Genomic DNA, 57,671 nt, shown 5'->3' with positions numbered 1-57,671 from the left:
GAACGCCAGCAACGGGCCGCGCAGCTATGGTATCTCCGGCAGGATTTTGCAGAAGGCACCGCCGACGCGGGCTATCTTCCCACGGTGAATGCCATTTACGGCAAAAATCATGGGTTTCCAGAGGAAAGCGCCGCCATAAGCGATTTGTTAGGCCATCCGGAGGGGCTGCAGAACCTGCGGGATGAGCTGGAGCAGTTTGTCCAGGCATACAGAGAGAACCGGGAACTGCTGCGATTCCATTTCCACCGTCCGCAAAAATTGCTGGCGCAGCTTTCCGACCTGCAGCGGGAACCGCTGCACTTTACCGCCGCCGAAGGGTACGCCCCCCAGCGGCGTTTTTTCATCTCCGGGGACGAGATCGACAACCTTCTCCGGGGTGGAAAACGCAGCACCGATTACCGGCTGGCCGTGTATTCTTTCTATCGCAACCACACAGAGCGCAAGGAACGGGAGAATTTCTTAAAGCACTACCACGGCGAGTACAGCGGCCATTCCAGTGGGAATGACGATGTGACCTACCAGCTCAGTAAAGGCGTTTCTTTCAGCCACGGCAGTATCACCGCCCCCTACGCCAAGGTGGAGCTGAAATGGAACGCCGTGGAAAAGCGCGTCAGCGCCATGATCGCCCAGGGGCGGTTCCTCACCGATGAGGACCGCGCCGCCATGCCGCAGTATGAGAAGCACCAGCTTGCCCGGAATATCCGCACTTTCTTTGAAAACGTACCCCAGGAGCAGCCCCACCCCTATCCCTTTGGCTTTGACTATTGGGACGCGGTGAAGCTCATCGAGCCGCAGCTTGACGACCCGGCCCGTGTGGAAGAAATCTATCAGATGATGGTCCCCATTTGGGAGGCCACCCCGCAGGATGACAGGATGTACGCCCTGCGCCAGCAGGCGTTTGAAAACCTCACTGCCTTCCGGCAGGGAACCTTCACGCTCTTTGCAGAGCACAAGGAGCCTGTGGTTCCCACCATGCCGCAAGCCAAAGCCTACGACCTGGGCTACGGCTATTTGGGAAACGGCGTCACGGTGTGGAACCGGCTGGAGGAGGAACACGGTGACTACAAAACGGTTGCCCACATCGCCCCAGACCGCACGGTGACCTTCTACGAGGAGGAAATGCCCCAGGCAGTGCGGGAGGAAATCCAGCGGATTGCTGACACTTCGGAAATGACCATTTCCGCCACCCAGGACGCGCCGGTGTTCACCGTGCCGCCCAGGGCGCAGGAACCACCCCAAAAAGAAGAACCGGTAGACCCCTACCCGAAGCTGGCCGCCCAGGTGCTGCGTTTTGTGGGAGAGTTTGATGGTTCCCGCATGGGTTATGGTGAGGATGACGCCCAGGCGGTGGAAAATATCGCCCGGCAGCTCCATGACCCCGTTCAGAGAGAGGAAATCCGCAGACTGCTTCAATCCTTCCTGGACCATGCGGACCTGGAAGAAGAAATCGCGGTGGACATCACCCTCTGTATGGAGCAGATCGCGGAGCTGCCCCCGGCCCTTACCCCGGAACAGGCGCAGATAGAAGAAATCGCCGGTTATCTGGAGGAGGCCGGATATGCGGTATCCAGCGAACTGGTCGAAGAAGGTTTGATGGATTACCGTGCCCATGGCGGCAAAGGTAACAGCCAGGATGTTGCCGACTTCATTGAGCGCGAGTTTTTGTCCGAGGAGCCGGAACCTGCTTCACTGGAGATTGCCAAAGAATTTATCAACGATTTCTGCGAGGCCGAGTATGGCAGTCCAGCCGATTTCAGTGATCTGGAAAAGGTGGGCATTGCCTACACCACTGTTACGGATGAGGAAATTCCCATCCAGGTCAATGCCGACTTGGTCCATTACCGCATTGAGCGTTATCTGGACGGGCAGTTTTTGGAGCGCAGGCAGTATGAGAGCCTGGATGAACTCATCCAAAATGAGCTGGCCGAACTGGACTTTGACCAACTCACCTCTGTGGACCAGGACTATTTCAATGGAAAATACCCTCCCGACATAGAGCCATACATCTTCTGCGAGTGGAGCGAAAGCCCCGTGTTTGAAGATGGAAAACGCTACGGTATCCGTGAATTTGACACCCTGATGAAACAGGCGGATGAGGAGCAGGTGGCCGGTGCAAAGGCTGCTCTTGAAAAATACGGCACTTGGCAGGTGTGGTACGAATCCGATGACCCAGAAAATGCTCGGTTCCTGGGGTATGACAAGGTGAAATTTACCGTGGTCATGCCAGATGGCACCACCTACACCGAGCGCCAGGATATTGGGGACGGTGACGGGGGCGTTCTGGACTTCCTCGCACAATATCCCAAGTACCAAGACATCCTTCCCTTGTTGCAGCAAAGTACACCACCACAAAATGATTATATGCTTTTAAGCCGCCTGAAAGCCGACTGCGACTATTTCTTGGGCGCTGGCGGGCGGGCAGAAAAGCACCTGTGGGCTGGGAACGTGCGAGAGCAAATCGCCAAAATGCGGGAACTCTATGACGCCCTGCCGGAAAAACCGGAATGGCTCACCATGGAGGACATCGACCGCTATGCCCAGCGCATGGAGCCGCCTTACGAAGTGGTGGTGTACCACCACTTTGAAAATGGCTTTGATGAACGGCTGGATTACCAAACGCTGGCGGAGGCCGAACAAGCTGCGCAGAAATATGTGGCCGGCACTATGGAGGGCGAGGATGGCTTTGCCTATGATGGCGCGGGTATCTATGACCTTCAGGAGAACAGATGGCTGCGGGTTTACGGGAACTTCCCTGATGAACGAGCCATTGAGCAGGCAAAACAAGCCCCTGCCGCAGAGGAACCGTCAGCCAGCCCAGAGCAGGCCGATTTACAGCCTAAAAAAGAAGAAGCACTCCCACTGCCGCCGAAGCACCCCCGCCGTGAGCGCATTACTTTCACAACCCTGCACCCGGAGGTCCCCAGGGATCAGCGCCATGATTTCCACATCACCGATGACGCCCTGGGCCACGGCACCCCCAGCGAGAAATACGCGGCCAATGCTGCCGCCATCCGCACCTTGAAGCAGATCGAAGCTGAGGAACGGCTGGCCACGCCCGAAGAACAGGAAATCCTGTCCCGCTATGTGGGCTGGGGCGGCCTTGCAAACTGCTTTGAACAAACCAGCCCCCATTATGAGGAACTGAAATCTCTGCTGGATTCGGAGGAATACGCAGCGGCCAGGGCCAGCTCCCTCACCGCCTTTTACACGCCGCCTGTGGTCATCCGGGGAATCTATAAGGCCCTCGCTCAGATGGGCTTTACCCAAGGGAACATTTTGGAGCCATCCTGCGGCACCGGTAATTTCCTTGGCTTGCTCCCCACAGATTTGGCGGGCAGCAAAGCCTATGGCGTAGAGCTGGATTCCATTTCCGGGCGGATTGCGGGCCAGCTTTACCAGAATGCCAACATTTCCGTAAACGGCTTTGAAACTGTGCAAATGCCCGACAGCTTTTTTGATGTAGCCGTGGGCAACGTCCCCTTTGGGGATTTCAAAGTGCTGGATAAACGGTACGACAAGCACCACTGGCTGATCCACGACTATTTCTTCGGCAAGACGCTGGACAAGGTGCGGCTCGGCGGTATTGTGGCGTTCATTACCAGCAAAGGCACTCTGGACAAGGAAAACTCCAGCGTCCGAAAGTACCTGGCACAGCGCGCCGATCTCATTGGGGCCATCCGCCTGCCGGATAACACCTTCAAGCGGAACGCCGGAACGGAAGTGACCAGCGACATCATTTTCCTGCAAAAGCGCGACCACATCACCGATTTAGACCAGGATTGGGTGCATTTGGACACCGATGAAAACGGAATCCGCATGAACCGCTATTTCGTGCAGCACCCGGAGATGATTTTGGGCGACATGGTGATGGAATCCACACGGTTCGGGCCGGACAGCGCCTGCAAAGCCCGCGAGGGGGAAGATTTATCCGAGCAGCTTGCCAATGCCATCCAGTTTTTGCAGGCGGAAATCAAGCCCTATGAGCTGGAGGAGCTGGACGAGGAGGAAGATCGCTCCATCCCTGCCGACCCCACAGTGAAGAATTTCAGCTACACGATTGCAGATGGGCAAGTATACTACCGAGAAAACAGTCTCATGCACCCGGTGGAAGTCTCCGTCACGGCGGAAAACCGTATCCGTGGCATGATCGAGCTGCGGGAATGTACCCGCAGGCTTATTGAGTACCAGACCGAAGGCTACCCGGATGAGGATATTGCAGCCGAGCAGCAAAAGCTCAACGCCCTTTACGACAGCTTCACCGCCAAGTATGGGCTGCTGAACAGTCGCGGCAACAAGCTGGCCTTTTCGGAGGACTCCAGCTACTGCCTCTTGTGCTCTCTGGAGGTGCTGGATGAGCAGGGCAACCTAAAAAGAAAAGCCGATATGTTCACCCGGCGCACCATCCGGCCCCATGTGGCTGTCACCAGTGTGGATACAGCCAGTGAAGCGTTGGCGGTGTCCATTTCGGAAAAAGCCCGTGTGGATATGGACTATATGGCAGAGCTGTCGGGTAAATCCCCGGAGGAACTGGAAAAAGAGCTTGCCGGGGTGATCTACCGGGATATTCGCTGTGCGGAGAACCCGGAGGACATCCTGCCTTCTTTGGCGGATTTGAGCCGCTATCCTCTTGTCACGGCGGATGAGTACCTTTCCGGGAAAGTGCGCCAAAAGCTGCGGATGGCAAAAGCATTCCTGGAAGTGGCCCCTGACAATCAGAAGGAAACCGCCCGCAGAAATGTGGAGGCCCTGGAAGCCGTTCAGCCCCAGGATTTGGGCGCTGGAGAAATTGGCGTGCGCATTGGCGCGAACTGGGTGCCCATCGAGGTGTACCAGCAATTCATGGTGGAGCTGCTCACCCCCAATTACTATGTGCGGGATCGTATTAAAATCCTGCGCTCCGAAGCCACCGGCCAATGGAGCATCCGGGAGAAAAACGCCGACCGCAGCAATGTGAAAGCCATTACCACCTACGGCACCAAGCGGATGAGCGCCTACCACATCTTGGAGCAGACCCTAAATCAAAGGGATGTGCGGGTATTTGACTATATTGAGGACGAGAACGGCAAGAAAAAGCCTGTCCTCAACAAAAAAGAAACCGCGATTGCCCAGGACCGGCAGGAACTCATCAAGCAGAAGTTTGCCGAGTGGATCTGGAAAGACATCGACCGCCGGGAACTGCTGTGCCGTGTTTACAACGAAACCTTCAACGGCGTCCGCCCCCGTGAGTATGATGGGCGGCACATCCGGTTTGAGGGCATGAACCCGGAAATTTCCCTACGGCCTCATCAGATCAACGCGATTGCCCATATCCTTTACGGCGGGAATACCCTGCTGGCCCACGAGGTGGGGGCGGGCAAGACCTACGAGATGGTGGCCGCTGCCATGGAGATGAAGCGTTTGGGCCTTTGCACCAAGTCGCTGATCGTGGTGCCAAACCACATCACCGAGCAGTGGGCGGCGGAATGGCTCCAGCTCTATCCCAGCGCCAACATTTTAGTTACCACGAAGAAAGATTTTGAAACCCAGAACCGCAAGAAGTTTTGCAGCCGCATTGCCACCGGGGACTACGACGCCATCATCATCGGCCACAGCCAGTTTGAAAAAATCCCCATGAGCCTGGAGCGCCAGCAGGCCATTTTGGAGCGCCAGATTGAAGAAATCCTGGAAGGAATCGAGCAGGCCAAGGCACAGAAGGCGGAACGCTACACGGTCAAGCAGATGGAGCGTACCCGGAAATCGCTGGAGACAAGGCTGGCCAAGCTCAACGACCAGAGCCGCAAGGATGACACCGTCACCTTTGAGCAGCTCGGCGTGGACAGGCTCTTTATTGATGAGAGCCATTATTTTAAGAACTTGTTTTTGGCGACAAAAATGCGAAACGTGGGCGGCATTGCCCAGACCGAAGCCCAGAAATCCAGCGACCTGTTCATGAAAACGCAGTATCTGGACGAGTTGACCGGCGGGCGCGGCGTGATTTTTGCCACCGGCACCCCTATCTCCAACTCCATGGTAGAGCTTTACACCATCCAGAGGTATTTGCAGTACAGGCTCCTGCAGGAGATGGGCCTTGTCCATTTCGATGACTGGGCGGGGAGCTTCGGAGAAACGGTTACAGCCATCGAGTTATCGCCGGAGGGCACCGGCTACCGAGCCAAAACCCGGTTTGCCAAGTTTTATAACCTGCCGGAGCTGATGGCTGCTTTCAAGGAGGTTGCCGACATCCAAACAGCGGATATGCTTTGTCTGCCTGTTCCCAAGGCAAACTTCCACACGGAAGTGATCCAGCCCTCGGAGCTTCAGAAAGAGATGATAAGGGGGCTGGCGGAACGGGCAGAGAAAATCCGTGCCGGTGGGGTTGACCCCCATGTGGACAATATGCTCCGCATTACCAATGACGGGCGGAAATTGGCGCTGGATATGCGGCTCATCAACCCTCTCGCTGCCGACGACCCCAATGGCAAGGTGGCTGTCTGCGCCCGGAATGTGTTCCGCATCTGGGAACAGACTAAAGAAAAACGCTCTGCCCAGCTTGTATTCTGCGACCTGTCCACACCTACTACCGATGGCTCTTTCAGTGTTTATGACGACCTAAAAAAGAAACTGATGGACGCCGGTATCCCGGAAGAAGAAATCGCCTTTATCCACACGGCAGACAGCGAAGCCAAAAAGAAGGAGCTGTTTTCCAAGGTGCGCGCCGGGCAGGTGCGGGTGCTGCTGGGTTCCACGGCCAAAATGGGCGCAGGCACTAACGTCCAGGATAAGCTCATTGCCCTGCATGACCTGGACTGCCCCTGGCGGCCTTCCGACCTTCAGCAGCGGCTGGGGCGTATCGTCCGCCAGGGCAATGAAAATGAGGAGGTGGAAATCTATCGGTATGTAACGGAAGGCACTTTTGACGCTTACCTCTACCAGCTTGTGGAGAACAAGCAGAAGTTCATCGCCCAGATCATGACCAGCAAGGCCCCCGTCCGTGTGGCGGATGATGTAGATGAAACTGCCCTCAGCTATTCGGAAATCAAGGCATTGGCCACCGGCAACCCACTTATTATCGAGAAGTGCAACCTGGATATGGAGGTGGCGCGGCTCAATATGCTGAAAGCCAGCCACTTGAACCAGGTGTACGCTCTGGAGGAACTGGTGTATCGGAAATACCCGGAGGAAATCACCCAGCTCACGGAACGGATCGCGGGCTATGAGCAGGATGTGGCGCTGGCGGCGGCCCACCCCAAGGCCCAGGAGGGCTTCTGCGGCATGGAGGTGGATGGCAGGCACTACACCGAAAAAGAGGGCGCCGGCAAGGCTATCATTGATGTTTGCACCCGTATGACAGGTTCCGACGCTGTTCTTTTGGGGCAGTACCGGGGCTTTTCCATGGTGCTGGCTTATGATGGCAGGAGCAACGAGTATCGGATCACGCTCAAAGGCACTCTTTCCCATACGGTGACGCTGGGGGCGGATGTGTTCGGCAATATCACCCGCCTGGACAACGCTCTGGAAAACCTTGCAGGCAGCCTGCAGGCCGAGCAGAACAGCCTGGAGGAAACCAAGGCCCAGCTTGAAAACGCCCGCACGGAATTGGCTACACCTTTTGCCCGCGAGGAGGAGCTGGCGGAGAAAACAGCCCGTTTGAAAGAGCTGAATATTCTGCTCAACATGGATGAGAAGGACAAAACATTGATGGACGATACCCCAGACGAGGGCGAGGATGTGCCTGCCCGGAGGGTTGCGGAGCTGGCACGGTAAAGGAGGATACGATGACCAACGAAGAATTAAATACCAGGCTCTATGAGAAAATGTTTGCGGAACAGGAGCAGTTCCGGGATTGGCTGCTCTCCCAACCGCCGGCTGAGATTTTGAACCATGCCTATGAGTACACGGTGCGGGAGGACATCCTGATGTCTCTTGAATACCACGATCTGGAGGATAGTCAGGCCAGGGCGCTGCTGAAATCTGACAAGCCCTTGAAGCAGATTTTTGAGAGGTGGGAGAACCAGGAAACCTCTTATATGGATACGGTATGGGATACTGTCCAGGAACAGGCCAGGGCCGCCGAAGCCAAACAGAAAGCCAAAGCGCAGAAAGAAAGGTGATTGCACATTTGCCATTGCGCTGCGGGGCAGGTATAGTATAATAAAAATCGTGATAAGGGGTGATGATAGATGGACGATGATAGATGGACGATAGCTACTGCCTGCTCCCGGAGCGCATTTCCGAGCAGTTTTCTGAAATCGACAGCGACATCGTGATGGATTTGGCGGCTGCCAGCCCGGAATATACCGAGTTGAAGGCCCAGATGGAGGAACTGAAACGCCAAAATCTTGTGATTGGCGCTCTGCTGGAGGGCAAGGGAGAACTTTCTTTTACCGCTGAGGAGCATGAAGCCTTGAAAGAATTTATCCGGCTGTATATGCGGGCCGATAATATGGAACGGGAACACATCTACTTCCGGGGCCATGCAGACGGATTTGCCTATCTGAAGAAAATCGGCGCTTTCAAAACTGAATAGTTTTTTGGGCGGCATGGAAAAATCCATGCCGCTTTTACATATCCAAATTCATTCGCACCCCCAAAAAGGTCTTGAACAAAACAAGTTTTTACGGATTAGGAGTAAAAACTATTGAAATTCTTGGAGTTTTTGGATATGGCTTAAAGCTGCCGCCCAAAACTGCACATTCCCCATTCATATCTGCATATAAATCGCAAAAGTATATGCAGAAAGTCGATTGGAGCAATCCAGTCGGCTTTTTCCATATCTGAAAAGAGTACAGCCCCTTTTACATAGTCAGCTACCCCACATGGGGCGGCTAATCTATGGCTATGTGAAGGGGGCTGTATTTTTTTATGCCTTTTTACGATTCAGAAGCCATCGAACGGGCAAGGCAGGTGGACCTGCTCACCTACCTGCAAACCTGCGAACCCCAGGAGCTGGTCCATGTGTCCGGCAACGTCTACTGTACCAAGACCCATGACAGCCTGCGGATTTCCAACGGCAAATGGTGCTGGTTTTCCCGCGGGATTGGCGGTTACAGTGCGCTGGACTATCTCATCAAGGTCAACGGCTATTCCTTTTTGGAGGCCATGGAAACTATCTCCGGAAGGGCTGCCATCCCGCCGCCTTCCTTTGTGCCAGCGCCGAAGGAGGAAAAGCCCAAGCACCTGCTTCTGCCCCAGGCCGCCCCAGACAACCGGGCAATGATGGCCTACCTCAAAGGCCGGGGTATTGACCAGGAGATTTTGGACTACTGCGTTCAGACCGGGCGGATTTATGAGAGCCGGAACAAAGGCCACAGCAACGTGGTTTTCGTGGGTTTTGACAAGGATGGCAAGGCGCGGTTCGGCTGCCTGCGGGGAATCAGTGAAGCCCGGTTCCACGGGGATTTAAGCGGCAGTGATAAGCACTTTTCCTTTGCCCTGCCCGCCTGCGTGGAAAATCCAGCGGTCCATCTGTGCGAGTGCGCCATTGATGTCATGTCCTACGCCACGCTTTGCAAGCTGGACGGGATTGACTGGCGGCGGCACAATCTGCTGTCCCTGGCCGGGGTGTACCAGCCGAAGAAAAAGATGGAGGAAAGCAAGCTGCCGGTGGCCCTCACCCGATTTTTGGATGACCACCCCCATGTGAAAACCGTCTATCTCCATTTGGACAATGACACGGCTGGCCGGCTGGCGGCCAAGGCAATCATGGCTGTCATGCCGGAGGGCTACCGTGTGGAGAACAAACCGCCGCCCCGTGGAAAGGATGTGAATGATTTTCTGTGCCACCGGCTGGGGATTCCCATTCGGGGCAGCCACAGCAAAGAGCCGGAGCGGTGAGTTGCCAGTTTTGCAGCTTCGACAGATTCTCCCTCTTGCAAATTGTTATCATATATGTTAACATTAAAGCAGTGAGGTGAGAGTATGGATGAACTGCGCAAACGGCAGAAAATCATATCTCAGCTTGTGGAGGCCCGTCTGGAGCAGGGCATTTCCCAGGCAGAACTGGCAAGGCGGCTGGGAATCCAGCGTTCCGGCATTAACCGCCTGGAAAGTGGGACACAGAACCCCACGCTTGATATGATCTTAAAAATCGCCTCGGCGCTGGGAAAGGATGTTTCACTGGAACTGAACGACAAGGAGGAGCCTATGAGTAATGTTTACAGTCTCCGCATTTATGATACGGAGCTAATGCGCTTTTCCATGGAAAAGCAGGGCTTGTCCGGCCTTGTGGCTGAAATCTTATACACCAACGAGGAGCAGGCCCATTTGCTGCCTTTGGATATGGAGCGCACCGGCGAGGGCGTCATTCATTGGCTGGAGCGGCGGGTTATCCCCAAAAACCGCGCCTTTGTGGACGAGATTTTGAAAACCCTTGGCCTCAGCCACAACGACACCAAGGGAATCATCGACGTGTGCAAGGGGCTGTCGCTCAACGACAGCTATTGGGTGGTGCCGGAAGGATTTGAGGGGGGATTCTCCCAATACAATCTTTACGAAAATCGCTTTTCCGAGATACTGGCGCTGGTGGCCTATACCGGCGCAGGCGGGAGCAGGCAGGCGTTTACCACATCCCCGGAGCTGACCACAGGCGGCATGCTGCCCAAGGCGTGGCGATATGTGGAGCACGATGGGATTTATCTCTACAAGGGCGGCACGACCGGCGCGTCCAATGCGGGCCGGGAGCCGTACTGCGAGTATTATGCTTCGCAGATTGCGGAAACCATGCGTCTGAACGCCGTGCATTATGACCTGGAGAATTGGAAAGGCATTACCGCCTCTAAGTGCGCCCTGTTTACCAACATCGACACAGCCTATATCCCCATCGGGCGCATTGTCCGAACCGGGGGCATTGCCGCCTGCCTTGCCTACTACGACAAGCTGGGGCCGGAGTTTTCCGAGCAAATCCGCAGTATGCTGGTGTTTGACGCTCTGATTTACAATGAGGACCGCCACTTTGGAAACTTTGGCGTCCTGCGGGATAACCACAGCGGCAACATTATTGCGCCCGCCCCCATTTTTGACAATGGGCTGTCCCTGTTCTGCTATGCCGGTAAGGAAGATTATGCGAATCTGGACGAGTATGCAAAAACCCGTTCTAACCCCTACAACATCTCCTATGAGGAAGTGTGTGCAGAGGTCATGGGGCCAAAGCAGAAAGAGCAGCTTCGCCGCATGATCGGGTTCCGGTTCAAGCGCCACGAAAGCCTGGGCCTGCCGGAAGAACATTTGCAGGCCATTGAGAAGCATTTGGAGAGCCGGGTGCGTAAGCTGCTGGCAATCCCCACCCGTCATCTGAAACAGGAGAAGGCGCGGTAAAAACGAATCTCTTTTTTGGAGAGCGTTCTGAAAATGGACGCTCTTTTTTGCTGCCCATTTTTAGAGAGGAGCGTGAGTGATGAACCATTATGATGTTACCATCCGGGAAACGCTGGAGGTGAAAATGAAGGTGGCGGCAAACAGCCGGGAGGAGGCCGAGCAGTTTGCCAGGGACCAATGGAAACGCGGCGAAGTCGTTCTGGACGCCAGCCATTTTACCGGCGTGGAGTTCCATGCCAAGCGGTATTTCCGTGACCGGGGCGAGCGATGAGTTCTTTTTTCGCCTGTCCCGGATTCCCCGCAGGGGAATGGAATGTAGCTGTACCAGCAAGCATCGCCTTTGTGATACCACAAAGGCCGCTTGTTAGGGGGAACGCCCCCTAATACCCCTTTTGAAAGGATGGAGGTTTTCATGGAAGGATTGTTTTTCGCCATTGGATTTCTGCTGGGCGGTGTGGTCGGCGTGCTGATTATGTGCCTGCTTCAAATCAACCGCATAGGCAGAAAGGAGGATTCGGAAGAATGAGAAAACGCAACGTACACGTACAGTTTTGGCTGGACAAAAAAGAGGCGGAAGCCTTCAACAAAAAAGTAAAGCGCAGCGGCCTTTCCCGTGAGGCGTACCTGCGCCATCTGGTGAACGGCCTGGTTCCCCAGGACGCGCCGCCGCCCGCCTACTACGACTTTATGCGGGAGCTTCACCGGATTGGCGGCAACCTCAACCAGATCGCCCAGAAAGCCCATGTGCTGGGCGTCATTGATGAGCGCCGCTATGATGAGGAAATGCGAAAATTCGACCAGCTCGTCCGGGACATCACCAAAGCGGTGATCCTTCCCCGCGCTATGGACACGAAGGGGTCCCCGCGAAGCCTGCTTCGTGGGGAGAAGGAGCACCCGCGAAGCGGTGAGCCTTTTGACGCTTGCGGCAAAAGCGGCAAGCGGAGCGCGGTGTGACGTGGCTACCACGTCTATCTGGCGGGTGAACGGCTGGCTGGGCAAGGTTCTCATCTATATCGAGAATCCAGATAAGACCGAAAATCCTGATTTCTTTGAAAAGCAGGATATGGATGGCAAGGAGGCCCAGGGCCTATCCGATGTGATCGAGTATGCCGTCCAGCAGCAAAAAACAGGCAAGACGGTGGAAAGCGAAGGCGAAACGGTCATGCGGCAGTTTGTTTCCGGGGTGAATTGCAGCCCCTCTACGGCCCGCGATGAGATGATAGCGGTAAAAAAGCGTTTCGGAAAGGAGGGCGGGACTGTGGCCTACCACGGCTATCAGAGCTTTGCCCCCGGCGAGGCCACGCCGGAGCTGGCCCATGAGATCGGCCTTGCCCTGGCAAAAAAGCTGTGGGGTGAAAAATACCAGGTGCTGGTGGCTACCCATCTGGACAGGGAAAATCATCTGCACAATCATTTTGTAGTGAACACGGTTTCCTTCGTGGACGGCATCAAGTACCATCGTACCGAGCAGGATTATTTCGATATGCAGCGGGAATCCGACCGGCTGTGCCGCGAGTATGGGCTTTCTGTCATTGAGAACCCCCAGCGGGGAAAATCCAAGCACTACGGGGAATGGCGGGCCGAGCAGGAAGGCCGCCCCACCTATCTCTCCCTCATCAAAGCCGATGTGGATACTGCCATCCGCCAGTCTATGACGGAACGGCAGTTTTTTTATCATCTGCGGCAGATGGGCTATGACGTCAAGGTGGGCAAGGATATTACGGTCCGCCCGCCGAATTACCCCCGTGGACGCAAGCTCATGCGTAACTTTGGCGAGGACTACTCGATGGAGAACATCCGCAGGCGGATTTTAGCCCAGCGCCGCCCCCAGCGGGAACACAGGCCGGAGCCGTTTCGGTGCAGGCTACACGGGGATTTGAAACAGGCCAAAAAGGTGACGGGGTTCCGCGCCCTCTACTTCCACTACTGCTATCTGCTGGGGGTATTCCCCCAAAAGCAGAACCGCCCGCCCAGGCGGGTGCCTCATGCACTGCGGGAGGATTTGATCCGGGCGCAGGAGCTTACCGATGAAGCCTGCCTTCTTTCCCGCCACCGCATTGACACCCTGGAGCAGCTTAACGCCTATCGGTCCGATGTGAAATCTCAGTTTGCCGGCCTGACGGAACAGCGGAAAAGCCTGTACCGGAAACTTCGCACCAAGGCAGTGCTGGCCGACCCTGCCAGGCAGGAGTATATCCGGGCTGAGATCTCCAAACTATCTGCGCAGATCAAGGAGCTGCGCCGGGAGGTGAAGCTGTGCGGGGATATTGCCCTGCGCTCCACTTCCATCAAGGATAAGATACAGGCCGCCCGTGAGGAAGTCTCCGGCAGGGATGAGAAAGCCCGCCAGGAGCCGGAGCAGGGCCGGGCGGCTCCCCCAGGAAGGAGATGATTTTTGATGTATAACTCAGGCGACGCGGCGGAGCAAGTGGTACGGATGAGCCTGGAGGGCGCTGAATTTGCCCTCAAAATCACCGGTTCTGCTGCTAAAAATCTGGCCGCCGCCCTTTACACGGTTCTGAAAGACCAGAAAAAGACCAAGGGCAAAGCCCGCATTGAAGCCATGCTGCGGGAGAAGCGCCCCTTAAAGGTTTACACCATCAAGAAGGAGGATTGCCCGGAGTTTGCCAAGCAAGCCAAGGGGTACGGGATTCTTTATGCGCCCATCCCGGTGAAGAAAGGCGACGACACCATCGACATTCTGGTGTTCGAGGATGACGCTGCCAGAGCCAACCGGATCGTGGAGAAGTTCAAGCTCACCGTTGTGGATACGGCTTCGATCAAGGAGGATATTGAGAAATCCCGCGAACAGCGCGGCAGCGAACCCGCCGCGCCGGAGCAGGCCATGCCGGAAAAGAGTGTGGACGACCAGCTTTTGGATGAGCTGATGGAAAAGCCCACCCAGAAAGAAAAAGCCCAGCCGGAAAATCCGGCAGCGGAGAAGAACGCCCCTTTTGCCCCAGCGGCGGAAAAATCCCCTCCGTCCGAGCCTATCTCCGAGAGCAGCAGCAAGTCCGCAAGGGGTACTTCTGATGGAGCCGAGAAGCCTTCCGTCCGGCAGGAGCTGCGGGACATCCAGGCCCAGCGGAAGAAGGAGGCGGAGGCTGCCAGGGCCGAGGAGCCGGCTGCACCCCAGAAGAAGGCGGCTCAGAAAACAACCCGGCACCAGCCGCCCAAACCCAAAAAGAAGCCCAAATCGAAAGAGAGGTAATCTGTGATGAATAATTTTGACGATCTGTTTGAACAGCAGCCCCAGGCGGAGGCCGCGCCGCAAAAGCAGGAAAGCCAGAAAGAGCGCCCCAAGCGCCAGTGGTGGCAGATCCGGGAGGAAAAACAGCGAAAAGAAGCCTATGCCACCTTGGACCGGATTTTTGGAGAGTTCTCCGAGGGTACGGGCAGTATGGAGGCATATCTGGATGTGCAGAGCCGTTTTCCCTTCCACTCTGCTCGCAATGCACTTCTGATTGGGGATAAATGCCCCGACGCGGTGCGTGTAGGCGGCTACAAGGAGTGGCACGCCCAGGGGATCGAGATTTTGGAGGATGAGAAGCGTTTGCCCATCATCATTCTGGAGCCGGGCAAGGCATACCGGCGTGAGGATGGCAGCGTGGGCCAGAACTTTTACGCCAAGGAAGTCTATGATATTTCCCAGACTACGGCGCGGGATCAGGTTCAGCCCCAGGTGCGCTACGATGACCGTCTGCTCTTAAAGGGCCTGATTGCCAGTTCCCCGGTGCCCATCCGGGCCGTGGAGGAACTGCCACAGGGCCGTGGGGCCATGTTTTCTGCAGAGCAGAACGCCATCCTGGTGAAAAAGGGCATGGACGCGCCGGACATCTTCCGCTGTGTTTCTCTGGAGGTTGCCAACGTGCAGCTTGCCCAAAGCATGGACGGCTATTCCAGAGAGACAGATGGCTACAAAGCCTATGCTGTCAGCTATATGCTCTGCAAGCGGTATGGCGTGGACGCCAAAGAGTATGAGATTTCCAAACTGGACGGCGTGTTTCAGGGGCAGGTCCCCAGGGAGGATATTCCTGCTGCCCTCACCGATATGCGGGATACGTTCAAATCCCTCAATGGCCGTATGGCCAGGGCTATGGGCCTCACCCGCGACAGCAAGCAGAAGGAACAGGAACGGTAAAGGAGGAGTAGACCCATGGAAAAACAGGAAAAAGTCGTCCTCACCCTGGACAGCTATGAGCATGGGATCATGATTCGCGCCCTCAACGAACTGCGCAACGATATGCTGGAGGAACAGCGTGACCCCGGCCCGGTGGAGGACGTTCTGCTGAAAACCATTGACGCCCCAGCCCAAAAAGACAAGAAAGCGAAGCGCCGGGATGAAGCCAGATAATAAGGCGGGCGGCCCCTGGCTCTATGCCCTGGGGCTGGTCCCGGTGATCTGGTTCGCCCTGCTGATTGCGCCTGCCATTTCCGGGGGACTTTCGGAGATCGTCAGCGCCCTGCCTGCGGCAATGAACAATCCATTCAAAATCGTGTGGTGTGAGGACAGTGTAAAAACTGTCCTCATTTTTATTGCCGCCTATGGGCTGGGCATTGGCATTTATCTTTCTTCCCGGCGCAATTACAGACGAGGTGAAGAACACGGTTCCGCCAAATGGGGCGATCCGCGGGCCGTGAATAAGAAATACCGGGACAAGGATCCGTTCAAAAACCGCATTTTTACCCAGCACGTCCGCATGGGGCTGGATGGCCGGAAGCACCGCCGCAACCTCAACACTTTGGTGGTGGGCGGCAGTGGTGCGGGAAAAAGTCGGTTCTACGCCAAAGTGAACATCTGCCAATGCAATACGTCCCTTTTTATTTTGGACTGTAAGGGGGAACTGCTTCGTGACTGCGGCGGCCTGTTGGAACAGATGGGCTATGAGATCAAGGTGGTGGACCTTCTGAACATGGAGAAAAGCCATTGCTACAATCCCTTTGCCTATCTGAAATCCGACAACGATGTGCAGAAGATGGTGACGAACCTTTTCAAAGCCACCACTCCGAAAGGGAGCCAGTCCAACGACCCTTTCTGGGATACTGCGGCCAGTATGCTCCTCATGGCGCTGGTGTTTTATCTGTGGTACGAAGCGCCGGAGGATGAGAAGAATTTCCCCATGATTATGGAGATGCTCCGAGCCGGGGAGGTGCGGGAGGATGATGATTCCTACCAATCGCCGCTTGACGAACTGTTTGACCGGCTGGAAATGCGCTCCCCGGATCACATCGCTGTGAAGTATTACAAGGATTACCGTTCCGGCTCTGCCAAAACGCTGAAATCCATCCAAATCACCTTGGCGTCCCGCCTGGAAAAATTCAATCTTTCTTCGGTGGCGGCTCTTACCGCCACGGATGAACTGGACCTTTCCAGCCTGGGCGAGAAAAAAGTGGCACTCTTTGCCCTCATCCCGGACAACGACGCCAGCTTCAATTTCTTGGTAAGTTTGCTGTATGCCAGCACTTTCCAGGAACTTTTTTATTCTGCCGACCGGGTACACGGCGGTAGCCTGCCCGTACCGGTGCATTTTCTCATGGATGAGTTCGCCAACGTGAGCTTGCCGGATGATTTCGACAAGCTGCTGGCCACCATGCGCTCCCGGAATATCAGCGTTTCCATCATCATTCAGAACATTGCCCAGCTCAAGGCGCTGTTTGAAAAGCAATGGGAATCCATCATCGGCAACTGTGATGAATTTTTGTACCTGGGCGGCAATGAAACGTCCACTCACAAGCTGATCTCTGAGAACTACCTGGGGAAAAGCACCCTCTGGCTGGACACCTACGGCAAGAGCACCGGGCATTCCGGCAGCTACTCCACCAACAACCAGATCACGGGCCGGGAGCTGATGACGCCCGATGAGGTCCGTATGCTGGACAATAACCTGGCCCTGCTCTTTATCCGTGGCGAAGCGCCGCTGATGGATGAAAAGTATGACCTTTTGAAACATCCCAACATCAAGTACACCACCGATGGCGGCGCGCCTGTCTATTCCCACGGCGGCACTGAAAACGCCGTGGCGGATATGACCATTGGCCGCCTCACCCCCGGCGACCTTGCCAATATCCAGGAGCCGGAAACCCTTTACGAACTTCTGTCCGATGAGGACATGGAGAATATCTTTCAATTTAAGGAGGACACCAAAAATGAAACTGTTTCATAAGGAAAGCAAGCAGAAGAAAGAAACCCGCAGCCTGCCCATGGGAAAAAAGAGCCGGAGCGCCTTTGCTGTTTATGCAGCCCTGGTGCTCATGCTGTGCTGCTGCACCACTACGGCCTTTGCCGCCAGCGACCCGTTGACTGTTATCAACAACCTCAGTGATTTCATCTTCGGCCTGATCCGCGCCGTGGGTATGATCCTGCTGGGCTTCGGCGTCGTGCAGATCGGCCTTTCTCTGAAAAGCCATGACCCCAGCCAGAGGGCTAACGGCTTTCTCACCTTGGCCGGCGGTGTTGTGATTACGTTTGCGAAGGAGATTTTGACCCTGATTACCGGCTGATTCTAATAACGGCAGTGTGGGGGCAGGCCCATGGCGGCCTGCCCCTTACCGTTGCCGGAAAGGAGGTTGTTGAATGTCCGATAACTGGGTTGTTCAAAATTTGCAAAATGCCCTCGATACCTGGAACAAGTACCTGTCCGAGATCTGGCAGCTCATCACCCAAAGCCCGGAACAGTTTAAGGGTGGCTCCATCTGGGGCGTCATTGTCAACATCCACGACGCGGTGCGGGCCATTGGCCTTGCGCTTTTGGTGCTGTTCTTTGTAGTGGGCGTCATGCGTACCTGCGGCAGCTTTGCCGAGGTAAAGAAACCGGAGCACGCCTTAAAGCTGTTTATCCGGTTCGCCATTGCCAAAGGTGTCGTGACCTATGGGCTGGAGCTGATGATGGCCCTCTTTAATATCGTCCAGGGCCTCGTTTCAACAATAATGAACGCGGCGGGCTTTGGAACCGCGCAGCAGACGGTTCTCCCCCAGGAGATTGTCACGGCGGTGGAAAGCTGCGGCTTTTTCGAGAGTATCCCCCTCTGGGCGGTGACGCTCATTGGCGGGCTGTTTATCACGATATTGTCTTTCATTATGATAATGACCGTCTACGGGCGGTTTTTTAAGCTCTATTTATACACGGCCATCGCGCCGGTGCCCCTGTCCACCTTCGCCGGGGAACCGACCCAAAACGTGGGCAAGAGTTTTATCAAGAGCTATGCCGCCGTGTGTCTGGAAGGGGCCATCATTGTGCTGGCCTGTATCATCTTTTCCCTGTTCGCGGCGGCCCCGCCTGCTATTGACCCCAATGCGGCGGCAGTCACCCAGGTGTGGAGCTATATCGGGGAGCTGGTCTTTAATATGCTTGTCCTCGTGGGCGCGGTGAAAATGGCCGACCGCGTGGTGCGCGAGATGATGGGCCTGTAAAAAAGGAGGAAAATAAATGCGTTATCAAACCTATGTGCTGCACTTGATTGATGGAACCGCCATCCCAATGGTGGAGGATTACGACCTGCCCGCTGAAAAGGGAATTGTGGGCACTTCTCCAAAGCAGCCCCAGACGAGATTTTTACCGTGGGCGACCGGCTGCTGGGCTTTGCCTATATACCCAAGAGCAGCATTGTTTACCTGGAAACCGGCGATGTGATTGTGAGGTGATATTTTGGAAGTCAAGATCAACCGGGAAATCCGCAACTACACCGAATCCATGTTTTTCGGGCTGAGTATGCGGCAGTTCATCTTTTCTGTCCTCGCCTGCAGCGTGGCCGTGGGCCTTTACTTTATCCTGCGCCCCTACTTTGGGGTGGAAACCCTGTCCTGGATGTGCATTTTGGGGGCGGCCCCCTTTGCCATGCTGGGGTTCATCACCTATCACGGTATGACGGCGGAACAATTTATCTGGGCGTGGCTGCGCTCGGAAATGCTGGAGCCGAAGGAGTTTAAGTTCGAGGACAGCAACTACTACTATGCGGCCCTGAAAGATACCATCGAGGAGCTGCAAACCGGGCGGCCCGGCAAGAAGCGCCGGAAGGAGCCGAAACACTTTAGCAAACGGAAGGAGGCCAAGCATGATTAAGACCATCAAAACCATGTCCAAGCAGGAAAAGGAGCGTTACACCGTCCCCCGGAAGGTGCAGGATGTGATCCCCGTCCGCCGTATCTGGCCGGACGGCATCTTCCTTGTGGGGAACAAGTTCTCCAAAACCTATAAATTCAGCGACATCAACTATCTGGTGGCCAGCCGCGAGGACAAGGAATCCATGTTCCTCACCTATTCGGAGCTGCTCAATTCCCTGGATTCCGGTGCGGTGACGAAAATCACCATCAATAACCGCCGTATGAATCAGGCCAACTTTGAAACGTCCATCCTCATGCCCATGCAGGGGGATTTCCGGGATGAGTACCGGGGGGAATATAACCAAATGCTGCTGGATAAAGCCACCGGAGCCAACGGCATTATGCAGGAAAAGTATATCACCATCTCCGTGGTGAAGAAGGATATTGAGGAGGCCCGCGCCTATTTTTCTCGTGTGGGAGCCGACCTGATTTCCCACTTTGCGGCCCTTGGCTCCAAGTGCGTGGAGCTGGACGCCACCGAGCGCCTGCGTATCCTGCACGACTTCTACCGCCAAGGCGAGGAATCCGAGTTTGTTTTCAATGCCCGTGAGATGATGAAGCGGGGCCACAGCTTCAAGGACTATATCTGCCCGGACGGGATCGAAAAAAAGAGCGACTATCTGAAGCTGGGCGGCAAGTTCTGCCGGGTGCTGTTCCTCAAAGACTACGCCTCTTATATTAAGGATAACATGGTGACGGAGCTTACCGATTTCAACCGAAATCTGATGTTCTCCATCGACATTGTGCCGGTTCCCACGGATGAGGCCGTGCGGGAGGTGGAAAACCGCCTGCTGGGTGTGGAAACCAACATCACCAACTGGCAGCGCCGCCAGAACGCCAACAACAACTTCTCTGCTGTGGTCCCCTACGATATGGAATTGCAGCGCAAGGAAAGCAAGGAGTTTTTGGATGACCTCACCACCCGCGACCAGAGGATGATGTTCGCGGTGATGACCCTGGCCATCACCGCCGACACCAAGGAGCAGCTTGACAGCGATACCGAAGCGGTGCTTTCCGTGGCGCGAAAGCACATGTGCCAGCTTGCGGTGCTCAAGTTCCAGCAGCTTGATGGCCTGAACACCGCCCTGCCCATCGGGGTGCGGAAAATCAACGCCTTCCGTACCCTCACCACGGAATCCCTGGCCGTATTCATCCCCTTCAAGGTCCAGGAGATCCAGGATAAGGGCGGCATTTACTTTGGAGAGAACGCCATTTCCCACAACCTCATCATGTGCAACAAGGCGAACCTTTTGAACCAGTCGGCCTTCCTGCTGGGCGTCCCCGGCGCGGGCAAGTCCTTCAGCGCCAAGGAGCTGATCGCGTTTCTTATGCTCCACCCAGATTACGCAAATGACGACATCCTGATCTGTGACCCGGAGGGAGAATTTGGCGCACTCGTCAAAGCCCTGGGCCGGGAGAAAGCGACGGTGGCCCATCTGGTGGCAGGCGGCAAGGACCGCCTCAACGCCATGTATATGGTGGAGGGCTACGGTGAGCAAAACCCCATCGTGGAAAAGAGCCAGTTTGTCATGTCCCTCATCGAGCAGATCGACAAGCGCGGCGTGGGGCCGCAGCATAAATCCATCATCGACCGCTGCACCGCCCTGGTGTACCCGGAGGCGGAGAATGCCGGGAGGGTGGCTACCCTCTGCGACCTGCGTCAAAAACTGCTGGAGCAGCCGGAGGATAAGGCCAGGGAGATCGCCCTTTCCCTGGAGCTTTACACCACCGGTTCCCTGGACATCTTTGGCCGGGAAAGCACGGTGGATTTGAACAAGCCCTATGTGGTGTTCGACATCCACGGCCTGGGCGAGCAGCTAAAGCCTGCCGGTTCCCTGGTCATCACCGATACGATCCTCAACCGCGTCACCCTCAACTGGAAACGGGGCAAGCGCACCCATGTGTTCATCGACGAGTTCCATGTGATGTTTGAGAATGAGCAAAGCGGCATTTTCTTTAATTCCGCATGGAGGCAGTTTAGAAAGCGTGGGGCCTACCCGACTGCTATCACCCAGAACGTGGAGTACCTTTTGGATTCCGTCCAGGCCAGCACCATGCTCTCTAACTCGGAGTTTATCGTCATGCTGAACCAGGCGGCGTCCGACCGGGCAAAGCTGGCGAAGCTCCTCAATATCTCCAACGAGCAGATGAGCTATGTCACCAATGCGGACGCTGGCTGCGGCCTCATCCGGTATGGCAGCGCCCTGGTGCCGTTCATCAACCGATTCCCCCGTGACACCAAGCTCTATGCCCTGATGACGACCAAGCCCGGTGAAGGCGTATTCGGCGGCGAGGAGGTGCCGGTATGAGCAATCTTCGCTTTGCGTCCCCGGAACACCGGGATTTCTTTTTGGATATGATGAGCGAGGCTCGGAGGAACGACTGTTACCACCGGGCCTTTTTCTATGTGATGGGGATTGCCCCGGAAACGCGGTCAAACATCCGCCAGATGTTTGACTTCAAGCAGGACTGTATCGAGCCGGATGGTATGCACGGCGGCTGGCAGACCAGCGGCACCGTCCGGGTGTGCCGCCTTGCTTTTAATCTCTGGAACGGCTATACCGACCCGGAGCACAGCAACGCCTATTCCCCGGAGGATTTGTTCTGCTGCGAGTTCGCCCCCTACTTTATGGAAGGCGTGAAAATCCGTTACCCGAAATACTGCCGGGAGCTGCCCCCTGTAAGAAAGCAGGCGGAACCGGCGCGATGATACGTTTGAGAATGGAGGAATGAACAATGGCTGAACCGGCTCTTACGTTGCGGGACCACCCGCAGATCATAGACCTGATTTCCGTTCTGGAACAGAGCGGGCTTCAAAAGCAGAAGGAAGAAGTACAGGCCCTGGTGGGCTATATCGACGGTATGGAAGAAAAGCTGTCCCAGATGATGGACGAAATGAAGGAAATGCGCCTGGAGGTGGGCAAGCTCCACGACAAGGGAATCCGCGCACGGTGCTCCCAGCTTGCGGACACTGTGGAGGGTAAAGTCCGCCAGACCAAAGTGATGGTTTCCACGGCAAAGGAAAACCTCATTTCATCTGCAAAGCAGATGGTGCAGACCTTCCGGGAAAAAGGGCGCTCTGCCCTGTGCCATGCGGCCCAGGCCCTGCACATCCCCTCAGTTCTTTCCCGGATGGGACGGGGCTTTGCCCATTCGGAAAAAAGCATGGGGCAACTCGCTGTGAGACTGGACTCCATGCGGGAAGAATTGCACCAGGCGGGTGGCCACATCAAAAACGCCGGGCTTGCCCTTACGGGAAAGGAACCCCAGGAAAGCAAGGAATTATCTGCGGATAAGGGTGTGCTTGCCAAGCTGCGGAGCTTTGTGCTGTCTTGCGGCAAGGTGTTTTCGGAAATGGAACGCGACATGGCGCTCACGGTGGAGCGAATCAATGGCGGGCGCTCATCGGTGAAAACCGAACTGCAGGGGTTGAGATCGGCCCAGGCCGGGCAGCGCCGCCAAGCGGCCAGCAAGGAACAGGCACGATAAGTACAGGAGGGTGAAATATGAGTGACAAAGTGAAAAGCAGACTGATGATCGCTGGGGCGGCCTTTTGTGCCGCCCTGTTCCTTTTCTCCGGGGCTATGTTGGCCCGCGAATATCTGGACCAAAAGCAAAGCGCCGAAGCCTTTGACGAGGTGGCCGGGCTGGTCAAGGAAGATGTGGAGTTGCCCGCGCTGGAGCTGGCCGATGACCCGGCCCAGGAGCCGGAAGAACTCACGGCTTTTGAAAAGTATGCGGATGTGTACGCCAAGAACAGCGATTTGGTGGGCTGGATTTCTATTCCCGGCACCCGGATTGATTATCCCGTCATGCAGACCAAGGATAACCCCAACTTCTATCTGAAGCACGCTTTTGATAAGTCGTACAGCAGCTATGGGGTGCCCTATATGCAGGAAAACTGCGACGTCGGCATTTCCGACAATCTGATGCTGTACGGCCATCACATGAACAACGGCAGTATGTTCTCCGATCTGTGCAAGTACGAGAGTGAGGATTTCTACCAGGACCACAAGACCATTCATTTTGATACGCTGGACAGCTTTGGCGAGTATGAGGTAATCGCCGCATTTAAGACGGTGGCCTACTCAGAGCAAGGCTTCAAGTATTACCACTTCGTCCGGGCCGAACAGGAAGAAGATTTTGACGAGTTTATTGCCAAGTGCAAGGAACTGGCGCTCTATGACACGGGCGTGACTGCGGAATACGGCGACCAGCTCATTACCCTTTCCACCTGCGAGTATTCCCGAACCAACGGGCGGATGGTGGTTGTCGCCAAGCTGCTGGAGGAATAAGGGCGGCCCCGCCCGGGGAAGGAGGTGAAGCCCATGGGCAAGGGTATAAAAACAAGAGTTTCTGCGAAAAAAGGCATTAAAGCGATTGATAAAGCGGCGGTTGCTTCTGAACGGATGAAGGAGGCATATATCCGCACCAAGGATAAGGCCGACCACAGCCTGTATGCGGAGGAAAGCTCTCCTGGTGAATATGCGTCCGACCGCCTTTCCGCTGGGGTGGATAACGTCACCCATGAAGCGGTTCACCAGTTTGATAAACAGGGCCGCAGAGGGGTTCAGACGACTAAGGAGAATATCTCCCAGCTCAAGGAGAAAATCCAAAAGCGGAAAGCCGCAGCCGAACAGCTGAAAAAACAAGCGGAGAAACAGGCGGCTCAGCAGGCTGGGCAGCCCGCCACACGCTGGAGTGGCCGTCAGGCAGCCGATACGGTTTCCGAGCCGGCCAAGGCGGTCCGTCAGGAGCGCGGGGCCATCAAGACCCTGGACCGCGGCAAGAAAGGCATTAAGACAGTGGACAGGGGCCGAAAAAACATCAAGCAGGCTTCTTCCACGGCCAAGGGAACCATAAAAACCACCAGCAAATCCATTAAGACGGCGGAAAAGACTGCCAAGGCCAGTATCAAGACCAGCCAACAGGCGGCTAAAGCTGCCCAGCGGACTGCCCAGGCCACGGCGCGGGCGGCCAGGGCTGCAGCTCATGCCGCCCGCATAGCGGCTCGAACTGCGGTAGTTGCGGCAAAGGCAGCGGTCAAGGCTACGGTTGCGGCGGTGAAAGCCATCATTGCAGCCACCAAGGCGCTGATTGCCGCCATCGCTGCCGGGGGCTGGATCGCCGTGCTGGTAATTATTGTAATCTGCCTCATCGGTATGATTATCGGCTCCTGCTTTGGGATTTTCTTTTCCGGCGAGGATTCCGGCACCGGGCAGACCATGCAGACTGCTGTACAGGAGATCAATACAGATTACCAGGAGAACCTGGATGAGATCAAGACGTCCCACAGCTATGATGTGTTGGAGATGTCCGGTTCCCGCGCTGTGTGGAAAGAGGTATTGGCGGTTTACGCCGTCAAAACCACCACCGATTCGGACAACGCCCAGGAAGTGGCCACCATGGATGATGAGAAGCTAGAGCTGTTAAAGGACATCTTCTGGCAGATGAATGAGATCTCGTCCAGCACGTCCACCCAGACGGAAACAGTGATTGAAACATCCGATGACGGCAACGGCAATATCGTGGAAACGGAAACCACGGTCACGCAAACCTATCTGTATATCACTGTCAGCCACAAGACTGCGGAGGAAATGGCCAACCAGTTCGGCTTTAACGAGGACCAGCGGGAACAGATGGCGGAACTTTTAGCCGATGAGAACAATTCCCTTTGGTCCCAGGTGCTTTACGGCATTACCGGAGGGGATGGCGAAATCGTCACGGTGGCGCTCTCCCAGGTGGGCAATGTTGGCGGCGAACCGTACTGGAGCTGGTACGGCTTTGGCAGTCGTGTGGAATGGTGCGCCTGCTTTGTAAGCTGGTGCGCCAATGAGTGCGGTTATATCGAAGCCGGCGTGATCCCGAAGTTTGCGGCCTGCGCGTCCCAGGGTGTTCCCTGGTTCCAGGAGCGTGGGCTGTGGCAGGATAACAGCTATGAGCCGCGCCCCGGCGACATCATCTTTTTTGACTGGGATGATGGAGGCCAAGACGGTTCTTCCGACCATGTGGGGATTGTGGAGAAGGTGGAGAATGGCCGCGTCTACACCGTGGAGGGCAACTCTGGCGACTCCGTGCGACAGAACAGCTATCCCGTGGGATACTATGAGATTTACGGGTATGGCACACCTGCCTGTTAACAGCTCCAAAAAAGAAGAAGCCCAGCCGCACAGGCGGCTGGGTACATAATGATAATAACAAAAGCATCGTCCCCTTGACAGCAAGACAAAAATATGCTATTCTGATTTTGGTTTGATAATTAGATTATCTTAAATAAAGCGATTATCAGAGAAGGGAGAAAATATTTTGAGTTACTGTTCCGACTTGACAAGAGAGCGAATTATGGAATGTGCGAAAGTGGAATTCCTAAAAAAAGGCTTTCAGGCAACGCAGCTTAAAGATATTGTTACCGCTGCAAAGGTTACAACAGGTGCAATATATCGACATTTTAAGGATAAAGAAGCGTTGTTTTTTGCCTTAATCGAAGATGTTTACCATTATACATTAGATTTTCTGGATAATGCAGAACCTTACGATAAAGTTGGAATTAGAGAAGCTATTGAAAGGGATTCTGTTGAAGCGTCATATGTTCAGGCAATGACATATGTCAACTATATGTACGAGCATTTGGAGGAATTTCAACTCTTGCTGAAATGCAGCAAAGGTTCTCGCGTCGAAAACTTTATAGAAGAAATTACAATTCAATATACGAAACAGAATGCCCTATTTGTAAAGGCGGCATATGAAGCGGGATATGCGAAATGTCTGCCAAACGATATAGAAATACACATTTTGACGCATGGATATATTACTGCACTATGTGAGTGTGTTTTGCACGATGTTCCTTATAAAAAGGCGGAGGATTATGTAAAAAATATCATAAAATTCCAGCACTATGGCTGGTATGGTGTATTAGGGCTTCCACTAAAATAAGTGGCTTTTGCCATTTATTTTTTGCCAAATAATTAGTTTTCGCTAACCTATTTAAGGAGGATTTTTCATGAAGAAAAAAACGAAACCTGGAGCAATTCAGCAATTGTTGAGTTATGCAGGAAATAATAAAAAGCAACTATATCTTTCAACCTTTCTTGCAACGCTGGGCGAACTATTCGGGATGGCCCCCTTTATTACAGTGTCATTATTAGTCGCGGAACTATTTAACAAAACAGCTACTATTCAAAATGTATGTATCTTGTTTGCAGTCGCTTTGGGCGGGCAAATATTAAAACTGTGGCTTACATATCAATCCTCTTTTATGTCGCATAAGGCTACATATAAAATATTGAAAAATATCCGTAGCAAAATCGCAGATAAAATGCTTCGGGTTCCAATGGGCGTCATGTTGGATACGCCGACCGGAAATTTCAAAAATTTGATGGCAGATACAGTTTCAAAATTAGAGGATTCGATGGCTCATTTTATGCCTGAAATAACCTCTAATGTAGTGGCTCCCCTATGCTGTATACTACTGGTATTTATTCTTGACTGGCGCATGGGATTAGCTGCATTGATTACAATTCCCCTCGGACTTTTGGGTTACATTGGAATGATGAACGATTATGTGAATAAAAGTACCACTTATATGAAATCACAAAATGCGATGAACAGTACGCTGGTTGAGTATGTAAATGGTATAGAGGTTATTAAGGCATTTAATCAAGGAAGTGCTTCTTATAGTAAATTTACAGGTGCAATTAACTTCTTCCATGACAGTACTCTGGCATGGTGGAAGCAGAGTTGGCTTTGGTCAGCAGTCATTCAGGCTGTAATGCCGACAACATTGTTGGGAACGCTTCCGATTGGCGCATGGCTTTATATGACTGGAACATTACCATTATCAGATTTTATCACTTGCATTATCCTTCCTATTGGATTTATTGCCCCGCTTATGCGAGTAGGAAAATATTCTGAACAATTTAATATGGTGAAAGCCTGCCTCGATCAAATACGGGATTTTATTGAAAAACCGGAACTGAAACGTCCAGAAAAAAATGTTGCACTGGATGAAACAGCCTATCGCTTTGAAAATGTTTCTTTCGCTTATAACGAGACGGAAGTTCTGAAGAATGTATCCTTTGAAATCAAACCAGGTACTGTTTCAGCAATTGTCGGCCCTTCCGGTTCCGGAAAATCAACGATTGCAAAACTCATGGCTGGTTTTTGGGACGCCACAAAAGGAAAAGTTATTTTTGGCGGAAAGAATATTAAAGAGATTCCTTTCGCACAGTTGATGGGTGAAGTCAGTTATGTTGCACAGGACAATTTTCTGTTCGATGAAAGTATCCGTGAAAACATCCGGCTCGGAAAACCGGATGCGACAGACGATGAGGTGGTAGCTGCTGCAAAAGCTGCCTGCTGTCATGAGTTTATTGTAAAGTTGGAAAACGGATATGATACAAATGCCGGAGACGCAGGAGGAAAACTTTCTGGCGGAGAACGTCAGCGAATTACTATCGCAAGGGCAATTCTAAAAAATGCAAGAGTAATTATTCTTGATGAGGCCACGGCCTATGCTGATCCAGAAAATGAGTATCTCATTCAAAACGCTATCAGTAAACTTGTAAAAGGAAAAACCCTCATCGTAGTAGCTCATCGTCTTGCGACCATCCAGAAGGCTGATCAAATCCTTGTGGTGGAAAATGGAAAGATTGTTGGCTGCGGCAGGCAGGAAGAGCTTTTATCAGAATGCCCACTTTATCAAAGATTATGGAGTGATTATGTGAGTTCAGCTGATCAAGTGGAAGGAGGGACATTTTAATATGTTTTCAATTATAAAAAGGATTTTACGGTTATCTGGGAAATATCGTCCCCGTGTAATTGCCGGACTGATCTTCAATGCTCTGAAATCCTGCTGCGCCGCCTTTGTATTTTTTGCTGTGCTATTGGTAATGTTGAATATCGAACACTTAACAGAGACTGTCATTTTACAGGCATTTGGAATTGTTGCACTTAGTGTTTTGGGCCGCTTTTTGTTTCAGTACCTAAGCGATGTGCTAATGAGTGCGTCTGGATATGAGATTTTCCGGGAAAAGCGTCTTGAGATTGGAAATCAGCTCAAAAGGGCACCAATGGGCTATTTTACAGAAAATAATCTCGGCACCGTACAAACAGTATTGACAACAACAATTTCCGATCTGGAAGGGAATTGTATGCTTGCACTAACATTTTTGGTAGGAGGTTTTGTACAGGCGCTTGCCATGACGCTAATGTTGGGTATATTTTGCTGGCAGATTGGGTTTTTGGCTTTAACAGGAATTTTAGCGGGAATTCTTGTACTGGGCCAGATAAAAAAGCGGGCCGGCGCGCATACGGAAGATATGCAAAATGCTCAGGAATTGTTGGTGGGAAGTGCATTAGAATACATAAAAGGCATTTCTGTTCTGCGCATATTCGGAAAAGGCAAAGAAGGAAAAGGAAAAGTGGATCAAGCCTTTGAAAATAAGTGTCGCAGCGATATAGCGGTTACAATTTCTACTGCCGGAATTATGAAGCTGTATGAAGCCGTATTTAAGATTACAAGTTGCCTGTTATTTTTATTGTCAGCTTTGCTCTATTTGTGGGGAGTTATCACATTGCCCTATTGCCTTTTATTTATCATCTGTGCATTTTTAATGTTCATGGAATTGGAATTGATGAATGACGGGGCCTTTTTGAGTAAAATGCTCGCTACGCAGTTGGATCGGCTGGATTTCATCTCAGATATACCGGTTTTAGATGGAGACGGAAAGGATATTGTCCTGAAATCATATGAGATTGAACTGAAAGATGTTATTTTCGCTTATGACAGCCGTCCGGTTTTAGATGGAATCACCTTGAAAATCCCACAGAACTCTACTTGTGCTATCGTTGGGCCGTCAGGTTCAGGGAAAACAACTTTGTGTAATATGATTGCAAGATTTTGGGACGTAAATTCTGGAAGTGTTAAAATTGGAGGACACGATGTAAAAGAATTTACTTGTGATAGCCTTTTATCATATGTAAGTATGGTATTCCAAAAGGTGTATCTGTTTAATGATACGATTGAAAATAACATCAAATTCGGAAAACCTAACGCGACCCATGCGGAGGTGGTAGAGGCCGCTAAAAGGGCCCGCTGCCATGATTTTATAGAGGCGCTCCCACAAGGCTATGAAACAATGATAGGAGAAGCAGGTTCCACTTTGTCTGGGGGAGAAAAACAGAGAATTTCAATAGCAAGGGCGATATTGAAAGACGCGCCCATCGTTATTTTGGATGAAGCGACATCCAGCGTAGACCCGGAAAATGAAAAAGCTCTTTTGGACGCAATTTTTGAATTGACGAAAAATAAAACACTAATTTCTATCGCTCACAGGTTGTCTACTGTTCGGACGGCAGATCAAATTATTGTCATTGATCAAGGCCATATTGTTCAAAAGGGAACCCATAAGGAATTAGCAGAAAAAGAAGGGATTTATCGTACTTTTTTGAAGTGCAGGGAGAAATCCATCAGTTGGAAGCTATGAGGTGTGTTGCCATGAAAAAACAATTTCCAATTATATCTTTTGAACATGCCTCTTTTCAGTATGAAGGACAGTCTCAGGAAAGTCTAAAGGATGTAAAGCTTATCATAAAATCGGGAGAATTTCTTGTTATTACTGGGCAGAGCGGATGTGGAAAGACCACATTAACCAGGTGTATCAATAATTTGATTCCCCGCTTTTTTGAAGGCAGATTATCCGGCGAAGTCATTGTATTGGGACGTTCCATAAAAGAATCGGACGCCGGTGAGGCTGGCAAAGAGATTGCTTCAATTTTTCAAGATCCCCGCAGTCAATTTTTTACTACAAACAGTTCCAGCGAAGTTGCATTTGCCTGCGAAAACTATGGAATTCCACATAAAGAAATCGTTAAACGTGTTAACAGCGCCTTTCAGTCACTGAATATGGAGAACCTAAAAGACAGAGATATTTTTGCCCTGTCCAGTGGAGAAAGGCAAAAAGTTGCTTTTCTCGCAGCGACTACTCTTAATCCACAAATTTATGTTCTGGATGAGCCTTCGGCTAATTTAGACATTCATACAATCTTACAGGTAAGAGAGATTCTTTCTGCTTTGAAAGCCGCTGGACACACGATTATTGTTTCAGAACACAGATTGTTTTACTTATACGGACTCGCAGATCGCTTTTTAATTATGGAGGATGGTCAAATCTGCGAAGAATTAACAGGTGAGGAAATGGCAGAATTATCTGCTGTCCAAATGCACAACAGAAGGCTTCGCCCGTTAAATTTGGATTTAATACAAATAGAAAGGAAAGAATCTATTTGCCGCTCGGAAGTATTTCTCCAAATTAGAAATTTGAGCTTTTCGCATAAAGCCATGCCGGAACTTCTTCACAACATTTCATTAGAAGCCTACAAAGGCGAAACGATTGCCTTGATTGGAGAAAATGGTTGCGGGAAAACAACATTGGGGAAAATCTTGTCTGGCTTGATTCGCTGCCGCCAAGGTGCGTTTTACATTGATGGAAAGAATGTGAAGCAACAAAAATTATCCGACTATGTGTACTTTGTTATGCAGGAGGCAGATCACCAGCTTTATACAGACAGTGTGACGGAGGAATTGAGGTTAGGAAACAAAAGGATTCCAAGCATAGATGAAAAAGTGTCTCAAATTTTGAAAATGCTCCATCTGGAAAACTTCAAAGACTGCCATCCGTATGCTTTATCAGGCGGTCAAAAACAGAGACTGACAATAGGAGCGGCAATGCTTTCGGAAAAACCAATCATCGTTTTGGATGAACCAACAAGCGGGTTAGACTGGGATAATATGTGCGCTGTTGCCAATGCTGTTAATTATATGCGTGAGGCTGGAAAGCTGGTCTTTATTATTACGCATGATCTGGAGTTTATCAGCCTGACCGCCTCGCGCGCTTTGCTTTTGAAGGAAGGGATTATTAAAGATGATTTACAAATGACGGAACAAAACAATTTCAAAATCGTAAAGAATTTTATGGTGGAGGAAGGTGGTGAATAAATTGAGAAAGCATGGAGTATATTACGATTCTCGCATAAAACTTCTGTTGATTCTATTGACATCAGCTTTGGCGTTTGCTTTGGGTGGAGGCTTAACAGGCTTGTTACTCTTTGGCGTCGTTTGCCTGTTTGCTTTGCTAAGTGGACTTTGGAAAACAAGTATCAAAGTTGCAATAGTTTATATAGTTCTGCTTATGTTGGCGCAAGTCCTTCCAATTCATTTATCTTCCGTGATAACATTCTTTTTACTAAGAATTTTGACTATTGCACTTGCTTTGAATATTCTATTTCAGACTACGGAAATATCGGAATTGATAGCAGCGCTTCAGGCAAGTCATATCCCTCAAGCAATTGTGATACCAGTGGCTATCATATTGAGATTTCTTCCATCTTTGAAACAAGATGTGCTTTATATAAAACAAGGGATGAAAACGAGGGGCGTGGGATTGTCTTTTTGGAGAATAGTAAGTCATCCGGCGCAGACATACGAAGGCTTTTTAGTCCCTATACTTATGCGCCTTCTGATGACGGCGACAGAATTATCCGCATCAGCGGAAACGCGAGGCATCAGCTATCCTTGTGAAAAAACTCACTATATATTAGTTGATTTCCGCTTAAGAGATAGTATTTTGTTGATAGGTATGCTTGCTCTTTTTGCGGTTATCATATGGACATCGTTCCAACCAATATCATTTTAAGGAGGATTTATTTCATGCAAACCGAAAACAAAAAAGGATTTCAAGTAAAGGATTTGATCGTCACAGCTCTTTTATCTTTGTGCGCACTTGTTATCTATATCATTTGTGCGTTCCTATCTTTTTCTCCCTACACGATGTTAGTGGTAAGTCCATTGTGGTCATTATTGGCAGCTATTACATATTTCCTTGTAGCAGCTAAGACTAAGAAACCGTGGGCACTGTTCATTTTTTGTGCGGTAACAGGCATTTATGGATTTTATCCGCCCATGATAATTTGCTGCATTATTGCTGGCATTATTTCTGCGTTGATCGCGTGGAAAACAGGTTGCACTAATGGAAAAACACTTACGTTCAGTTATATCATTTATATGGTTTTAGCAGCATTCAGTGGTACATATATTCCCTTCTTGTTTTTCTCAAATCAAACACTTGAGCAGTATGCGGGAATGTTTGGCGAAAGTTATTTGGGAATTTTGCAAACGTTAGTATCACCTGTAACAGCTATCATAATGCTTGTCGTTGTTGCAATTTGCGCCTTTGTTGGCGCGCTCATCGCTAAGAAACTGCTCAAGAAGCATTTCAAAAAAGCAGGTATGGTGTAAATGAAGTAATTATATGTGTCAGAAGGAGGTGTACCATTATGCCCTTAACATCATCTATGGAGGACTATTTAGAGGCAGTTTTAATAGTAGCTAAAAAACAAATTGAGGTGCGCTCTGTTGATATAGCTCGACAATTAAATGTTAGCAAACCAAGCGTCTGGCGGGCAATGACTGTCCTAAAAGATGGTGGTTTCCTTACAATGGATGATCACAGTTTTCTTTTACTCACAGATTTAGGACAAGAAACAGCCAAGAAAATCTATGAGCGTCACTGTTTTTTTACTGAACAGCTTATCGCCGCAGGTATTGACCCCAAGACTGCGGAGGCCGACGCCTGCCGGATTGAACACAACATCAGCGACGAAAGTTTCTCACGGCTGAAAGAGACAGCAACACAGAAACAAGATTAACCTGGATAAATTTTTAATGGCTAACTTATGGGAGGAAAAATGAAGATTAAATAGAAAAGACACGCCGACGGGCTTGCAGAGTAGCAAGTCCTCAGCCATGTCTTGGAAACAAGAGAATGGAGGTGGTTCCCATGCAGCAAACAGAATGGGTTTATTGTCCCGTCTGCGGGAATAAAACCCGTGATCGAATCAGGGAGGATACGGTTTTAATCAATTATCCTCTCTACTGCCCGAAGTGCAAACGAAAGAGCTTGATTCAGGCGAAACAGCTACACATCGTTGTCATCAAAGAGCCAGACGCATAGACGCAGAGCCGATGAACCCGTGAGAATTTCCCACGGACATCGGCTCTTTTTCACTCTTTGGGCTGGCTATCCAAGGCCGCTCTAACTGTCGCCTTGATGATCTGCATAGAACGCTCATCGCAGTTATACAGCATACGGACAAGGCTTTCCATTTCAGAATCCTCAATCTTCTTTTCCGGGAAGAAAATCTGATCGGGTAAAATGGACAGCTCCCGAATCAGCTTGTACAGGATGTCGTAGCTGGGCTTTTTGCCTTCGTTCTCGATACGATATATAAATCTCTCGCCTACTCCGACCTTGGCTGCCAGATCTTCGACCGTAATATCTGCTTTCATGCGGGCATTCTTGATGATCTCGCCAAGCATTTCATGTTCATTCTGCACTTTCAGTTCACCTCTCCTTCTATTTTACGGATTTATGCCAGATTTATAATGGCATAGCAGTTCAAATTTTAGAGAACTGATAGTGCGGATAAAAGTGAACTGACCAGGATCGTATAACTGGCCCTGTCAATAAAAAAAACGAGGCTTTGGCAGGTTGGTTTGTCATGCCCATCCCTCCAGACCACGTTTTGGCCTGGAGGGATATTTCATGCGTTGGTCATCCTTCGCACCGCTGCTTATTAGAAGCAGCGAGTATGATTCTATGTCGTAGGCCGCCTGCTTGACGGTGTACGGTCAAAAAAACTTCCCGTTTTTCAGCGGGATACTATGCCCTTCGCACTGAACCATCATGCCATGATTTATACGAACTAAAAAGAAACGCACTTGCTGTTTGGGGGAATACCCCATTCTGCAGGTGCGTTTTTCAATATAGAGAAACCCCATTTTCACGTTGTAGGGGACCGCCGGCCAGTCTGAATTTCTCGCAATTCAGACTGATCGGAGGGAAAACAGCGTGGACGCTGATAAAAAAAGAATATGGATTCGCGGCCAATTTGTCGAGGTCACGGATGAAGTGTACCGGGCCTATATGCAGGGCGACCGGAAAATGCGCTATTTTGAGAACGATTTGAAAACCGAGCGGTTCGTTCTCGGAAAGGAGGGCCAAGTGGTGCAGATCATCCCCAGCCGCGAAGATTCTTTGGACCGGCTGGTGGATGAAAATGCCCGGCAATTCTCCGATGAGCAGGAAAGCGTGGAGAGCGTGGTGCTCCACAAGCTGGAAGTGGACAGGCTACATACCGCGCTTTCCCTGCTTACCCCAGAAGAACGTGCGCTGATCCAGGCATTATTCTTTGATGAGCGCAAGGAGAGCGAGCTGGCGGTGGAACTCGGCATTTCTCAGCCCGCCGTTTATAAGAGGAAAATGAAAATCCTCAAAAAGCTAAAAATTTTTCTGGAAAAATAAGTTTTAGCGGTTATAGAACCTCTCACCCAACGGCAAATAGGGTGAGAGGTTCTTTTTATGGCCTCATGGCACCTTGAAAACTGCATACCCATTCATCAGGCACATTCCCGCTGCTTTGGCGAAAGCCAAAGCCCAGGTAGCGGCTGCGCAGTGATCTGCCGGGAGAAAACAACGAGACACCACCGAAAAAAGAGATTGTAGGTCTTTGGTTTGTTCTTCCAGGCAAGGAGCGAGAAACAGCAGGCTGCCAGTACCGGGCGGCTCCCGGTACGGCCATAACCAGCAGCGGGGACAATGATACTCCCGTCCAGCCTAACGTCCGAGCGTTGAAGCGGTTTGCCGCCGTGATCCGTCGCAGGCAATGGGGGCGGTTGCGTGAGAACCACGCGAGGGGTGAGATTCCCCGTGGAGCTGGCAAGCCGCCAGCCGTTTGATGACTTCCCACCCGGTGCTTCGGGGCGTCGAGGACAAATAGGAGCACCTTTGAAATACGGGCCGTACAGCAGGACGGGCCAATGAAAACAGGAGGATTGTTTTATCTCTCCCTGGCCTTCATTCTGTTCTGCTGTCCGGCTCTACATAGGCGGCACCTGCCGCCTGCATTTCAAAGGGAGGTCATAGACATGAATAAGACATATCTGCGCGGCGATATGTACTATGCCGATCTGGGCCGGGGAATCGGCTCCGAACAGGAAGGGTATCGCCCTGTCCTTATTATTCAGAACGATACTGGAAACAAGCACAGCCCCACGGTCATTGTGGCAGCCATATCCAGCAAAGTGGACGCCAAGGCCAAGCTGCCCACTCATTACCTTCTCAAAGCAGAGAACGGCCTGGAGCTGCCTTCTCTGGTGCTGATGGAGCAGCTCCGCACCATTGATAAAAGACGGCTGGAAACGTACATCGGACATCTGGAGGAACAGCATATCCGCCGGCTCAACCGCGCTCTGGCAGTCAGCGTGGGATTGATTGAAGAAACGTCGAAAAATTTAATCATGTGCCTTTGTCCGGCCTGTGCCAATAACTTCTACGGCACAGGCTCTTATTATTTGCGCCGGGTCCACCCTGGCCGGGTGGAAAAGGACATCTGCACCTACTGCGGCCAGCGGCCCGGTTTTGATTATGAAGTAGTAAAAAAGAAGGAAAGGAAGTGAAGATTGGATATGGAAAAGCTGATTACTCGTAAGGAGGCGGCAAAACTGTTGGGAATCAGCCTTGCCACCTTGGATGAAGCCAGAAACAGCGGTTTGATTTCCTATATTCAATATGTACCGAATGGGTGCGTATATTTCACTTCTGCCTACCTTCAGGAATATGTTGCTAAATGCACCTATCGGGCAAAACCTGTGGAAAAGAAAGCAACCTACCGAAATGTGCGAGGAAACAAATCGCACCTTTGAGCAAATCGTGCGGTTTTGGTAAAACAAAGATACAACACCGATTGCATTTGGAGGTAGAAAAATGGCAGCAAAAAGAAAACGAATTCCCAGGTACAGCAAAGTCCAGATAAATGGGCATGAGTATTACAAAACAGATATTGAGGACGCAGATGGCAAACGGGTGATTCTTTACGGAAAAACCCGCGAGGAAGTTTACGACAAGGAAATGGCGGCTCTTGAGCAAATCGACAACGCCACATTCCGGCGTAAATCCCCCACGGTCGCCGAGTATTGTGAAAAGTGGCTTCTGATGCAGTCCGTCCATATCCGTGCCACCACATTGATTGATTATACATCCAAGGTGCGGCGGCATATTATCAAGGAGCTGGGTGAGAAACGAATGGCCGATGTAACCCTGGATGACATCCAGGTTGCCCTTGTGCCAGTCTCTAAAAAGTCGGCTTCAGTATATAAGTCCGTGGTAATCCTCTACAAGTCTATTTTCCGGGCGGCCAAGGAGAGCCATGTGATTGATACAAACCCGACGATATACCTTGAGGCAAAAGGCGGAGGCGTTCCGCAGGAGGAGCGGCAGGCTTTGACGGATGAACAGGTAGAACGGCTTTTGGACGCCATTCGTGGGTTGCCGCCCTATGTATTTGTGATGATTGGCCTGTATGCCGGGCTGCGGCGGGAAGAAATCCTTGCACTGCAATGGGATTCGGTATATCTGGATACAGATGCGCCGTATTTGACGGTCCGGCGGGCGTGGCACACGGAACATAATAGGCCGGTCATTCTCACAGAGTTAAAAACGAAGGCTGCGGAGCGGAATATCCCTCTCCCGGATCGTTTGGCAGAGTGCTTGAAAGCGGCAAAGAAAAAATCGACATCAGACTATGTAATTGCCAACCAGGATGGAGAGCCGTTGTCTTATACGCAGTTTAAGCGGCTTTGGCAGTATATCGTGACACGGACAGCAAAACCGAGGATAGCTCGCAAACTTGTGGACGGGAAATATGTGAAGTATATGCTTTACCCGAAGCTGGGTGAAAAAGCACGGAACAATGGTCATGTGGTATATAGCTTGGATTTTGAGGTTACGCCACACATGCTTCGTCATACCTACATCACAAATTTGATTCATGCTTCGGTAGACCCGAAAACAGTTCAATACTTGGCTGGCCATGAGAGCAGTAAGATCACGATGGACATTTATGCGAAGGTAAAGTACAACAAGCCGGAGCAACTGGCAGGAGTTTTAAGCGGAGCCTTTGCAGAATGGGATGGCGGTGAATACGAAGCGGCACAATAATTTGACGGAAAACGTACAAAGGGCGGGGAGTGTTCCCCGCCCTTTGCGTTTCCCAGAATCGCACCTTTGATAGAGCCATGATTTTTCAGTATAAAGAAGGTATCGGCGCTGAAATACATATTAAATAGAAAGGAACTGAAATCATGGCGAAAAAACAAGAAAATGTTCCCCGGTATGGCACTGCCATGCGGAGGGGGATTCAATATTACAGGACTCGGATCACCGATGCCGATGGAAAAAGGGTGGACTTGTATGCTGAAACCTGCGAGGAACTCCAGTTAAAGGAGATGGAGGCTCGACGCCAGGTAGAGGAGGCGGTTTTCCGCAGAAAACATCCAACGGTGGCAGAGTATTGCGAGAAGTGGTTGCTCATGCAGTCGGCAAAGGTATCTTCCGGCACGTTGAGAGGATATACCCAGACCATGAACAACTATATTGTCAAACCTTTAGGCGATATGTATCTTGAGGATGTGACTGCAGACGATATTCGGCTTGCGATGATTCCATTGGCTTCAAAATCTGCTGGATTGTATAGTAAGGTAAATATGCTCCTGAAATGTGTCTTTTATTCGGCAGAGCGAAGCCAGTTACTTGAATATAATCCCTGTGAGGGACTCTCGGCCAAAGGGGGAAAACCGGGGAAAAAGATAAATGCCTTGACGGATGAGCAAGTGAAGCTACTTTTAGATACTGTCCGAGGGCTTCCGCCCTATACCTTTATAATGATCGCTTTATATTCCGGCCTGCGTCGTGAAGAAATTCTGGGACTGCAATGGGACTGCGTATTTCTGGATGTTCCTACGCCGTACATCTCTGTACGGAGGGCATGGCGCTCAGAACATAACAGGCCGGTGATTTCCACAACGCTGAAAACGAAGGCGGCTCGGAGAGATATTCCGATCCCAAAGTGTTTGACAGACTGCCTGCGGGAAGTGAAAGAGAAAACCGAATCGGAATATGTGGTTGCTGACAGAAATGGAAATCCTCTTTCATCTTCGCAGTTTCAGCGGGTATGGAAATATGTAACCGTTCGCTCTACGAAACCCCATAACTATTATAAGTATGTAAATGGCCAGTGCGTGAAGTGTACGGTAACGCCTACCCCTGGCAGTCATCAGAAAAATAACCCGAAGTTAGTGTATGCCATTGACTTTGATGTAACCCCACATCAACTTCGTCACACCTATATTACTAACCTGCTGTATGCAGGCATTGACCCAAAAACTGTTCAATATCTTGCCGGGCATGAAAACAGTAAGACGACTATGGACATTTACGCGCAGGTGAAGTATAATAAACCGGAGGAACTTCTGAGTGTTGTAAATGCTGCATTTGCTCCATCTGTTGGTGTCTAAAATGCCCCCATTTTTATGATTAAATACTGGGGCAACATTTGAGGGCAGAGGCCAAAAAGCCCATAAAATCAAGGAAAACCGGCGCTAAACTGTACGCCAATACGGTCTCAAAGCAGCTCGTCGCGCTCCGCAGTTCTCCAAGAGATAATCATCCGCAAGGATTTTTCTCGAGGGACGCAAAAGCGAATCTTTCAAACATTTCCCCGCAGACAAGGCATACGCCGTATGCCCCGCCTGCGGGTTTTTGTTTTAAAACAAGCATCACCCCCGCTCCGCAAAATGAACAGAACCAGTAAAACAGGACAATAGACAAAATCCCCCCTGATGTAGGATAATAAGTACATCAGGGGGGATTCATTATGAGCAAACGAAGATACACCAATATGCAGGTTCTACTACCGACCATAGAAAAGATGTTAGAATCAGGGAAGAACCACAGGGAAATCGAAGCGGAACTTGGCTTGGAGGGAGACCGTCCGGTTCACAATCTGCTGAAGCGGCAACGCAAAAAAGCCGCCAAGGGTGCGCCGAAGTTTCGTGGCAGGAAGCCTGCAAAGACGCTGCAGGAATATAAGTATGAGAATAAGCGGCTCAAGATGGAAGTGAAATTACTGCAGGATTTTCTGCAGTCCACAGAAAGGAAGTGAGGCCAAAGGCAAAGTACGCCGTCATTCACCGTCACCGGGGAGAATACCCAATATCTGTTATGTGCAAATTCTTCGGGGTATCCAGAAGTGGTTACTACTGCTTTAAAAAGCGTCTGGGAGAGACGGATCGCGATGCTGTTGTGGCAAAGGAAATCGAGGAATGTCAGCGCAGGACAGATAAGACCTATGGCTATCGACGTGTATGGAAGTGGTTAAAAGGCAGAAATATTCAAAGAGATCCGAAGACTGTGCTCAGAATCATGAAAAAATATGGATTATTGTCTGAGGTTCGCCGACGCCGCCAATGGGTAAATCTTGGTCAGCAGGTACACAAATACGAAAATCTGTTGAACAGACAGTTCCGGGCGGTCAGGCCAAACGAGAAATGGGTCACGGACATTTCTTACATCCACACAAAAGAAGGCATTTTATATCTGTCCATGATCCGAGATCTGTATGACAACAGTATTGTGGCCTACAAGACTGCAAGTCGGCAGACTGTGAATCTTGTTCTGGACACGATTCGTCTGGCAATGAAGAAAGAGAAAGTCGCTGCGGAGTTGCAGCTCCACAGCGACCAAGGCTTTCAATACACATCGCAAGCATACTTCAAGCTAACACAATCTTACGGCATAACGCCGTCCATGTCAAGGAAAGGAAATCCTTATGACAATGCCATGGCAGAAAATTTCTTCTCCATTCTGAAAACAGAGTGCATCTACCGCCACAAGCCAAAGACGTTCCAAGAAGCAAACGAACTGATCGACAGGTATATTTACTTCTATAACCACGAACGCATCCAAACAAAAACGGGAGTGGCACCGCTGTCGCTGCGCCACTCCGCTTAAAACTCAATATCCTACATGGGGGCTTTTAGTGCTGTCCGCATAATCTGGTGCGGTTCAAAAAACGGAACGGGGGTGATGCTATTTATAATCTGTTTTACTCTGCAATTTCTGCACTCAGCAGGTCTAAAATCGCGTCTTCCGCGTTCCAGAAGTACGCGTTTTCACTGAGAAGCGCCGTGATGCCCGTGCGGTCAAAATAGGTGCGCACGCCGTCTGCCATGCCACAGCAGGCGACCGTTTTGCCTTGCTTTTGCAGGCTTTCACACAGCTCCAAAACGGCCTGCGCGCCGGAAACGTCAATGTTCGGCATGCCGCGCAGGGAAAAGATCACATGGTCGTAGGCGGGCATTTCCGCCATGCGGCGGTTGAATTCATCCACCGCGCCGAAGAACAGCGAGCCTATCACGTACACAACGCCGGTCGTCTCCAGCACCGGCGGCTTGCCTTCCACCGTGCGCAGCTTATTCGCGTCAATGTCGGAGAAGCTTACGCCAATCCGGCTGGATTTTGCAATGTACAAAACCGCAGAGTACGCAACACCGAGCAAAATCGCGACCGTCAAATCGAAAATGACCGTTGCGAGCATCGTGATGAGGAATTGGCTGATGCCGGATTTTAGCTTGTGGCTGAAAATGTAGCGGATGCCGCTCCAATCGTTCATGCGCCATGCCGTTACCATCAAAACGCCGGCAAGCGCCGCAAGCGGCAGGCGCGCCATCACGCCGCCGAGCAGAAACATGGAGGCGAGCAGGAAAACGGAGTGGAACACGCTCGCAAGGCGCGTCTGCTGGCCGGATTTCACCGCTACGCTCGTGCGCGCAATGGCCGCCGTAGCCGGTACACCGCCGAAAAGCGGCAGCAGCATGTTGCCTACGCCCTGCGCGATGAGCTCTTGATCGGCATTGAACGGCTCGTTTTTCATGCGGGAAGCCGAAGCACCGCACAAAAGGCTTTCAATCATGCCGAGCGCTGCAATCGTCACAATGGGCGAGATGAGGTTTTTCAGTATGTCAAGGTTCAGGCTGCCGAGGTCAAGGCGGTCAGCGAGCATCAGCGTGCGCGGAATGTCGCCCACCGTCGCAATGGAATCCATACGGAACAGGGCGGAAACGACCGTTGCCAAAATGATGCCCACAAGCGAGCCCGGCACGCGTGTGCCCCACTTTTTCGGCCAGACAATCATCACGACAACGACAAGCAGACCAATCAGCACCGCTTGGAGGTTCGGGTGAAAGCCGAGGCGCGCGTAAGACGCGATTTTTGCCAAATTCGAGCTGCCCTCGGACGCAGTGCCGAAGAGATTATCGATTTGCCCCATCGCGATAATAATCGCAATGCCGGACGTAAAGCCCATGATGACGGGCATCGGGATGAAGCTGATGAGCCGCCCAAGCTTAAAAATACCGGCTAAAAGCAGCAGTGCGCCCGCCGCAAAGCACGCGAAAAACACGCCCTGCAAGCCGTAAGACGCCACAATGCCCACCAAAACGGCGCTCATCGCGCCTGTGGGGCCGGAAATCTGGAACGAAGCGCCGCCGAGTACTGCAATGACAACGCCCGCAATGATTGCCGTAACAAGACCCGCAGCTGCCGTAGCGCCGGAAGATACGCCGAACGCCAGCGCAAGGGGCAGCGCCACCGCACAAACAGTCAGGCCCGCCATGATGTCTTTCATCAGCTTGGTGGTGTTGTAGCCCGAAAACTCCTGCTTCAGGCTCGTTAAATAGTCTTTTATCATGTTTCCCTCCAATAAATTGATTTTTCCGCATAGTTTACCGCTTTTTTTACCGCAGCCTATTAACTATACCATTAGGATCCGCTTTAATGCAAGGAAAAAGATACGCCGTTTTCTCGCGCTTTTCTGTGCATACAGCCCGCGTGACACACCTTATAAAAATCTTTACTTTTTATAGTAAATATGCTATACTTTGTACAAAAGCAAATGCGAAAATTCCTTGTTTTAATCCAAACAAAGAGGTATGAAAATGAACGTGAAAAAAACGGAAAGAGACGGCATTGTCCGCGCCTATCCCGAAAACGGCAAGCCGCTCGCGTGGTCTGCGTCGTCCGGCGTAGAGCTCATCGAAAAAGACGGCCTGTATTTTAAAGATTTGGAGAAGACCGGCGAGCTTCTCCCGTATGAAGATTGGCGTTTGCCCGTTGAGGAGCGCGCCGCAGACCTTGCTTCCCGTCTAACAACAGAGGAGATTGCGGGCCTCATGCTCTATTCGCCGCACCAAGCGGTGCCGCCCATGGCGTTCGGCCCGTTCGGCGGTACATATAACGGCCAAAAGTACGCGGAAGCAAATGTCCCTGCGTATACGCTTACCGACCAGCAGAAGGAATTCATGAACAAAGAGCATATCCGCCACGTCCTCATGATTACGGTAGAAGACGCGAAGACTGCCGCAAAGTGGAACAATGAGCTGCAAAAGCTTGCCGAAAGCATGCCGCACGGCATCCCGGTGAACATTTCCTCCGACCCGCGCAACGGTGCGCGCGGCAGCGGCAGCGTAGAGTTTAAAACCGCCGGCAGTGACGTCAGCAAGTGGCCGGAGGGTGTCGGTTTTGCCGCGTGCTTTGACCCCGAGGTTGTCCGCCGGTTCGCGGAGGATGCGTCGAAAGAATACCGTGCGCTCGGCATCACCACGGCGCTCGGCCCGCAGATTGACCTTTGCACCGAGCCGCGCTGGATGCGCTTTGTCGATACGCTCGGTGAAAATCTTGAAATGACAAAGAAAATGGTTAAGGCGTACTGCGACGGTATGCAGACCACCAAGAATTCCGAAAACGGCTGGGGATATGACAGCGTAAACACCATGGTCAAGCACTGGCCGGGCGGCGGCACGGGTGAGGCCGGCCGCGATGCACACTATGCCTACGGCAAATACGCGGTTTACCCGGGCAATAATTCCGAAGAACACAGGAAACCGTTTACGGAAGCGGCGTTTAAATTAGACGGTCCCACCGAAAGCGCCTCTGCCGTCATGCCGTACTACACGGTTTCTTGGGGCCTCGACACCAAAAACGGCAAAAACGTCGGCAACTCGTACAGCGAGTATCTCATCAAAGATCTCCTGCGCGAAAAATACGGCTTTAAGGGTGTCGTTTGCACAGACTGGGGCATCACGCAGGACCCCGCACCCATTATGGATACGTTTGCAAGCCGCTGCTTTAATATGGAAAACATGACCGAGGGCGAGCGCTGCTTCGTCGCCATCATGAACGGCGTAGACCAGTTCGGCGGCAACGCAGAGATTGCGCCCATCATGGAAGCGTATCAAATCGGCTGCGAAAAGGTCGGCGAAGAAGCCATGCGCGCCAGAATGGAGCGCTCCGCCGCGCGTCTGCTCAAAAATATTTTCCGGTGCGGCCTGTTCGAGAACCCGTATCTCGATCCCGAAGAGTCCGCCAAGATTGTCGGCAACGCGGAATTCTGTGCCCACGGCTATGACGCACAACGCAAATCTGTCGTCTTATTAAAGAATCGCAATCACTGTCTGCCGCTCCAAAAGGGTATCAAAATCTACGTGCCGCAGCGCAAGCTCCGCACCATGAAGGGCTTCATGCGCAACGATATTCCCGCCCACACGGAAGACCCCGTGACGGACGAGGTGATTTCGAAATACGGCGTGCGCGTCCATACGCCCGAGGAAGCGGACGTGGCGCTTGTCTTTGTGGAAAGCCCTGCGTGCAACGCGTATTTTACGGAAGACGTCGCAAACGGCGGCAACGGCTACCTGCCCATCACACTCCAGTACCGCCCCTATACGGCGGTGAACGCGCGCGAAGTGAGTATTGCGGGCGGCGATTTCCGCGAGAATTTCACGAACCGCAGCTATCGCGGCAAAACGAACATTGCCTATAATGAATGCGACCTGGATAACATTCTAAACTGTCGCGAGGCGATGGGAGACAAGCCCGTCATTGTCTGCGCAGCGATCAACAACCCAATGGTCATGCACGAGTTTGAGCGTGAAGCGGACGGCATCGTCGTCGAGTTCGGGGTTTCCCGCGCCGCGGTGCTCGACGTCGTCTTCGGCGATTACGATCCCACCGGCCGTCTGCCCGTGCAGATGCCGAAGGACATGGACACCGTGGAAAAGCATTGCGAAGACGTTCCGTTTGACCTTGAAGTGCACGTGGATGAATTCGGTCACGCCTACGACTACGGCTTCGGCATGAATTATGAAGGCGTCATCGAGAAATAAGGAGTGACATCTAATGAATACAGTAGAAAAATGGGGGCTTTTTGAAGTTTCCCTCAAGGGTCCGTCTGCGGGCAACCCGTTTACGGAGCAGTCCGTTTCCGCCACGTTCCGCAGCAAAAACGAGATCGTCACGGTAGACGGCTTCTATGACGGCGACGGCGTTTATAAAGTGCGCTTCATGCCCTCTTTTACGGGCGATTACGTCTATGAAACGGTCGGCAGCTTCCCGGAAGCGGAGTCTGCCGGCGATTTCACCGTAACGGAGCCGACCGGCAATAACCACGGCCCGGTGCGTATTGCGAACACGTACCATTTCGCCTATGAAGACACCACGCCGTACTATTCCGTCGGCACCACGTGCTACGCGTGGGCGCACCAGCCGGAAGAAGTGCACAAGCAAACGCTCGAGGAGCTCGATAAGGGCTACTTCAACAAAATGCGTTTCTGCGTCTTTCCGAAGCACTACATCCACAATTTCCGCGACCCGGAGACCTTTCCGTATGAGGGAACTCCGGTCGATAATTCAAACCTCACCGAAGAAAACTTCTCGTATTCCGTCGATTTTTCCGGCAACAACTGGGATTTTACGCGTTTTAACCCCGAGCATTTTCGCCGCATGGAGCGCTGCATCGTAGAATTGCAGGAGCGCGGCATCGAGGCCGACATCATCGTTATGCACCCCTACGACCGCTGGGGCTTCTCCGCCATGAACCGCGAGCAGGACGACCTTTACTGGAACTACGTCATCGCGCGCTTCTCCGCCTACCGCAACGTGTGGTGGAGTCTTGCAAACGAATACGACCTCATGCGCGCCAAGAAGCTTGAGGACTGGGAGCACTACGCAGACCTGCTCTGCAAAAAAGATCCGTACAACCACATGCGTTCCATCCACAACTGCATACCGTTCTACGACCACACTCGTCCGTGGATTACGCATTGCAGCTTGCAGCGCCAGGATCTCTACCGTCACGTGGAATACACCACCGATTACCGCACGCGCTACCAAAAGCCTATCGTGTGGGATGAGATTGCCTACGAAGGCAATATTGATATGGGCTGGGGCAATATCTCCGGGCAGGAGTTTACCCGCCGCTTCTGGGAAGCTTCCATGCGCGGCGGCTACGCAGGCCACGGCGAGACCTTCATGAACCCCGAAGACATCTTGTGGTGGAGCCACGGCGGCAAGCTGCACGGCGAAAGCCCCGCGCGCATCCGCTTCCTGCATGAAATTCTCACGCAGACGCCCGGTCTCGGCTTAAAGCAAGGCCCCGGCGCGTTCGATGAGACCGTCGCCGTGCCGGACGAGATGATCCCCGTCACCGGCTACGAGATTCACTACTACGGCTTCGGCCGCCCGAGCTTCCGCGATTTCGTAAAGCCCGCGGACGAAAACTGGCGCGTGGAGGTCATCGATACGTGGAACATGACCATCACCGATGCCGGCGTGCACAGCGGTAAGTTCCGCATTGCGCTGCCGGGCCGCGAGTACATGGCCGTGCGCCTCACGCGCGTGTAAACATTCATAAAGCGTATAAATTTAAATAAACCGTAAAAGAGGGCACCCGCAGCGCTGCGCGGTGTCCTCTTTACTTGACAGAATCTTTCCCGCGCCGTACAATAAACCCAAGATAACAAAGAAATATTCCGAAAGGATGACTATATTTTGGCGAATAAAAGAAAACGCCCCGCTGCTATGCGCGAGGAAGAACGGCAGGCACAGCGCGCAGCCGCCCGTGCGGAGCGCCGCACAAGGCGAGCCGCAGAGCAGGCCACACAGAATGTCCCGCAGAAGACGGAAGCCCCGAAAGCGCCGCAAAAAGCAGGCGTGCCTCATAAAAAGAAGAAGATCAACAAGTTCCGCGTGGCGGTCGTCTGCACCGCCGCTGTGCTCGTGGCGCTCGTTGCCCTCGGCGTGGCCAGCGCTGCCGGTGTGCGCACGCCCATCAGCAGTATCGCCGCAGACGGCGAGCCGGAGTTCTTCTCCACCGTAAAACCGCAGGCCAGCGCCGCACCGGCAGAAAACACTGCTTCCGCCGCGCCTACGCCGTCTTCCGCTTTTGACGGCGCACTTTTCATCGGCGACAGCATGACGACGCGCCTGAAAAGCTACGTCACGGACGGCGCAGGCAGCACCACCGCTTTGAGCGACGCGGAATTCATGACCCGCAGCGATTATTCGTGGGGCGAAGCGCAGAACGAACTAAACGGCGGTGAGGGCGGCCTGTGGCTCGACGATGACACCGCTCTCACCGTCACGGAAGCCATCGACCGTTTCTCCGCGACGAAGCTTTACATTCAACTCGGCAAGGAAGACCTCACGTATAACGACGTTTCCGACGTCACGTCCACTGCACAGGCGGTTATTTCCGCGCTGCAAACGAAGTACCCGAACCTTGAAATTACCGTGCAGGCCGTTACGCCCATGCTGGAGTGGATTGACTATCAGGGGCTCAGCAGCAGCACCATCGCGCAGTATAACAAAGCGATGCAGACCTATTGCACGGGCAAAAAGAACCTGAAGTTCTTAAACATCGCCGCATTCTGTACAGAGGGCTACCTTCCCGCGGAGTATTGCGCTGACCCCGAGGGCTTGTGCATCCACTTAAACGACGAGGGCTGCGCCATTTGGGCAGATTATCTCCTCGGCAACAAAACGCCGGAGCCGTCGCCCACCCCCACGCCGACCCCCGATCCGAACGGCGACAGCACCGATAACACCGATACAACGGACACCGCCGGCGACACCTACACGGACGATTCCGGCGATTATACGGACAACACAGGGGATTACACCGATGATACGGGCGACTATACGGATGACACCGGTGATTACACAGAAGAATAACCTACAAAATATGGCATGCAAAATGTTTGGTATACCATATTTTGCTTTTCTCAAAACTTTTTGAAATTTTTTTGAAAAAAGGCTTGCAATTTAGAAAGAGATGTGGTATTATAATAAAGCCGTCAGATGAGGCGGCAAACAGAATAGTTGGTGTTGATTACAACGAGGGTCCACCTGTTCCCATACCGAACACAGAAGTTAAGCTCGTTTGTGCTGAAAATACTCGGCTGGCAACGGCCCGGGACGATAGGTTGGCGCCAACACTTAGAAGAATCACAGAAATGTGGTTCTTTTTTATTTTTCAAAAGCTAAAAGCCCCCTCTGTCAGAGGGGTTTTTTCATTTACGCTTGCTTTTAGCTGTCCGCGCAGAAAGCTTGAGCAAAACTTTATTCCTTCAACAGGTTTTACTTCACGACTTACCATATTCAGCAAAACAACGGGAAAAAACGCCTTTTTTCCCTAAAACATGGCGTCAAAAAACATTGACATATCCGTGAAATTGTTGTAAACTTTTTTGGAATTCTGCTTTTTTCGTCTGCGTGCTCCGGCGGCAGGCGGACAAAGAAAAAAGATATACAAACGGAGGGGCGGAGACCGGCACTTTCCTGTGTGGCCGCACGCGTACCTCGAAGAAAGGTAAGTGTTCAAAAAGTGGAAAAAACCCTGATTTGTCTGGCCATCGCTCTGGTCGTCGGTCTGCTGATGTCCCGCTTGGCAAAGCTCGTACATCTGCCTGCGGTCACGGCGTACCTCGTCGGCGGTCTGCTCATCGGTCCGTTCTGTCTCGGCGCGCTGAACCTTCCGTACATCGGCTTCAATTCTCTGGAGCAGGTGGAGGGCCTCAGCGTCATCACGCAGACGGCGCTCGGCTTCATCGCGTTCGCCATCGGCAACGAGTTCCGCGTCTCGCAGCTCAAAACGATGGGTAAGCAGGCCATCACCGTCGGCATTCTGCAGGCGGTCATCACGACTATTGTGGTCGATATCGCCCTCATTGTCCTGCATCTCATCAATCCCGCCCTCCTTTCGCTGCCCTCTGCCATCACCCTCGGTGCCATCGCCGCGGCTACGGCCCCGGCGGCTACGCTCATGGTCGTGCGCCAGTATAAGGCAGACGGCCCGCTCACAAAGCTCCTGCTCATGGTCGTCGCCATCGATGACGCCGTGGGCCTCGTGCTGTTCTCCGTGTCCTTCGGCATCGCCGGCGCGCTCGAAATGGGCAGCATCAGCGTTGTCAGCGTCATTTTAGAGCCCATCATCGAGATCGTGATTTCCCTCGTGCTCGGCGCACTTTCCGGCCTTGCGCTCAACTGGTTAGAGACCTATTTCCACTCCCGCAGTAAGCGTTTGTCCCTCACGGTCGCCTTCGTGCTTCTCATGGTTGGTATCTCCTCCATGGAATTTGAGCTCGGCGGCGTGAAGATCGGTTTCTCTCTGCTGCTCGTCTGCATGATGACCGGTACGGTCTTCTGCAATGTGTGCAGCGCTTCCGAAGAGCTGATGAGCCGTCTGGATCGCTGGACAGGCCCCATCAACATTTTGTTCTTCGTGCTTTCCGGCGCGGAGCTCGATTTAAATATTTTAAGCAACCCGCTCGTGCTGCTCATCGGCATCATTTACATCGTCTTCCGTTCGCTCGGTAAGATCTCCGGCTCTTACATCAGCTGCGCTATGACAAAGTGCAGTGACCACATCAAAAAGCATCTCGGCATCACGCTTCTGCCGCAGGCCGGCGTGGCGCTCGGCATGGCGCTCACCGCTACGTCCCTTGCAGACGGCAGCATCGTGCGCAACGTCGTGCTGTTCTCCGTGCTGGTGTATGAGCTCATCGGCCCGTCTCTCACAAAGCGTTCCCTGCTTGCCGCAGGCGAAATCAAGCCCGAGGGCAAGACCAGCGCCCGCGAGGAGAACAAACCTGTAAAGCCCATTACTCTCAAGTAATTTCATAGAATACAAAACGCAGGAAGGCAAAGCGCTTTACTCCCTTTTTAAACGTCTGATGAAGTGAATTTGCTTAATTTAAGCGTATGTAGAAAGAACAACAGTTAACTTAACATTTCCGTTCTTTCCAGCGTTTGAACTGGCATAAATTTCAAATGATCCCGAAACGTTTTTCAAAACAAACGAAGCGGCACCACCCAAACTTATTGTGCGCGGACCAATTTTGTTGCCAGCACTATCAAGGGCGTATACAGATATTGAGGTTGGCCCTTCAGAAGAAGTAAAACGAACAATGACAAGTTCCTCGCCAAACCAATTGCCGTCACTCATAACTTGGCGCGTTGAAGAAGTTAGATATGTTGTGTATTCTCGAGTAAAAGATTGAGGCTGAACTTCCGAGTTTGGAGAAGGAATGTCAACCGTTTGTGCAGAAATGGAAATCGGCAGTGCAATAACAAAGATGATCGCTAAGAACAGGGATGTCATTTTAATTTTAAAATTCTTCTTCATAACTTTACCTCCAAATGAGATTTTGTGATATTCGATGTACGATTCATGTGGTGAGATGGATTGTGCATTGGAATCACTCCTATCTTAGAAAAGACAAAATTAAATTTTAATTATGCAGGTGTTGAGTATATAGAGCAATAACAAGTGTGCCGGGTAGGCGATATAATGAAACCATTGGCAGTAAGCTTTTCCTTTTTTTTCGTTGTAACTTATGAGCAACAGAATACCAATTAGTGCACATGCACATTCAAGGAAGAAAGATGAGGTGTCATAGCGAGGATTTAGCCATTGGAACGGAGCGTCTAAAGAACCTGTAAATTGTTTGATAAAAGCATAGTATATAACAATAAGGATACCTAAAGAAATAACGGAAGCCGTTTTGTTGTGACGCCGGTAAAGAACATAAGGGATGATAATGCAAATAACAGCAAAACCTCCACCCTCAACGTTTAGAATTTCTGCTAAAAATACAAGGAGTAGAACGGGAATCCAAGCTGCCCATGAAAAAATTTGCTTTTTAATAAAATCATAGAGTAAGCAACAGACAGCACCGAGTAATAGAGTAAAAAGAATATTGTTGAAGGCGAATTTTACAAAACCATATCGCAATGTGAGATTATAAGGAACTTCGGCAATGATAGCAAATACTAAAAGGCGGAGACAATAAAAAAGTGCATTATCCGTATGTATACAGCCTTGCGCTATACCGAAAGCATAAATAGGAAAAGCAATACTACCGATACATTGCAGCGCAGTGACAACGGGGTAAGAAACATCAGGTTCTATTTTGAAATAAGTCAAGAGTATAGTTTGAACAGGTACAGCCGCGTAAATATGCCCTAAAATCATTGAAAATAAAGCAGTCCATTTCAATTTACTCCAAGTCACGAAAAAGCCTCCTTTTGCAAAATTAGGAATTTATTTATTCTGTGTATTTTATACCATAAAAGAAAACTTTTGTCAATGATTTTAAATAAAGTAAAAAACTTTTATTTAAATATTCCAAAAATCAATATAAACAAAATTGATTGAAGCTAAAAATTTGCCTTGAAAGCAGGGAACAAATGTGCTATTATGATGAAAAGAAATTCTTAGGGGGCGTTTTGAGTGCGCGTTGTGATTGCGATGGATTCGTTTAAAGGCAGTTTGTCTTCCATAGAGGCAGGCAAGGCCGTGGCAGAGGGCGTACGCCGTGCAGACGGCGCAATCGAGTGCGTGGTGTGCCCTGTGGCGGACGGCGGCGAAGGCACGTCTGCAGCGCTCACAGAGGGCCTGCACGGCGAAACGGTGCGCGTGCGGGTCACGGGTCCGCTCGGCGAGAAGGTCACGGCGGAATACGGCGTCAAAGGCGACCTTGCCATATTGGAAATGGCACAGGCAGCGGGCCTGCCGCTCGTACCCCAAGATAAGCGGAACCCCATGAAAACCACCACCTACGGCGTGGGCGAAATGCTGCGCGATGCAATAAATCGCGGCTGTAAGCGGTTTATCCTCGGCATCGGCGGCAGCGCAACGAATGACGGCGGCGCAGGCATGCTGCAAGCCCTCGGGTTCGATCTTTTGGATAAAGACGACAACCCCGTCCCGTTCGGCGCAGAGGGGCTGCGCGTGCTCGCGAAAATCGAGAACAAAAATGCCCTGCCCGCACTCAAAAACTGCGTCATCCGCGCGGCGTGCGACGTCACAAACCCGCTGTGCGGCGAAAACGGGTGCAGTGCCGTCTTTGGTCCGCAAAAGGGTGCTACGCCCGAAATGATTCGCGAAATGGACGGCTATATGCGAAATTACGCCGCATTGACGAAAGAACTGTATCCCGAAAGTGACCTTGATACCCCCGGCGCAGGCGCGGCGGGCGGCCTCGGCTTCGCACTCGGCGTGTTCCTGCACGCAGAGCTCATGCCCGGCATTGAGATCGTCATGGAGGAAACGCGCTTAGAGGAAAAAATCAAAAATGCCGATTTCGTCGTGACGGGTGAAGGCAGACTGGACGCCCAAACCGCCATGGGCAAAGCGCCCGTAGGCGTGGCGAAGCTTGCTAAGAAGTATCACAAGCCCGTCATCGCGTTTGCGGGCGGTATTGAAAAGGGCGCGGAAGCGTGCAACAAAGCCGGCATCACGGCGTTTTTCCCCGCTGTGCGCGGCGTGACGACATTAGACGAAGCCATGCGCCCCGAAACCGCGGCGGAAAACCTCGCCGAAAGCGCAGAGCAGGTCTTTCGGCTTCTTACCCTGTGATAAGGAGGTACGGTATGCACGATATTTGGAACCCGTGGCACGGGTGCGTGAAGTGCAGCGAGGGCTGCGCACACTGCTATATGTATTTTCTCGACAGTCAGCGCGGGCATAACGGCGCGGAAATTTACCGCACAAAAACGGGCTTTCACTATCCCTTGAGCCGCGACCGCGCAGGCAACTACAAAGTAAAAAGCGGCGAGCAGCTGCGCGTGTGCATGACGTCCGATTTCTTTTTGGAGCAGGCCGATCCGTGGCGGCGTGAAGCGTGGGAGATCATGGATCAGCGGCGGGACATTTCGTTTTTCCTGCTCACAAAGCGCCCGGAGCGCGTAGAAAAATGTTTGCCGTATAACTGGGGCGACGGTTGGGGGCACATCTTTTTCAACGTCACATGCGAAAATCAGCGCCGCGCGGACGAGCGCATTCCCATTCTGCACAGCCTGCCGTTTAAGCACAAGGGCATCATGACAGCGCCCTTGCTCGGCCCCATAGAGATTGAAAAATATCTCGCGATGGGGCAGATTGAGCAGGTTATCTGCGGCGGCGAAAACTACGACGGCGCGCGTCCATGCGATTACGACTGGGTGCGCTCGCTGCACAGGCAGTGCGCAAACCAAAACGTCACGTTCTGCTTTATCGAGACGGGCACAAACTTCATCAAGGACGGTCGGCGGTACTTCCTGCCGAATAAGCGCGTGCAAAGCGAAATGGCGTATAAATCCGGCATATCGTATCAGGGCAAGCCGATGAAATTCAAGCTCGAAGACGATTACGGCCTGTTCGACGCCGGGCGAAAATACGAAAAATACTTCGGCCCCCAGTGCGAAAAATGCGGCAGCCGCATGATCTGCAACGGCTGCGCAAGGTGCGGTAAATGCACTGTGCTGGAGGGGAAATGAAAAAAGACCGCTGTATGTGCGTAATGCAAATCATACAGCGGTCTTTTAATTTTCTAAAAAGCTATCGCTTTTTCGGATCCCCCTTTTTAATAGGGTTCCCCGATTTCAAATGTCCACCGGACATTTGAAACTCCTCTCCTGATTTTTGGTAGGCAAAAGAGTTTCGTCGTCTGCGGACGACGACCAAAGGTTTCACCTTTGGAAACGGACAAGCTTTTGAAAAAGTTTGAGCAAAACTTTTAACCCACGTTGACGGTCACTTTGTTCTTTCCGTCTTCTTCCGTCCCGTAAAAATCGAAACGCCGAAGATGACGAAAAGCAGCAGCACCGCAAAGCACATCCAGCTCACAAACACTGCCGTGCTCTTGCCGCTGAACATATCGTAGTAGCCTTTCAGGTAAATGATGACCACAATCAGAGGCAGAATGTACTGCATGTAAAGGCGGATCCAGTGCGGGAACTTAATGCCCTCGCCTTTGTTCGCTTCCTTGAGGAAATTCTCAAAGCCCCAACCGTTTTTGCGCACGCAGAACAGTACGAACACAAGGCTGCCCAGCGGCAGCAGATTGGAAGAAACAAGGAAGTCTTCCATATCCATAATGTTGCTGCCCTCACCCAGCGGCTGAATGCCGGAAAGCACATTAAAGCCGAGAATCGCCGGCAGGGAAAGCACCGTGATCAGCACAAAGTTCACGCCCACAGCCTTTTTGCGGCTCCAACCGCCGATATCCATGAAGAATGCGAGAATCTCCTCGAACACCGCAATGATGGTCGAAAGCGCCGCAAACGACATGAAGATGAAGAACAGCGTGCCCCAAATTCTGCCGCCCGCCATGTTATTGAAGAGCGTCGGCAGCGTGATGAACAGCAGCGACGGACCCGAGCCCGGCTCCACCCCGTAGGCAAAGCACACCGGGATAATGATGAAACCCGCCATCAGCGCAACAAACGTGTCCAGCAGCACGATGTTCACCGCTTCGCCCGTAATGCGCTTTTTGCGGTCCAGATAGCTGCCGAAGATCTCCATGGAGCCGATGCCGATGGAAAGCGTGAAGAACGCCTGCGACATCGCCGCAAACACCGCGTTGCCGAAGCCTTTCTTTGCCACTTCACCGAAGTCCGGCACAAGGTAGAACTTGATGCCTGCCGCGGCATTCGGCAAAAATGCGGAGTTCACAGCCAGCGCAATCATCAAAAGCAGCAGGGCAATCATCATGACTTTCGTCACTTTCTCAATGCCCTTTTCCAGGCCAAAGCCGCATGCACCGAACGAAATAACAATGGCGACAATCGCCCAGAACGTCAGCGTGCCCGGATTTGTCAGCATATCGCCGAACACGCCCTCTACCGCCTTGCCGTCCAAGCCGACAAACGTACCGGTTGCCTCCATAAATGCGTATTTCAGCATCCAGCCGCCCACCATGGTGTAGAACATCATCAGCAAAAAGCTGCCGAGAATGCTGATCCACTTCATGCGATGCCATTTCGTGCCCTTCGGTTCCAGTGTATCGAGCGCCTTGCCCATGCCCATGCGGCTGCCGCGGCCCACGGTGAATTCGCACACCATAATGGGCAGACCCAGCGCCACAAGGAACACAAGATACATCAGGATGAATGCCGCGCCGCCGTATATGCCGGTAATGTACGGGAATTTCCACACATTGCCGATACCGATGGCGCACCCGGCCGAAACTAAAATAAATCCCAACCGAGAACCGAATTTTTCTCTTTCTTTCATACGTTTTCCTCCCAAATTTTTTCCCCTGTATATTTTAAAGAACGCATATTTGCGTTCTAATCGGGCGAGGTTATGTGCGGAAGGCGTTTCTTTGCCGCACAACTTCATAGAACATCACGGTCGCCGCAATATTCCTCACTGCATGTTTTTCAGCATGGCGACCGCATCCCGCACGTATTCCGAGAGCGTCTTGTCCTGTACGCCCACTACGCTTACGGAGCAGCGGTTAACGGGAATCAGGATTTTCTTAGCAACGCATTCGGAAACGGCTGCCGCCATTTTCGGCGTGATCTCGCCCCAAAGCGCGTTTGCTAAGATAATGCCGATGGGTCCCACGATGACGTCTGCCCACGTGCAGTTTACCACAACGGGGTTTTCGCCTGTGGCGGCAGCGTCCGCACCGGCGCGCAGCATGGCGCTTGTGGCAAGGCTGTTCGTGCCCACGGCAACGACTTCCACGTCCGGCATGTTCTTTTTAATTTGGTCAGTCAGTGCTGCGCCCATTTTGCCGCCCTGACCGTCAATCACGAGTATTTTCATCAAAATCAACCCTCCGTAGGTTCGTTTGTGTCGCCGTCCAAAACGGCGGAAACGGGAAGTTCGCCGTACATCAGCGATGTGCAGTTGATCTGCATATCGCCCACGGTGACGGGCTTGCCGTCCGAATACACCTCAAGGTTAGAAAGCGTCATGCCCGCAGCTTCATAAAATGCACGGAACGTCTTTGCAATGGCTTCCAGAGAAGACGTGGAGCTGGCGGAGTCTAAATATTCCTGCAAAGCGCCGGAAAACTGCAAACGCACCTCCAGCATTTCGCCGCTCTTCATCGTGGAGACAACCTCGCCGTCTTTAACGTAGTCGAGCGCGTCCAGCGTCACATCCTCCGGAAATGCGCCCTTTTCTGCCATTTTCTGCACGAGCACCGCACCGTCTGCGGGCAGACTCTTATAGCTGTACTGGTCAAGGCCGCTGTCGCTCGGCACAAAAATCGAAAGCGACATGTTCACGGCTTCGCGCGTGTCTTCGGAAGCGGTCGGCTCCGGAGTCAGCGTCACGTGGCTCACTTCGCTTTCCGCGGCGGACGAGACCGGCGTGTCGCTCTCTAAAATCACGTCCGGCGTGCGCACGTATTTCGTGCCGAACCACCCCGCGCGTACGGCGACAACGCACAATAAACAGATTACAATGACGCCTACGGCCGCAAACGGCATGGCGCGGTCTACGTTGCGCTTCAGACGCTTTGCGCGGCTGTTCGCGGTAAAATGCGGATCTTTCGATTCATTCAAAACAGAATAATACACGCGGTGCAGAAGATCGTCCGGCGTTTCCAGGGTTTCTACCCATTCGCGCAGGTCGTCCTCGCTCATGTTCGCGGCTTTTTTGACTTTTTCCAGCTGATTTTGCACGGCAGAAGCGGATTTTCCGGTCACGCGGCCGATAATGCGCGTGTTGTCACCTGCACCGTAGTGCAGCGCCACCGCCGTCAACAGCGTGTAATGCAGGCGTAAAATGTCGCAGAGTTCTTTCGGCGTTTCAAACGGCATGTCTTTTGAGCGCTGTGCAATCTGCTCGTCCGTCAGCTTTTTTCGAATTTTCTGTGCATAATAGTCCATGCAGGTCTTGTGCGTTGTGCGCAGCACCCAAAGGCGCTCCTCGCCTTCGCTTTTAAAGGTTTGCGTGTCTAAAAAGTACTGCATAAATACATCGGAAAGCAGTGTAAGCGTCTCTTTGCCGCTTTTTGTGTGCATATAACAGATGCGGAACGCGTCGTCGCCAAAGCGCATCACGGCGCTTTGCAGGGCGGTTTCACTTCTTGTCTGTGGTTTTGCCATTTGCATCGTTTCCTTTCTCTGAGATGAGTTTGCGGCGGCGACGTTCTGTTTTCAGGTCGGAAACATCGCGGTTGATGCCGCTGTGCTGCAGCCACATGGCGATCTCGCCGCCGATGAGCAAAATAAACATGCAGGCATACAGCCATACCATTAAAATGACCAAAGCGGCAAGGCTGCCGTAGATGGTGGCGTAGTTTGCGAAGTTCTCCACGAAAACGGAGAAGATAAACGAGAATAAGACCCACCCGGCAGAAGCCAGCGCTGCGCCGAAAAACGCGTTGCGCAGGGATACCTGCTTGCGCGGAATGGCAATGAACATCAACCAGAAGAAGAACAGCAGCAGGACATAGGACATGATGGGCTTAAAGCGGTTGATGAGCGTCGGGAACGCCGGCGGCATCACCGTGATGAGCCATTCATACAGCATGTCGCCGAAGACCATCAGGCCCATGCTGACAAGCAGCGTCATGACGAACACGACCGTGTATAAAATGGCTAAAATACGCATAAAAATATAGTTGTGGTTTTTGGAAACGTCAAAAACGGAGTAAAGCCCCTTGATCAGCGCCACCATAGCCGTGGAAGCGGACCAAACGCAGGTGATAGCCGTCATGGAAATGAGCGTCTGCGGCGCGTGCACCTCTTGAAATAAGTAACTGACAACTTCTTCCACCGGCGGCGGAAGCATTTGAACGAATGCCACGAGAAGCGAGGTGTCTTCAAACCGAATGACCTGCAAAAGGGCTAAGACCAGCATGAGGAACGGAATGAACGAAATGAGGATCCAGAACGAAACCTGCGCCGCGTAGGAGTCGATGGCGTCGTTATTCAGTTTTTCATAAAACCAGCCGAAGTGCTTTTTCAGCAGAATTTTCACGGCGCTTTCTCCCTTCTCACGCTTTCCTTACGTCTTATCGCGCAATTTGAGAACAGTATAACACAGAAATATAGAATTTTCCAGTGAAAAAGCACTTGACAAAAGAAAAAATGTGTATTATAATAAACTACGCTACATTATAGAGCAGATATGGCGGCATAGCTCAGTTGGCTAGAGCATTCGGTTCATACCCGAAGTGTCGATGGTTCGAATCCATTTGCCGCTACCATCTGGCCCGGTGGTCAAGCGGTTAAGACACCGCCCTTTCACGGCGGTAACACGAGTT

Annotated in this window: 51 protein-coding genes, 1 tRNA gene and 1 rRNA gene (1 of these 53 running past the window's edge); 45 read left to right on the top strand and 8 right to left on the bottom strand. The window is 51.9% G+C overall.

Translation table 11 applies throughout. The features are described from left to right. From ACLTX1_RS01890 to ACLTX1_RS01745, 30 genes are all read left to right on the top strand, one after another. A protein-coding gene (locus ACLTX1_RS01890) for an LPD11 domain-containing protein (RefSeq protein ID WP_412330442.1) crosses the window boundary here: on the top strand, positions 1-7,743 show its 3' portion. 753 nt of this gene lie to the left of the window's left edge; only the last 7,743 of its 8,496 coding nucleotides appear in the window; its start codon lies off the left edge, out of view; the stop codon is at positions 7,741-7,743. 11 nt (positions 7,744-7,754) lie between these two features. Further along, positions 7,755-8,090 (top strand): DUF3848 domain-containing protein, encoded by a 336-nt coding sequence (locus tag ACLTX1_RS01885; RefSeq protein WP_015535525.1) that lies wholly within the window; start codon positions 7,755-7,757, stop codon positions 8,088-8,090. Between the two features lie 83 nt (positions 8,091-8,173). Continuing rightward, positions 8,174-8,506 (top strand): DUF6664 family protein, encoded by a 333-nt coding sequence (locus tag ACLTX1_RS01880; protein ID WP_015535524.1) that lies wholly within the window; start codon positions 8,174-8,176, stop codon positions 8,504-8,506. Positions 8,507-8,841: 335 nt separating this feature from the next. Next, the gene (locus ACLTX1_RS01875; protein ID WP_015535523.1) at positions 8,842-9,813 is read left to right on the top strand and encodes a DUF3991 and TOPRIM domain-containing protein; all 972 of its coding nucleotides are present in this window, start codon (positions 8,842-8,844) and stop codon (positions 9,811-9,813) included. 84 nt (positions 9,814-9,897) lie between these two features. Further along, positions 9,898-11,292: a helix-turn-helix domain-containing protein gene (locus ACLTX1_RS01870; protein WP_015535522.1), complete on the top strand. Its 1,395-nt coding sequence runs from the start codon at positions 9,898-9,900 to the stop codon at positions 11,290-11,292. A 79-nt stretch (positions 11,293-11,371) separates the two neighbouring features. Continuing rightward, complete coding sequence (locus ACLTX1_RS01865) at positions 11,372-11,563, top strand: DpnD/PcfM family protein (protein ID WP_015535521.1); 192 nt, start codon at positions 11,372-11,374, stop codon at positions 11,561-11,563. Between the two features lie 141 nt (positions 11,564-11,704). Beyond that, a complete protein-coding gene (locus ACLTX1_RS01860) occupies positions 11,705-11,818 on the top strand; it encodes a DUF3789 domain-containing protein (RefSeq protein WP_015535520.1) in 114 nt (37 codons plus the stop codon). Further along, on the top strand, positions 11,815-12,246 hold the full coding sequence (locus ACLTX1_RS01855; RefSeq protein WP_015535519.1) for a plasmid mobilization protein: 432 nt from the start codon (positions 11,815-11,817) through the stop codon (positions 12,244-12,246). The genes ACLTX1_RS01860 and ACLTX1_RS01855 overlap by 4 nt, the downstream gene beginning before the upstream one ends. A 1-nt stretch (position 12,247) precedes the next feature. Further along, positions 12,248-13,684 (top strand): relaxase/mobilization nuclease domain-containing protein, encoded by a 1,437-nt coding sequence (locus tag ACLTX1_RS01850; RefSeq protein WP_395506985.1) that lies wholly within the window; start codon positions 12,248-12,250, stop codon positions 13,682-13,684. Between the two features lie 6 nt (positions 13,685-13,690). After that, complete coding sequence (locus tag ACLTX1_RS01845; protein WP_015535518.1) at positions 13,691-14,503, top strand: PcfB family protein; 813 nt, start codon at positions 13,691-13,693, stop codon at positions 14,501-14,503. 6 nt (positions 14,504-14,509) lie between these two features. Further along, positions 14,510-15,433, top strand: a complete 924-nt coding sequence (locus ACLTX1_RS01840) for a hypothetical protein (RefSeq protein WP_015535517.1) — start codon at positions 14,510-14,512, stop codon at positions 15,431-15,433. A 15-nt stretch (positions 15,434-15,448) separates the two neighbouring features. Then, positions 15,449-15,646, top strand: coding sequence for a hypothetical protein (locus ACLTX1_RS01835; RefSeq protein WP_015535516.1), 198 nt, complete (start codon positions 15,449-15,451; stop codon positions 15,644-15,646). Further along, entirely contained in the window at positions 15,633-17,456 is a 1,824-nt protein-coding gene (locus ACLTX1_RS01830) for a VirD4-like conjugal transfer protein, CD1115 family (protein ID WP_015535515.1), read from the top strand. Before ACLTX1_RS01835 ends, ACLTX1_RS01830 begins: the two co-directional genes overlap by 14 nt. Continuing rightward, the gene (locus ACLTX1_RS01825; protein WP_015535514.1) at positions 17,440-17,793 is read left to right on the top strand and encodes a hypothetical protein; all 354 of its coding nucleotides are present in this window, start codon (positions 17,440-17,442) and stop codon (positions 17,791-17,793) included. Before ACLTX1_RS01830 ends, ACLTX1_RS01825 begins: the two co-directional genes overlap by 17 nt. 73 nt (positions 17,794-17,866) lie before the next feature. Continuing rightward, the gene (locus tag ACLTX1_RS01820) at positions 17,867-18,703 is read left to right on the top strand and encodes a hypothetical protein (RefSeq protein ID WP_015535513.1); all 837 of its coding nucleotides are present in this window, start codon (positions 17,867-17,869) and stop codon (positions 18,701-18,703) included. A gap of 16 nt (positions 18,704-18,719) precedes the next feature. Continuing rightward, positions 18,720-18,923 carry a hypothetical protein gene (locus ACLTX1_RS01815; protein WP_055271107.1) on the top strand — a complete coding sequence of 68 codons (204 nt, stop codon included), beginning with the start codon at positions 18,720-18,722 and terminating at the stop codon, positions 18,921-18,923. A gap of 15 nt (positions 18,924-18,938) precedes the next feature. Further along, complete coding sequence (locus ACLTX1_RS01810) at positions 18,939-19,352, top strand: PrgI family protein (protein WP_055271109.1); 414 nt, start codon at positions 18,939-18,941, stop codon at positions 19,350-19,352. Next, complete coding sequence (locus tag ACLTX1_RS01805) at positions 19,345-21,702, top strand: VirB4-like conjugal transfer ATPase, CD1110 family (RefSeq protein ID WP_081459203.1); 2,358 nt, start codon at positions 19,345-19,347, stop codon at positions 21,700-21,702. Before ACLTX1_RS01810 ends, ACLTX1_RS01805 begins: the two co-directional genes overlap by 8 nt. Further along, a complete protein-coding gene (locus ACLTX1_RS01800; protein ID WP_081459202.1) occupies positions 21,699-22,103 on the top strand; it encodes a DUF6075 family protein in 405 nt (134 codons plus the stop codon). Before ACLTX1_RS01805 ends, ACLTX1_RS01800 begins: the two co-directional genes overlap by 4 nt. 26 nt (positions 22,104-22,129) lie before the next feature. Further along, on the top strand, positions 22,130-22,882 hold the full coding sequence (locus ACLTX1_RS01795) for a DUF6674 family protein (protein ID WP_105205004.1): 753 nt from the start codon (positions 22,130-22,132) through the stop codon (positions 22,880-22,882). Positions 22,883-22,899: 17 nt separating this feature from the next. After that, a complete protein-coding gene (srtB, locus tag ACLTX1_RS01790) occupies positions 22,900-23,688 on the top strand; it encodes a class B sortase (protein WP_015535510.1) in 789 nt (262 codons plus the stop codon). A gap of 33 nt (positions 23,689-23,721) precedes the next feature. Next, a complete protein-coding gene (locus ACLTX1_RS01785) occupies positions 23,722-25,533 on the top strand; it encodes a CHAP domain-containing protein (protein WP_205506669.1) in 1,812 nt (603 codons plus the stop codon). A gap of 202 nt (positions 25,534-25,735) precedes the next feature. Further along, positions 25,736-26,326 carry a TetR/AcrR family transcriptional regulator gene (locus ACLTX1_RS01780; RefSeq protein WP_015535507.1) on the top strand — a complete coding sequence of 197 codons (591 nt, stop codon included), beginning with the start codon at positions 25,736-25,738 and terminating at the stop codon, positions 26,324-26,326. Between the two features lie 67 nt (positions 26,327-26,393). Then, positions 26,394-28,151 (top strand): ABC transporter ATP-binding protein, encoded by a 1,758-nt coding sequence (locus ACLTX1_RS01775; protein ID WP_015535506.1) that lies wholly within the window; start codon positions 26,394-26,396, stop codon positions 28,149-28,151. A 1-nt stretch (position 28,152) separates the two neighbouring features. Then, positions 28,153-29,877: an ABC transporter ATP-binding protein gene (locus tag ACLTX1_RS01770; RefSeq protein WP_015535505.1), complete on the top strand. Its 1,725-nt coding sequence runs from the start codon at positions 28,153-28,155 to the stop codon at positions 29,875-29,877. A gap of 11 nt (positions 29,878-29,888) precedes the next feature. Further along, a complete protein-coding gene (locus ACLTX1_RS01765; RefSeq protein ID WP_044932501.1) occupies positions 29,889-31,388 on the top strand; it encodes an ABC transporter ATP-binding protein in 1,500 nt (499 codons plus the stop codon). Next, positions 31,381-32,085 carry an energy-coupling factor transporter transmembrane component T family protein gene (locus ACLTX1_RS01760; protein ID WP_044932499.1) on the top strand — a complete coding sequence of 235 codons (705 nt, stop codon included), beginning with the start codon at positions 31,381-31,383 and terminating at the stop codon, positions 32,083-32,085. Before ACLTX1_RS01765 ends, ACLTX1_RS01760 begins: the two co-directional genes overlap by 8 nt. A gap of 14 nt (positions 32,086-32,099) precedes the next feature. Beyond that, positions 32,100-32,687: an MptD family putative ECF transporter S component gene (locus ACLTX1_RS01755; RefSeq protein WP_015535504.1), complete on the top strand. Its 588-nt coding sequence runs from the start codon at positions 32,100-32,102 to the stop codon at positions 32,685-32,687. 38 nt (positions 32,688-32,725) lie between these two features. Beyond that, complete coding sequence (locus ACLTX1_RS01750) at positions 32,726-33,097, top strand: metal-dependent transcriptional regulator (protein ID WP_015535503.1); 372 nt, start codon at positions 32,726-32,728, stop codon at positions 33,095-33,097. 131 nt (positions 33,098-33,228) lie between these two features. Then, a complete protein-coding gene (locus ACLTX1_RS01745) occupies positions 33,229-33,402 on the top strand; it encodes a cysteine-rich KTR domain-containing protein (protein WP_015535502.1) in 174 nt (57 codons plus the stop codon). Positions 33,403-33,452: 50 nt separating this feature from the next. On the opposite strand, the gene ACLTX1_RS01740 is transcribed toward ACLTX1_RS01745, so the two are convergent. Beyond that, positions 33,453-33,785, bottom strand: coding sequence for a helix-turn-helix domain-containing protein (locus ACLTX1_RS01740; protein WP_049940538.1), 333 nt, complete (start codon positions 33,783-33,785; stop codon positions 33,453-33,455). 514 nt (positions 33,786-34,299) lie between these two features. On the opposite strand from ACLTX1_RS01740, the gene ACLTX1_RS01735 reads away from it, so the two are divergent. The 7 genes from ACLTX1_RS01735 (at position 34,300) to ACLTX1_RS01705 (ending at position 40,296) form a co-directional block, all read left to right on the top strand. Further along, entirely contained in the window at positions 34,300-34,752 is a 453-nt protein-coding gene (locus ACLTX1_RS01735) for an RNA polymerase sigma factor (RefSeq protein WP_044932497.1), read from the top strand. Positions 34,753-35,375: 623 nt separating this feature from the next. After that, a complete protein-coding gene (locus ACLTX1_RS01730; RefSeq protein WP_015535501.1) occupies positions 35,376-35,906 on the top strand; it encodes a type II toxin-antitoxin system PemK/MazF family toxin in 531 nt (176 codons plus the stop codon). Positions 35,907-35,915: 9 nt separating this feature from the next. Continuing rightward, positions 35,916-36,152, top strand: coding sequence for a helix-turn-helix domain-containing protein (locus tag ACLTX1_RS01725; RefSeq protein ID WP_044933357.1), 237 nt, complete (start codon positions 35,916-35,918; stop codon positions 36,150-36,152). Positions 36,153-36,213: 61 nt separating this feature from the next. Then, positions 36,214-37,446: a tyrosine-type recombinase/integrase gene (locus ACLTX1_RS01720; RefSeq protein ID WP_015535500.1), complete on the top strand. Its 1,233-nt coding sequence runs from the start codon at positions 36,214-36,216 to the stop codon at positions 37,444-37,446. A 143-nt stretch (positions 37,447-37,589) separates the two neighbouring features. Beyond that, complete coding sequence (locus ACLTX1_RS01715) at positions 37,590-38,801, top strand: tyrosine-type recombinase/integrase (protein WP_015535499.1); 1,212 nt, start codon at positions 37,590-37,592, stop codon at positions 38,799-38,801. Positions 38,802-39,160: 359 nt separating this feature from the next. Beyond that, positions 39,161-39,448: an imidazolonepropionase gene (locus ACLTX1_RS01710; RefSeq protein WP_395507467.1), complete on the top strand. Its 288-nt coding sequence runs from the start codon at positions 39,161-39,163 to the stop codon at positions 39,446-39,448. Next, a complete protein-coding gene (locus ACLTX1_RS01705) occupies positions 39,445-40,296 on the top strand; it encodes an IS3 family transposase (protein ID WP_395507468.1) in 852 nt (283 codons plus the stop codon). Before ACLTX1_RS01710 ends, ACLTX1_RS01705 begins: the two co-directional genes overlap by 4 nt. 94 nt (positions 40,297-40,390) lie before the next feature. Here ACLTX1_RS01705 and ACLTX1_RS01700 read toward each other — a convergent pair whose 3' ends face one another. Then, on the bottom strand, positions 40,391-42,034 hold the full coding sequence (locus ACLTX1_RS01700) for a SulP family inorganic anion transporter (RefSeq protein ID WP_412330381.1): 1,644 nt from the start codon (positions 42,032-42,034) through the stop codon (positions 40,391-40,393). Positions 42,035-42,281: 247 nt separating this feature from the next. Here ACLTX1_RS01700 and ACLTX1_RS01695 point away from each other — a divergent pair, with 247 nt between their 5' ends. The 5 genes from ACLTX1_RS01695 (at position 42,282) to ACLTX1_RS01675 (ending at position 49,294) form a co-directional block, all read left to right on the top strand. After that, positions 42,282-44,507: a glycoside hydrolase family 3 N-terminal domain-containing protein gene (locus tag ACLTX1_RS01695; RefSeq protein WP_412330380.1), complete on the top strand. Its 2,226-nt coding sequence runs from the start codon at positions 42,282-42,284 to the stop codon at positions 44,505-44,507. Between the two features lie 13 nt (positions 44,508-44,520). Next, positions 44,521-46,023, top strand: coding sequence for a DUF5605 domain-containing protein (locus tag ACLTX1_RS01690; RefSeq protein ID WP_412330379.1), 1,503 nt, complete (start codon positions 44,521-44,523; stop codon positions 46,021-46,023). A 147-nt stretch (positions 46,024-46,170) separates the two neighbouring features. After that, a complete protein-coding gene (locus ACLTX1_RS01685) occupies positions 46,171-47,352 on the top strand; it encodes an SGNH/GDSL hydrolase family protein (protein ID WP_395507458.1) in 1,182 nt (393 codons plus the stop codon). A 146-nt stretch (positions 47,353-47,498) separates the two neighbouring features. Beyond that, positions 47,499-47,615, top strand: a 5S ribosomal RNA gene (gene rrf, locus ACLTX1_RS01680). A gap of 389 nt (positions 47,616-48,004) precedes the next feature. Then, entirely contained in the window at positions 48,005-49,294 is a 1,290-nt protein-coding gene (locus ACLTX1_RS01675) for a cation:proton antiporter (protein WP_412330378.1), read from the top strand. Between the two features lie 78 nt (positions 49,295-49,372). Here the strand turns inward: ACLTX1_RS01675 and ACLTX1_RS01670 are convergent, their stop codons facing one another. Both ACLTX1_RS01670 and ACLTX1_RS01665 read right to left on the bottom strand, forming a co-directional pair. Then, entirely contained in the window at positions 49,373-49,804 is a 432-nt protein-coding gene (locus ACLTX1_RS01670) for a hypothetical protein (RefSeq protein WP_316522646.1), read from the bottom strand. A gap of 99 nt (positions 49,805-49,903) precedes the next feature. Further along, positions 49,904-50,692, bottom strand: a complete 789-nt coding sequence (locus ACLTX1_RS01665; protein WP_316522642.1) for a TraX family protein — start codon at positions 50,690-50,692, stop codon at positions 49,904-49,906. A 219-nt stretch (positions 50,693-50,911) separates the two neighbouring features. Between ACLTX1_RS01665 and ACLTX1_RS01660 the strand changes: the two genes are divergently transcribed. Both ACLTX1_RS01660 and ACLTX1_RS01655 read left to right on the top strand, forming a co-directional pair. Next, a complete protein-coding gene (locus ACLTX1_RS01660) occupies positions 50,912-52,039 on the top strand; it encodes a glycerate kinase (RefSeq protein ID WP_316522639.1) in 1,128 nt (375 codons plus the stop codon). Between the two features lie 14 nt (positions 52,040-52,053). Then, positions 52,054-52,938, top strand: a complete 885-nt coding sequence (locus tag ACLTX1_RS01655; RefSeq protein ID WP_412330377.1) for a DUF5131 family protein — start codon at positions 52,054-52,056, stop codon at positions 52,936-52,938. 256 nt (positions 52,939-53,194) lie between these two features. Here the strand turns inward: ACLTX1_RS01655 and ACLTX1_RS01650 are convergent, their stop codons facing one another. The 4 genes from ACLTX1_RS01650 to ACLTX1_RS01635 form a co-directional block, all read right to left on the bottom strand. Beyond that, a complete protein-coding gene (locus ACLTX1_RS01650) occupies positions 53,195-54,676 on the bottom strand; it encodes a sodium-dependent transporter (RefSeq protein ID WP_395507454.1) in 1,482 nt (493 codons plus the stop codon). Positions 54,677-54,811: 135 nt separating this feature from the next. Then, positions 54,812-55,216, bottom strand: coding sequence for a DUF3842 family protein (locus ACLTX1_RS01645; RefSeq protein ID WP_395507453.1), 405 nt, complete (start codon positions 55,214-55,216; stop codon positions 54,812-54,814). A gap of 5 nt (positions 55,217-55,221) precedes the next feature. After that, on the bottom strand, positions 55,222-56,508 hold the full coding sequence (locus ACLTX1_RS01640; RefSeq protein WP_308449979.1) for a hypothetical protein: 1,287 nt from the start codon (positions 56,506-56,508) through the stop codon (positions 55,222-55,224). Beyond that, positions 56,483-57,385 carry a YihY/virulence factor BrkB family protein gene (locus ACLTX1_RS01635; protein WP_395507452.1) on the bottom strand — a complete coding sequence of 301 codons (903 nt, stop codon included), beginning with the start codon at positions 57,383-57,385 and terminating at the stop codon, positions 56,483-56,485. The genes ACLTX1_RS01640 and ACLTX1_RS01635 overlap by 26 nt, the downstream gene beginning before the upstream one ends. A 152-nt stretch (positions 57,386-57,537) precedes the next feature. Between ACLTX1_RS01635 and ACLTX1_RS01630 the strand changes: the two genes are divergently transcribed. After that, positions 57,538-57,614 (top strand) — tRNA-Met (locus ACLTX1_RS01630). Positions 57,615-57,671: the final 57 nt, after the last annotated feature.

Origin of the sequence: Hominenteromicrobium sp. (assembly GCF_046974225.1) — a bacterium.
Taxonomy (GTDB): domain Bacteria; phylum Bacillota; class Clostridia; order Oscillospirales; family Acutalibacteraceae; genus Hominenteromicrobium; species Hominenteromicrobium mulieris.
Note: the sequence above shows the minus strand (reverse complement) of the source record. Positions and strands in the feature narration are given on the sequence as shown.

Bases quoted from the DNA above. Each gene is read 5' to 3' on its own strand.
- ACLTX1_RS01885 (WP_015535525.1), top strand. From the start codon at position 7,755: ATGACCAACGAAGAATTAAATACCAGGCTCTATGAGAAAATGTTTGCG.
- ACLTX1_RS01880 (WP_015535524.1), top strand. From the start codon at position 8,174: ATGGACGATAGCTACTGCCTGCTCCCGGAGCGCATTTCCGAGCAGTTT.
- ACLTX1_RS01875 (WP_015535523.1), top strand. From the start codon at position 8,842: ATGCCTTTTTACGATTCAGAAGCCATCGAACGGGCAAGGCAGGTGGAC.
- ACLTX1_RS01870 (WP_015535522.1), top strand. From the start codon at position 9,898: ATGGATGAACTGCGCAAACGGCAGAAAATCATATCTCAGCTTGTGGAG.
- ACLTX1_RS01865 (WP_015535521.1), top strand. From the start codon at position 11,372: ATGAACCATTATGATGTTACCATCCGGGAAACGCTGGAGGTGAAAATG.
- ACLTX1_RS01860 (WP_015535520.1), top strand. From the start codon at position 11,705: ATGGAAGGATTGTTTTTCGCCATTGGATTTCTGCTGGGCGGTGTGGTC.
- ACLTX1_RS01855 (WP_015535519.1), top strand. From the start codon at position 11,815: ATGAGAAAACGCAACGTACACGTACAGTTTTGGCTGGACAAAAAAGAG.
- ACLTX1_RS01845 (WP_015535518.1), top strand. From the start codon at position 13,691: ATGTATAACTCAGGCGACGCGGCGGAGCAAGTGGTACGGATGAGCCTG.
- ACLTX1_RS01840 (WP_015535517.1), top strand. From the start codon at position 14,510: ATGAATAATTTTGACGATCTGTTTGAACAGCAGCCCCAGGCGGAGGCC.
- ACLTX1_RS01835 (WP_015535516.1), top strand. From the start codon at position 15,449: ATGGAAAAACAGGAAAAAGTCGTCCTCACCCTGGACAGCTATGAGCAT.
- ACLTX1_RS01830 (WP_015535515.1), top strand. From the start codon at position 15,633: ATGAAGCCAGATAATAAGGCGGGCGGCCCCTGGCTCTATGCCCTGGGG.
- ACLTX1_RS01825 (WP_015535514.1), top strand. From the start codon at position 17,440: ATGAAACTGTTTCATAAGGAAAGCAAGCAGAAGAAAGAAACCCGCAGC.
- ACLTX1_RS01820 (WP_015535513.1), top strand. From the start codon at position 17,867: ATGTCCGATAACTGGGTTGTTCAAAATTTGCAAAATGCCCTCGATACC.
- ACLTX1_RS01815 (WP_055271107.1), top strand. From the start codon at position 18,720: ATGCGTTATCAAACCTATGTGCTGCACTTGATTGATGGAACCGCCATC.
- ACLTX1_RS01805 (WP_081459203.1), top strand. From the start codon at position 19,345: ATGATTAAGACCATCAAAACCATGTCCAAGCAGGAAAAGGAGCGTTAC.
- ACLTX1_RS01800 (WP_081459202.1), top strand. From the start codon at position 21,699: ATGAGCAATCTTCGCTTTGCGTCCCCGGAACACCGGGATTTCTTTTTG.
- ACLTX1_RS01795 (WP_105205004.1), top strand. From the start codon at position 22,130: ATGGCTGAACCGGCTCTTACGTTGCGGGACCACCCGCAGATCATAGAC.
- srtB (WP_015535510.1), top strand. From the start codon at position 22,900: ATGAGTGACAAAGTGAAAAGCAGACTGATGATCGCTGGGGCGGCCTTT.
- ACLTX1_RS01785 (WP_205506669.1), top strand. From the start codon at position 23,722: ATGGGCAAGGGTATAAAAACAAGAGTTTCTGCGAAAAAAGGCATTAAA.
- ACLTX1_RS01780 (WP_015535507.1), top strand. From the start codon at position 25,736: ATGGAATGTGCGAAAGTGGAATTCCTAAAAAAAGGCTTTCAGGCAACG.
- ACLTX1_RS01775 (WP_015535506.1), top strand. From the start codon at position 26,394: ATGAAGAAAAAAACGAAACCTGGAGCAATTCAGCAATTGTTGAGTTAT.
- ACLTX1_RS01770 (WP_015535505.1), top strand. From the start codon at position 28,153: ATGTTTTCAATTATAAAAAGGATTTTACGGTTATCTGGGAAATATCGT.
- ACLTX1_RS01765 (WP_044932501.1), top strand. From the start codon at position 29,889: ATGAAAAAACAATTTCCAATTATATCTTTTGAACATGCCTCTTTTCAG.
- ACLTX1_RS01755 (WP_015535504.1), top strand. From the start codon at position 32,100: ATGCAAACCGAAAACAAAAAAGGATTTCAAGTAAAGGATTTGATCGTC.
- ACLTX1_RS01750 (WP_015535503.1), top strand. From the start codon at position 32,726: ATGCCCTTAACATCATCTATGGAGGACTATTTAGAGGCAGTTTTAATA.
- ACLTX1_RS01745 (WP_015535502.1), top strand. From the start codon at position 33,229: ATGCAGCAAACAGAATGGGTTTATTGTCCCGTCTGCGGGAATAAAACC.
- ACLTX1_RS01730 (WP_015535501.1), top strand. From the start codon at position 35,376: ATGAATAAGACATATCTGCGCGGCGATATGTACTATGCCGATCTGGGC.
- ACLTX1_RS01725 (WP_044933357.1), top strand. From the start codon at position 35,916: ATGGAAAAGCTGATTACTCGTAAGGAGGCGGCAAAACTGTTGGGAATC.
- ACLTX1_RS01720 (WP_015535500.1), top strand. From the start codon at position 36,214: ATGGCAGCAAAAAGAAAACGAATTCCCAGGTACAGCAAAGTCCAGATA.
- ACLTX1_RS01715 (WP_015535499.1), top strand. From the start codon at position 37,590: ATGGCGAAAAAACAAGAAAATGTTCCCCGGTATGGCACTGCCATGCGG.
- ACLTX1_RS01710 (WP_395507467.1), top strand. From the start codon at position 39,161: ATGAGCAAACGAAGATACACCAATATGCAGGTTCTACTACCGACCATA.
- ACLTX1_RS01700 (WP_412330381.1), bottom strand. From the start codon at position 42,034: ATGATAAAAGACTATTTAACGAGCCTGAAGCAGGAGTTTTCGGGCTAC.
- ACLTX1_RS01695 (WP_412330380.1), top strand. From the start codon at position 42,282: ATGAACGTGAAAAAAACGGAAAGAGACGGCATTGTCCGCGCCTATCCC.
- ACLTX1_RS01690 (WP_412330379.1), top strand. From the start codon at position 44,521: ATGAATACAGTAGAAAAATGGGGGCTTTTTGAAGTTTCCCTCAAGGGT.
- ACLTX1_RS01670 (WP_316522646.1), bottom strand. From the start codon at position 49,804: ATGAAGAAGAATTTTAAAATTAAAATGACATCCCTGTTCTTAGCGATC.
- ACLTX1_RS01655 (WP_412330377.1), top strand. From the start codon at position 52,054: ATGCACGATATTTGGAACCCGTGGCACGGGTGCGTGAAGTGCAGCGAG.
- ACLTX1_RS01650 (WP_395507454.1), bottom strand. From the start codon at position 54,676: ATGAAAGAAAGAGAAAAATTCGGTTCTCGGTTGGGATTTATTTTAGTT.
- ACLTX1_RS01645 (WP_395507453.1), bottom strand. From the start codon at position 55,216: ATGAAAATACTCGTGATTGACGGTCAGGGCGGCAAAATGGGCGCAGCA.
- ACLTX1_RS01640 (WP_308449979.1), bottom strand. From the start codon at position 56,508: ATGGCAAAACCACAGACAAGAAGTGAAACCGCCCTGCAAAGCGCCGTG.